The organism is Rhizobium tibeticum, from assembly GCF_900110205.1.
GTDB classification, from domain to species: Bacteria; Pseudomonadota; Alphaproteobacteria; order Rhizobiales; family Rhizobiaceae; genus Rhizobium; species Rhizobium tibeticum.
The window spans coordinates 1-57,671 of sequence record NZ_FOCV01000018.1; the positions used below are offsets into that span (position 1 = coordinate 1).

Consider the following 57,671-nt stretch of genomic DNA (forward strand, 5'->3'; position numbering starts at 1 on the left):
GAGAACTTCACACCTGTTTTCTAAACACAAAAGCCTAAACCTTCGCGTCAAAAACCAGTGTAACTTCTCTTGATAAACGTGACCGCCAAAGTCTCTTTCTAAGAACCGAAATTCCTTCCGATCCTCGCAAGCTCCGCCGCCCACGTTTCTCTTTCTTCTCATCTTCAATTGTCAAATAACAGACCAGAAACCCCGGTCAAAATTCCTCGCCCCTAAACCATCCGGCCCAGGAAACAATCAGCGTCGCAGCCAATCTCAAGAAACTCAGAAGCGAAGGACATCGTCGCCAGCAGCGCCGCCGCCCTCGTTCAGTGAGTGGGCTTATAGATCCTACCCCGTTTTGAAGTCAACACCACCCACCAAAGTTTTTTGACATTTTTGTAACACACTGATTCAACTCGGGGATTTTCAGGAGAAGGTGTTTTTGGCCCGCTCCACGGGTTGCAGCAGCCACTTTTGACTGTGTGGGCAGCTCGACTTCTACCGCTGACTGTGTGGTCCGGAGTGTTTCGGGCCTGTTGCGGCCCCGCGGCGACGTGACTTGCACGCAACCGGGCTGTATCGGTATTTTCGCCCTCGATGCAATATGCAGGTGAATGGCAACATGCATATCCTGACAGAAGAGGAAATGCGCGCCATTCCCGCCATGAGACGAAGACGCGCACGTGACCCCCTTGACTTCCCTGCCGGAGCTTCCGGTTTCGCATGTTCTTCCCACAATCGGGACAGCACTCGGCGCACAGACCCGCGCGGTGCTTTCGGCGCCGCCAGGCGCCGGCAAGACGACGCTCGTTCCACTCTATCTTCTGAGTGAGGGCTGGCGCGGCGACGGCAAGATCGTGCTCCTCGAGCCGCGGCGCCTGGCGGCCCGCGCTGCAGCAAGCCGCATGGCGTCGCTGCTTGGCGAGACTGTGGGGGAGACAGTCGGCTATCGCATGCGCCTCGACACCAGAATATCCGCCAAAACCCGCATCGAGGTCGTCACCGAAGGCGTGTTCGCCCGCATGATCCTCGACGACCCGGAACTCTCCGGTGTCTCGACCGTCATCTTCGACGAGTTCCACGAGCGTTCGCTGGACGCCGACTTTGGCCTCGCGCTGGCGCTCGACGTGCAATCCGCCTTGCGCAATGACCTGCGTGTGCTTGTCATGTCGGCGACCCTTGACGTCGCCCGCGTCGCGGCACTTCTCGACCAGCCGCCCGTGATCGAAAGCATGGGGCGAAGCTATCCGATCGACATCCGCTATCAGGATCGGCCGGGTGGCGAGCGCATTGAAGACGCGATGGCGCGCGCCATCGTGGACGCGCACGCCAGGGAGAGCGGATCTATCCTCGCCTTCCTGCCCGGCCAGGCGGAGATCGCCCGCACCGAGGAGCGGCTCGACGGCCGCTTCGGGCCACAAACGCTGATCGCACCGCTTTACGGCAATCTGACACAAAAGGAACAGGACGCTGCAATCCGACCGGCCGACCCCGGTATGCGCAAGGTCGTGCTCGCCACCTCGATTGCCGAGACGTCGATCACCATAGACGGCGTGCGGATCGTCATCGACAGCGGCCTGCAGCGGCTTCCTGTGTTCGAGGCATCAACCGGCATCACACGGCTGGAGACGGTGCGTGTTTCACGCGCCTCGGCTGACCAACGCGCCGGACGTGCAGGGCGAACCGAGCCCGGCATCGCCATCCGTCTGTGGCACCAGGGGCAGACGGCCGCATTGGCAGCATTCACGCCGCCGCAGATTCTCTCCAGCGACCTTTCCGGCCTTGTCCTTGATCTGGCCCATTGGGGCGTTCAAGACGCCCGCTCGCTGTCCTTTGTCGACCAGCCGCCGGAGACGACGCTTTCGGAAGCGCGCGCGCTTTTGCTGCTGCTCGGCGCGCTCGGCAAGGACGGCGCATTGACTGCGCGCGGAAAGATGATGCGCGACCTTGCGCTGCCACCGCGTCTGGCCGCCATGGTGATCTCGGCCGGCGAGACCGGGCATGCAAGGGATGCGGCGGTGCTTGCCGTGCTGCTGACCGAACAAGGCCTCGGCGGCCCGAGCCTCGATCTGGAAGAGCGGATGCGACGTTTCCGGTCGGAGCGCGGCGATCGCGCCGAGGGCTCGCGTCAGCTGGCGGCTCGACTGGCCAAAGGTCTCGATGTCGCAAAGGCAATGGAACCCAGCCAGACGGGAAGGTTGCTGCTGCACGCCTTTCCTGACCGAATCGCGCTCCAGCGCGGCGGCAGAGGCCGGTTCCTCATGACGAACGGACGCGGCGCGGAGCTGCCGGAGACGGACCGACTTGCCGGCAGCCAGATGCTCGTCATCGCCGACCTGACGGGCCGCGCAGCGCGGGGGCGCATCCTGGCGGCAGCAGAGGTTTCGCGCGCCGACATCGAGGAAGAGCTGCCCGATGCCATTTCGACTGGCGACCAGACTTTCTTCGACCGGCAAAACCGGCAGGTCAGAGCCAGACGGGCGACGCGGCTCGGCGCCATCGTCTTCGACGAGACGCCGCTGCCCCGTCCGACCGGTGAGGCCGCCAGCCGCGCTCTGGCGGAAGGCGTGCGCGAGCTGGGGTTGGAACAGCTTCCCTTTTCCAAGGAGGCCATACAGCTTCGCGAACGCATGGGCTTTCTTCACCGCAGCATCGGCGACCCGTGGCCTGACCTCAGCGACGAAGCGCTGCTTTCGCGGCTGGACGAGTGGTTCGTTCCCTATCAGATGGATGCTCGGGGGATTTCCGATATCTCCCCATCCGGTCTTTCGAACGGTTTGATGGCATTGATACCGCACGGGCTGCAGCGCGATCTTTCGCGCCTCGCGCCGACGCATTTCGAAGCGCCGACGGGACAGCGCCATCCGATCCAGTATCACGGCGAAGAGCCGACTTTGACGATCCGTGTGCAGGAACTCTTCGGCCTCAAGCAGCATCCGGCGATCGGTGACGGCCGACTGCCGCTGCTTCTCGAGCTGACATCGCCGGCACATCGGCCGATCCAGACCACCCGCGACCTGCCAGGCTTCTGGGCCGGCTCATGGAAGGATGTGCGCGCCGACATGCGCGGCCGCTATCCCAAACACCCCTGGCCTGAGCGGCCGGACGACGCCATGCCGACGACAAGGGTAAAACCTCGTGGTACATGAGCCCCAGCACGGTTCAAGGGATGCCAGATGGTTGATAATGTCGAGAGTTCGCCCGAAGAGGACAGGCACAGCAGCAGGCGCCTGAGATTGCAGACGCTGGTTCGGCTGAGATGGCTTGCCGTCGGCGGCCAGGCAGTCACTGTGTTCATCGTTGCCTTCTGGTTGAAATTCCCCCTTCCGCTGGCGGCATGCACGGTGTTGATCGCGGCGCTGGCGGCTGTCAATTTCTACCTGATGATCCGCTACCCGCCGACGCACCGCCTCTACCCGGGCGCGGCCTTCTCGCTGCTGGGCTTCGATCTTCTGCAGCTTTGCGCACTGCTGTTCATCACCGGCGGCCTTGCCAATCCCTTCGCTGCCCTCGTCTGCGTTCCTGTCATCATCTCCTTCGCGTCGCAGCCGATCCGCTTCAGCACGGTGCTCATCCTGGTCGCGATGGTCTGCATCACCATCCTCGCCTTTTCGCCCTTTCCCTTGCCGTGGTTCGACGGGGTCGAGATCAATGTGCATACTGTGATGCAGTTTGGCGTCTGGTGCTCGATCGCATCGACCATGGCTTTCGCGGCCTTCTACGCATATCGGGTCTCGATGGAGGCAAGCCAGCTGGCCGATGCACTGGCGGCAACCGAACTTGTGCTGCAGCGGGAGAAGCACCTTTCGCAGTTGGACGGCCTTGCCGCCGCTGCCGCGCACGAACTCGGAACTCCGCTCGCCACGATCAGCGTCGTTGCCAAGGAAATGGAACGGGAATTGAAGGATGACGATCGCTTTCGCGAGGATGTGCAGCTGCTGCGCAGCCAGAGCGAGCGGTGCCGCGACATCCTGCGGCGCCTGGCGACGCTCTCGGCGGAAGGCGAGGCACATCTTCGACGCCTGCCGCTGTCATCCATGATGGAAGAGATCGTGGCACCGCACAGGGAGTTCGGAATCAAACTCGAACTCATCGAGAAAAGCCCGCGCAAGGGCGAGCCGGTCACCGACCGCAATGCCGGCATCATGTATGGGCTCGGCAACCTGATCGAGAACGCCGTCGACTACGCGCGTGACAGGGTAACGGTGACGGTCGAACACGATCCGAGAAAAGTCCGCATCACGGTCGAGGACGACGGCGAAGGCTACTCTTCCGATATTCTGACCCGGATCGGCGAACCCTACGTCACAAAGAGACAGCGGGAGGACCGCGCCGGTGGGCTGGGACTTGGCCTCTTCATCGCCAAGACGCTTCTGGAGCGATCCGGCGCGTCGCTCGTGTTCGAGAACCGCATGCCGGAAACTGCCGGAGCACGCGTCCGTGTCGAATGGCCGCGCATGCTGATCGATGCAAATTCGACAAAATGACGCTATCGGCATAATGAAAAGCGGGATACTTGACCTATATCAGGCAGGCGGTTGCCGGGATTGACGAATATGAACGAGCTTGACCACGAATCCTCTCTCGCAGATGCGGATCATATCGGTCCGGACGCTAGCCTGCTCATCGTCGATGATGACGGGCCGTTCCTGCGCCGCCTGGCACGCGCCATGGAGACGCGCGGCTTCAAGGTCGAAACTGCCGAGTCGGTCGCGGAGGGTGTTGCCAAGTCGAAGAGCCATCCGCCAAAATACGCTGTCGTCGACCTGCGGCTTGGCGACGGCAACGGGTTGGATGTGATCGAGGCAATCCGGCAGCGTCGGGACGACACGCGGATCATCGTTTTGACCGGCTACGGCAATATTGCGACCGCCGTCACGGCGGTGAAGCTCGGCGCTGTCGATTACCTGGCAAAGCCTGCCGATGCCGACGATGTCTATGCAGCACTGACGCAGCGGGCCGGCGAGAAGGCGGAGCTGCCGGAAAACCCGATGTCGGCCGACCGGGTGCGGTGGGAGCATATCCAGCGGGTTTACGAGATGTGCGAGCGCAATGTTTCGGAAACGGCGCGGCGGCTCAACATGCATCGCCGTACGCTGCAGCGTATCCTCGCCAAGCGCGCGCCGAAGTAAGCTCAGATATCGTCGACATCAAACGGCTTGCCGTTTGCCCATTCGGCCATCAGCAGGCGCTGGGCGGCTGCGCGGGAAAAATTCAGCGTGACCGATTTGCGCGTGGCGGGCGCCAGGCGATGCTCGGGCGCTTCCCGGATCATATGCGCACCGTAGCCATCGGATAGGAACAGGCCGCAGTCCTCGGGGAAAATCTCGAGCGGAACGTCCTTGTGGGTGGCGAAGAACAGCCGATCGCAATGCAGGCGATACTCCGGCCACTTGCGGTCGACGCGAAAGTCCTCGATCGACGTCTTGATCTCGACGATCCAGATTTCGCCCTTCTCCGAGATCGTGATCAGGTCGGCCCGCCGCCCGCTCGCAAGCGATAGCTCCGGCAAGACCGCGTGACGCATTTCATGAAGTAAAATCTGAGTCCCACGGCGCACGAGCATAGCTCTGTCCGATTGCCGGCCATCTATTAACGGATTGTTATTGTAAACATTCAAAATCGTCATGGATAACCGTAGGCGTAGTGCGCGCGTTGTTGCAAAAAAACCATGCGCTTCTAATTTGCCGCTGCGTATTGGTTTTGCCGCACTGCAACAGCTTGCAAAGGCAAAGTTAATCGAAAATAAACCATAATCAAAGATGGTTCAAAAGACCGTTCCTCCTTGCCCATTTCCTAAGAGACATCCATGCGCATCCGCAATGCATTTCCTGTATTCGGCCTGATGGCGACGCTCGCTCTGGCCGGTTGCTCCTCGACTACCGAAAGCGCCTCCGTCGAAGGCAAGGGCACTCCGGGGCCGACCGTTCAGACCGCGCAAATCTTCGACGACGCCTACGGCGTGACGACGGATGCGGGATATTCGCTTCCGGCGATCCCGATCCAGAAGGTGAAGCCTCAGTTCCGCCGGCAGATCGTCTCTTACGAAACCACCGAACGCCCGGGCACGATCATCGTCAACACGCGCGAGCGCTTCCTCTACTACATCCTGCCGGGCGGCAAGGCGATGCGTTACGGCATCGGCGTCGGCAAGCAGGGCTTCGCCTGGGCCGGCACGGCCTATGTCGCCTGGAAGCAGGAATGGCCGACGTGGCACCCGCCGAAGGAAATGGCCGAGCGCAAGCCGGAAGTCGCCAAGTACGTCGAGGAGGGCATGGGTCCGGGCCTCGGCAACCCGCTTGGTGCGCGCGCCATGTACCTCTTCAACGAGAAGGGCCAGGACACCCTCTTCCGCCTGCACGGCACGCCGGAATGGGCTTCGATCGGTACGGCCGCCTCGTCCGGCTGCATTCGCCTCATGAACCAGGACGTTATCGACCTCTACAGCCGCGTGCGTCCGGGCAAGACGACCTCGAAGGTCATCGTTATCCAGTAGGCTGCCGCTGAAATCGGGTATTTAGAAAGGCCGCCGGAACGTTGTTTCGGTGGCCTTTTCTATTGATTTGTCCTCGTCAGGCCGCTTGCTCGGCCTTCAGTTCGAGGCGGCGGCGATGCAGGACTGGCTCGGTATAGCCGTTCGGCTGCGCCCTGCCCTTCAAGACGAGATCAAGGGCCGCCTGGAAGGCGATTGAAGCGTCGAAATCGGGCGCCATCGGGGTGTAGGCGGGATCGGACGCATTCTGCTGATCGACGATGGCGGCCATGCGCTTCATCGTCTCGACGATCTGCGCTTCGGTCGTGACCTCGTGGTGCAGCCAGTTCGCCATATGCTGGGCGGAAATGCGCAGCGTCGCCCGGTCCTCCATGAGGCCGACATTGTTGATGTCGGGCACCTTGGAGCAGCCGACACCCTGATCGACCCAGCGGACAACGTAGCCGAGAATGCCCTGGGCGTTGTTGTCGAGTTCCCGCTGGATTTCCTCCGGCGTCCAATTCGGGCGGACCGCGACGGGGACCGAAAGGATATCGGACAGCTTGGCACGCGCGCGATCCTTGAGGCCCTGCTGGACGCGGGCGACGTTGACGCGATGGTAATGCGTGGCGTGCAATGTCGCGGCCGTCGGCGACGGAACCCAGGCGGTATTGGCGCCAGCCTTCGGGTGCGCGATCTTCTGCTCCAGCATCGCCGCCATCAGATCCGGCATGGCCCACATGCCCTTGCCGATCTGCGCGTGGCCGGATAGGCCGCATTCGAGGCCGATATCGACGTTCCAGTTTTCGTAGGCTGCAATCCAGGCGGCCTGCTTCATGTCGCCCTTGCGGATCATCGGCCCGGCCTCCATCGAGGTGTGGATTTCATCGCCCGTACGATCCAGGAAGCCGGTATTGATGAAGACCACGCGCTCGCGAGCGGCACGGATGCATTCCTTGAGATTGACGGTCGTCCGCCGCTCCTCGTCCATGATGCCCATCTTGATGGTATTGCGCGCCATGCCGAGGGCATCCTCGACGCGCGAGAAGATCTCGGCGGCGAACGCGACTTCCTCGGGGCCATGCATCTTCGGCTTGACGACATAGACCGAACCAGTACGCGAATTCTTGCGGCGGCCATTCGAGCCGACGTCGTGGAGCGCAATGATGCCCGTGATCATCGCATCCATGATGCCCTCCGGCACTTCATTGCCGTCACGGTCAAGGATGGCGGCATTGGTCATGAGGTGGCCGACGTTGCGCACCAGCATCAGTGATCGGCGATGCACTTCGAAGGGCGCACCTGTCGGACCGTTGTATTCCAAATCCGGATTGAGCTTTCGGATGAAGCTCGAACTGCCCTTCGATACCTCCTCCTGAAGGTCGCCCTTCATGAGGCCGAGCCAATTGCGGTAGATGACGACCTTGTCTTCAGCGTCGACGGCTGCAACCGAATCCTCACAGTCCATGATCGTCGTGATCGCCGATTCGAGCCAGACGTCGGAGACATGCGCCGGATCGCTCTTGCCAATCGCGGTTGAGGCATCGATGACGATGTCGATATGGATGCCGTTGTTCTTCAGCAGGATGTGAGTCGGCGCCGCGGCATCGCCTTGATAGCCGGCAAAGTGCGCCGCATCGGTCAGCGAAACATGCTCGCCATCGGTTGAGGTGACGGCCAGAGCACCATCCCGGACAGCAAACGTCGCAACATCCTTCCAGCGCCAGCCGTCGAGCGGAGCGGCGGTGTCGAGGAGGTCGCGAGCCCAGGCAATGACCTTCTCGCCGCGCTTCGGATTGTAGCTCTTGCCCTTCTCGGCACCATCGCTTTCGGGAATCGCGTCCGTTCCGTAAAGCGCATCGTAGAGCGAGCCCCAGCGGGCGTTGGCGGCATTCAGCGCGTAGCGAGCGTTCATGACGGGAACGACAAGCTGTGGGCCCGCTATCGAAGCGATCTCCGGATCGACGTTCGTCGTCGTCACCTGGAAGTCGGAGCCCTCCGGCAGAATATAGCCGATGTCCCGAAGAAACGCCTGATAGGCTTCCATATCGGTGGGCGCACCGTGTTGGCGGTACCAATCATCGATACGAAGCTGGAGCGCATCGCGCTTGGCGAGCAGCTCGCGATTGCGCGGCGCCAGATCGTGAACGATGGCCGAGAAATCGGCAAAGAACTTGTCGGCATCGATCTTCAGCCCGGGCAGCACTTCCTTGACCAGAAACTCATGAAGGACGGCTCCAACAGCAAGACCGTTTTTATCGATGCGGCTCATTCAATGTCTCCTAGGACCCACGCAGTTTTTCGCATGCTGCCACTTTGCCCGGCTTTCATTCATAGTCAATTATGCAATAGTTCGAAAGATTTATGCCGATTTTGGCAAAGACCGCGGCGTGACGCACATCGGCAGCCCGTTTTGCGGCTGCGTCGTCAGCTTTTGCACCGGCCAGGGCTTCGTCTGATCCGTCAGATCGAAGCGGAAACGGTGCATCAGCACCGCCAGAGCGATCACTGCTTCCTGCAGGGCAAAGGTTGCGCCGATGCAGACACGCGGGCCCGCGCCGAACGGCAGGAACTGGAAGCGACCGATCTTACCGCGATTCTCCGGCAGGAACCGTTCCGGCACGTAGGCGCGCGGCTTGTCCCAATAGAGTTCGTGGCGATGCAGCGTCCACGGCATGATGAGAACGGTGACGCCGGCCTCGATCTCGACCGTTTCACCCTTCGCATCGGTCCACCGATCGGCGGTTATTGCGGCGCGATTGATCGACGGCGCCGGCGGATAGAGCCGCAGCGCCTCCTCGAAGGCCGCGCGGGTGTAAGGCATCAGATCGAGCCACTTGACCGGCTCGACATCCTGCGCCAGCACGCGATCAATCTCCTCCTCCATCGCCTCGCGGATATGCTGCGTGTTCGCCACGCAGCAGAGCGTCCACGCGAGGGCACGCGCCGTCGTCTCGTGGCCGGCACCGATGAAGGTAAGGATATTGTCTTCGATTTCGTCATTCGTCAGCCCGCCGCTCGCGGCCTGATCGAGGAGCAAGGTCAGGAAGTCGTCCGGCGCGGCGGCGCGATTGGCCTGCATGCGCGCAAGCCGGGCATCCATGGTCTGGCGTACGATGTAGCGAAACTTGTCGAGCACCTTCTGGCCACCGAGGCGGGTCAGGCGCGGAACCCAGGACGGCGCGCGCAGGAGGTCCATCGGATCGACGCGCCCCATACGATGCAAGAGCGCGTTGACGTCATCGGCAAAGCTGTCGGAGGACGTGACGATCTCACCCGAGAACAGCGTATCGGCGAGAATGGCGAAGGTCAGCTCCGTCATGTCGGCGGCGATCTCGAAGACCTTGCCCTCGCTGCCGGCGGCCTGGTATTTTCTCGCATAGTCCTCGGACTGGCGAAGCATCTGGCCGGCAAAGCCGTTTGCATGGCGCGGTGTGAAAACCGGCGCGACCGCCTTGCGGGATCGCTTCCAGACTTCTCCTTCCGCCGTTAGCAATCCGTCGCGCAGGATGGGGCGCAGAATGAGCTGGCGAATGTCCGACATGCGGTAGTTTGCGGCATTGTCGACGAGAACATGGCGGATCAGGCCGGGGTCGTTGACGATCAGGGTTCTTTCTCGAAAGAACCGCGTGTGGATCCACGGCAGCGTATAGGAAGGCTCTCCCCAGAGTTCCAGCGGGTTGCGCAGGATCGTTCGGATGATCTCAAGGCGTCCGGGCGGCACTGTTCGCGGCAGCGGCGCTGGGGGCTCAAAGGGATGCGGACGCATGTCCATGAGAATTCGGCCTTTCGCGGAAGATCTCAAGCTCTTCCCGGCAAGGCAAAAACTAGAGCAGACGCTCCAGCTCGTCCAGCTTATCGTTGACCAGCCAACCGTAATAGTTCTCTTCCGGCCAGACGGTTTCGCCCGAAGTACGGTTCTTGGCAGCAAGAGCAGCCGCGCGCTGGCGCGAATTGCCGACATTATATAGCGTGGCGGTCAGGCCTGGATTCCTGGAGATGTCCATGTCGGCGATCTCCTTGTAATCGTCGATCGACCGGCGGATCGAGGCGGCGACGAAAGCGAGCGAGATATCGGGCTGCATGATCGCCTTGTAGACGGAACCAGCGTCCTTCTCGTTCAGCTTCTCGTAGCCCGACACCTTGGAGACGAGATCCGAGAGCATCAGCGCCGTCAGCGGGTTGATCTGGCCGAGGCCGAAGGTCTGACCGGCATAGAAGGGCTGGAAGAAAACGGCGCTGAAGCGATTGTTCGGAAAGCTCTTGCCGTCCACGGTCTTGCCGCGGAAATCGCTTTCCCAGATATCATCGCGGCAGCTCCAAAGCGTGTAGGCATCGCCCTTGCCGTTGCATTCGGAAAACTGCGGCCGCTTGATGAAGTCGTCCACGTCCTCGCCATTATAGGCGAAGCGGAAGCTCTCGCCGGCATAGGATGCAGCCTTCACATAGTAGGACTGCAGACGGTCGTAAGCGTCGACATTATACGTATGCTCGCCGACGATCGCGCCGATCACATGAATCGGATCGATGCCGTAAGCGGCCGAAACCTTCTTGATCTTGGCCATCAGCTCGTGATCCGAGGCGAGGAGATCATGAACTTTCTCGTACTTGCGATCGAACGAGGTCTTCGTGCCTTTCGTGCGGCGGACCGAGGCGCCTGGAACATCCGGTTGCTCGGCATGACGATTTCCTGGCGGCACCACCTGCATGGCAGAAGCGGGAGCCGAGGTCAGCATGGCAGCGGCAATCAAGAGGCTTGTCAGAAGGCGTCGCACGATCAGCGTTCTCATCGGTTCATGGCATTGTCGCGAAGCGCGCTGACTGGACCACAATCTTGGCCGAATGATGCTGGCGCTGACAACAAAACGGGCCTTTCACTAAAAAGTAAAAGGCCCGCTGTCGAGAGTTCAAGCTGTCAAAATCGCGTCATTACGTCAGTGAAGACATGACCCGATGCTTGTTCATCACAGGATGAAGCGGGACAGATCCGTGTTCTGCGCCAGGTCGCCGACATGCTTGCGTACATACTCGGCATCGATGGTCACAGCTGTGCCGCCGCGATCCGGCGCGTTGAACGAGATCTCGTCCAATACGCGCTCCATCACCGTTTGCAAGCGGCGGGCACCGATGTTTTCGACCGACGAGTTCAGGTGAACGGCGACATCGGCCAGAGCATCGATGCCGTCATCGGTGAATTCGAGGCTCAATCCTTCGGTCTCCATCAGCGCCTTGTACTGCCTGATAAGGCTCGCCTCGGTTTCCGTCAGGATGCGGCGGAAGTCTTCCTTGGTCAGCGCACGCAGCTCGACGCGGATCGGCAGGCGGCCCTGCAATTCCGGCAGGAGGTCCGACGGCTTGGAAACATGGAAGGCACCCGAGGCGATGAACAGCACGTGGTCGGTCTTCACCGGGCCGTACTTCGTCGACACCGTCGTGCCTTCCACCAGCGGAAGTAGGTCGCGCTGCACGCCCTCACGCGAAACGCCTGCACCCATGCCGCCGTCGCGAGCGGCGATCTTGTCAATCTCGTCGAGGAAGACGATGCCGTCATTTTCGACCGCACGGACTGCCTCGCGCTGGATGACTTCGTTGTCGATCAACTTGTCGGACTCGTCACGGATCAGATCCGTGTAGGATGCCTTGACCGTCGTGCGGACCTTCTTGGTGCGGCCGCCCATCGCCTTGCCGAACATTTCGGAAAGGTTGAGCACACCGATATTGGCGCCCGGCATACCAGGAATATCGAAGCCGCCCATGCCCGTGGCGGTGTCGGCGATCTCGATATCGATCTCCTTGTCGTCAAGTTCGCCGCTACGCAGCTTCTTGCGGAAGCTGTCGCGCGTCGCCGGCGAGGCCGTGGAGCCGACGAGCGCATCGAGAACGCGCTCTTCCGCGCTCATATGCGCCTTGGCCTGCACTTCACTCCGCTTCTTCTCGCGGGCGAGCCCGATGCCGACCTCGACGAGATCGCGGATAATCTGCTCGACGTCGCGGCCGACATAGCCGACTTCGGTGAACTTCGTGGCTTCGACCTTGATGAATGGCGCACCCGCCAGTTTGGCGAGACGGCGAGAGATTTCCGTCTTGCCGACACCGGTCGGACCGATCATCAGGATGTTCTTGGGCATGACTTCGTCGCGCAGATCCGGATCGAGCTGGTGGCGACGCCAGCGGTTGCGCAACGCGATTGCCACTGCGCGCTTGGCCTCATGCTGACCGATAATATAGCGATCGAGTTCGGAAACGATCTCGCGGGGGGAAAAAGTGGTCATGTGTCCGTTACTCCGGGTGCGTCCAACGCCATGAAATGCGCCGGACCGTAAATGGAAGTTCTTGTATCGACGTAGTGGAAGCCTGCTTTCTCGTAAGCCCTAATCGCCTGGCGGTTTTCGGGATCCGGATCGATCACGATGCGCCTCGCACCGTTCGCGAAGAGTTCGGCCGCGAGCTGACGGATGATCGCAGTACCGTGACCCTTGCCTATCAGCTCGGCAACACCGATCGAGATATCGACGCCCAGCGTGCCTTTCGGCTGGTCCTGATAGGGATGACCGTCTTCCGAATGAGGATCGTAGCTTTGAAGGTAACCTATGGGTTGCCCGTCCAGCTCCACGATCATCGGCCTTGTCTCGATGCTGTTCATCGCCTCTTCGATCGACGCAAGCTCTGTCTCGGGCGCGCCCCACCATTTCGCGACATGCGGCTCTGCCAGCCACTTTGCCACGAGGCCGAAATCCTCGCGGCTGATGTCGCGGAAACGGTATTTCGGGGCGTGCTCAGCCTTCGGCATCCAGGGTTTCCACCACCACATTATGGTTCGTGTAGACACAGATATCGGCGGCAATATCCAGCGCGCGACGCGCCACCTCTTCGGCTGATTTGTCCGTATCCATCAGGGCGAGGGCCGCAGCGAGCGCAAAATTACCGCCCGAACCGATCGCCATGGCGCCATGCTCCGGCTCAAGAACGTCACCGTTGCCTGTTATCGCCAGTGTCACCTGCTTGTCGGCGACGAGCATCATGGCTTCGAGGTTGCGGAGATACTTGTCCGTGCGCCAATCCTTGGCGAGCTCGACGGCTGCGCGCATTAGCTGGCCCGGATATTGTTCGAGCTTCTTTTCAAGACGTTCGAGGAGGGTGAAGGCATCCGCGGTGGCGCCCGCGAAACCGGCAATCACTTCACCCTTGCCGATGCGCCGGACCTTGCGGGCATTGCCCTTCATCACGGTCTGGCCGAGGCTTACCTGACCGTCGCCGGCCATGATGACCCTGCCGCCCTTTCGAACTGTAACAATCGTTGTCATCTATTCACCTTTGCTCGTCTGCCGGGCTCGTTACGTCGGGCCGAACGCCGGCCCTGTCGAGCCCTATGTAAGTGCGTGAATGCCGATTGCAAATGGCGTCGTTTTCTGCTGCTGCGGTTCTGGATATTTCACGCCTTGCCTGATAAGGAACCCCCGTACTTCCCGATGGAGCAGCCATATGGCCGAGACCGCAGCAAGCCGCACGGGCACCGTATCCCGCAAGACGAACGAGACTACGGTTTCCGTTTCCGTCAATCTCGACGGTACTGGAAAATCGAAGATTTCGACGGGCGTCGGCTTCTTCGACCATATGCTTGACCAGCTGTCACGACATTCGCTCATCGACATGGAGATCGAGACGAAGGGCGACCTGCACATCGACGATCACCACACGGTGGAAGACACCGGCATCGCGATCGGCCAGGCGATTGCCAAGGCGCTCGGCGATCGCCGCGGCATCGCCCGCTATGCATCGGTCGATCTCGCCATGGACGAGACGATGACGAAGGCAGCCGTCGACCTTTCCGGTCGTCCCTTCCTCGTCTGGACGGTCGCCTTCAGCGCGCCGAAGATCGGCACGTTCGACACCGAGCTCGTTCGCGAATTCTTCCAGGCACTTGCCCAGAACGCCGGCATCACCTTGCATATTCTCAACCATTATGGGGCCAACAACCACCATATTGCAGAGACATGTTTCAAGGCCGTTGCCCGCGCGCTGCGTACGGCAACAGAGATCGATCCAAGACAGGCGGGCCGTGTTCCCTCGACCAAGGGCACGCTCGTCTGAGCCCCCTAAGGGAGCTTGACGATATGACTTCCAGCTATCTGGTTCTGACTGCGCCTGGTGGAACGGACTCCAACCACGAGAAGACGCGCTTCATTCGCGACGGCTTTACCATTCTCGGGTTTCTCTTCCCCTGGATATGGCTGGCCTTCCATCGGCTGTGGCTCCACGCCATCGCGGCATTCCTCCTGCAGAGCCTTGGCGGTGCTCTGGCAGACCGGGCGGACCTCTGGCCAGTCGGCGTCGCGATCACTTTCGGCACCAGTCTGTTGGTGGCACTCGAGGGCCAGAATCTTCGTATCCGCAATCTGGTCGCGAAGGGCTGGGACGAAGCCGACCTCGTCTCTGCCGATTCGCTTCAGACCGCTGAAGAAATCTACTTTTCGAATGTTCGCACCGACACCGGCGACAGCCGTCCGGCGCCCTCGCCGCAATGGGACCCCACAGCCCATGCCCCGCGTCACGGCAATGCCACCTCGCTCGGTCTCTTTGGTTTTGATGGAGGACGCTGATGCGCGTCGCAATTATCGACTACGGTTCCGGCAATCTGCGTTCGGCGACGAAGGCCTTCGAACGAGCCGCGCGGGAAGCCGGCATCGATGCCATGATCGACCTGACTGACAAGGCCGAGACCGTCGCGGCCGCCGATCGCGTTGTGCTGCCAGGTGTCGGTGCCTATGCCGACTGCCGGCGCGGGCTCGATGGCGTTCCCGGCATGTCGGAAGCGCTGATCGATGCGGTCGAGAAAAAGGCCCGACCTTTCCTCGGCATTTGCGTCGGCATGCAGCTGATGTCGTCACGCGGTCTCGAGAAGACGGTCACTGATGGTTTCGGCTGGATCCCCGGAGACGTGGTTGAAATGACGCCCGGTAATGCCAATCTAAAGATCCCGCAAATCGGCTGGAATACGCTGGACTTAAGTTCCCCTCACCCGCTGTTTGAGGGTATTCCCACGGGGCCGAACGGGCTGCATGCCTATTTTGTGCATTCCTATCATCTGGCGGCGAAGAACTCTGGCGACGTGATTGCGACGGCCGACTACGGCGGGCCGATCACTGCTTTCGTTGGCAGCGACAACATGGCCGGAGCCCAGTTCCATCCCGAAAAGAGCCAGAAGCTCGGCCTGACCCTAATTGCCAATTTCCTGCGCTGGAAGCCTTAAGCTCGCGCATTGCAAGGACAGACAGAATGATCCTATTTCCCGCAATCGACCTCAAGGATGGCCAGTGTGTTCGCCTCAAGCTCGGCGACATGGACCAGGCGACCGTCTACAATCCCGACCCTGCCGCGCAGGCGAAGGCGTTTGAAGATCAAGGGTTCGAGTGGCTGCATGTCGTTGATCTGAACGGCGCTTTCGCGGGCGAAAGCGTCAATGGCGCGGCCGTCGACGCAATCCTGAAGGCGACGAAGAACCCCGTCCAGCTTGGCGGCGGTATTCGCACACTCGACCATATCGAGAGCTGGCTGTCGCGCGGCCTCGCCCGCGTCATTCTTGGCACGATCGCCGTGCGCAATCCGACACTGGTGATCGAAGCCTGCAAGAAGTTTCCCGGCCGCGTCGCTGTCGGCATCGATGCCAAGGGCGGCAAAGTCGCCGTCGAGGGCTGGGCCGAGGCCTCCGAGCTCGGCGTCATCGAACTGGCGAGGAAATTCGAGGGCGCAGGCGTTGCCGCAATCATCTATACCGACATCGACCGCGACGGCATCCTCGCAGGCATCAATTGGGCGTCAACCCTCGAACTTGCCAAGGCGGTGTCGATCCCGGTGATCGCGTCCGGCGGCCTGGCTTCGATCGAGGATGTGAAACGGATGCTCGAGCCCGACGCACGCACGCTCGAGGGTGCGATCTCGGGCCGCGCGCTGTATGATGGACGCATCGATCCCAAGGAAGCGCTGGCGCTGATTGCGGCCGCACGCGCAAAGGAGATTGCGCAGTGACCCTGAAGGCCCGTGTCATTCCCTGCCTCGACGTCAAGGACGGCCGCGTCGTCAAGGGTGTCAATTTCGTCAACCTGGTGGACGCCGGCGACCCGGTCGAGGCGGCCAAGGCCTACGACGCTGCCGGCGCCGACGAGCTCTGCTTCCTCGACATCACTGCTTCGTCGGACAATCGTGAAACGATCTTCGACGTCATCGCACGCACGGCCGAGCAGTGCTTCATGCCTGTCACCGTCGGCGGAGGGGTGCGCACCATCACTGATATTCGCAAGTTGCTGCTCTGCGGCGCCGACAAGGTTTCGATCAATTCGGCGGCAGTCAACAATCCTGATTTCGTTGCGGAAGCGGCAGACAAGTTCGGCGACCAGTGCATCGTCGTCTCCATCGATGCCAAGCGCCGGCGCACGCAGGCGGTCGGCCAGGACAATCTCAGCGCCTGGGAGATCTACACACATGGCGGCCGCAATGCGACCGGTATCGACGCCGTGGATTTCGCAAGGAGAATGGTCGAGCGCGGGGCCGGCGAACTGCTTGTCACGTCGATGGACCGAGACGGAACGAAAGTCGGCTACGATCTCGAGTTGACACGCGCCATTGCGGATTCGGTTCGGGTGCCGGTCATCGCCTCGGGCGGCGTCGGCGACCTCGACGATCTCGTGGCCGGCGTCAAGCAGGGGCATGCCAATGCCGTTTTGGCCGCATCGATCTTCCACTTCGGCATCTATTCCGTCGGCGAGGCGAAGCGCTATATGTCGTCCTGCGGCATCGACATGCGTCTGGACTGATTAGAAAGCAGAATCATGAGCGAATTCACCCTTGCCGACTTGGAAAAGATCGTCGATGCGCGATCGAAAGCCTCGCCGGATGAATCCTGGACAGCAAAACTCGTTTCCGCAGGCCAGCCGAAAGCTGCCAAGAAACTCGGCGAAGAGGCAATCGAAGCCGTGATAGCAGCAATCGCCGACGACCGTGAGAACCTCACCTATGAAGCCGCCGACCTGATCTATCACCTATTGGTCGTATTGAAGGTGGCGGGCATTCCGTTGCACAGTGTCATGGCGGAGCTTGAGCGGCGTACCGCTCAATCCGGCCTGAGGGAAAAGGCGAGCCGGCAAAGTTCATGAGTATCGCAAGACAGCTCATCGGAGCGCCCGAGGCGCTCGATCATTTTCAGGCGAATGCCTATTCGCCCTATCACTTCTTTTCCTCCGAGGAATGGGCGCGCTTCCGCGCGGATACGCCCCTTACTCTGAAGGGGGACGAGGTCAAGCGGCTACGCTCCATGGGCGACCCGATCGACCTTGATGAAGTGCGGCGGATCTATCTGTCGCTTTCGCGCCTTCTCTCAGCCCACGTCGAATCATCGCAGCTGCTTTTTGAGCAGCGCAACCGCTTTCTCAGTCTCTCGAATGTCGCGAAAACGCCGTTCGTCATCGGCATCGCCGGCTCGGTGGCCGTCGGCAAGTCGACGACCGCCCGTATCCTGAAAGAACTGCTGACGCGCTGGCCTTCCAGCCCGAAAGTGGATCTGGTGACCACCGATGGCTTTCTACATCCGAACGCCGTGCTGCAGCGTGAAAACCTGATGCAGCGCAAGGGCTTCCCAGAGAGCTACGACACTGGCGCGATCCTGCGCTTCCTGGCGGCGATCAAGGCCGGGCAGCCGAACGTCAAGGCGCCGTCCTACTCGCATCTGGTCTACGACGTCCTGCCAAACGAATACAAGATCGTCGATCGGCCGGACATCCTGATCTTCGAGGGCATCAACGTCCTGCAGTCACGCGACCTGCCGGCCGGCGGCAAGATCGTGCCGATGGTCTCCGATTTCTTCGACTTCTCGATCTACATAGATGCGGAAGAAAGCCGGATTCACGACTGGTACGTGACGCGCTTCATGCGGCTCCGCGAAACGGCGTTTCGCGATCCTCATTCCTTCTTCCACCGCTACGCCTCGATCAGCGAGGAGGAAGCGCTGTCGATAGCCGAAGGCCTCTGGGAAAACATCAATCTCAAGAATCTGCGGGAGAACATCCTGCCGACGCGTCCGCGCGCTGACCTGATCCTGCGCAAGGGCAACAATCACCTGATCGAACAGGTGGCCCTGAGGAAGCTCTAAGGTGTTATCCGACGAAGCGTCAGGTTAATACGACCGCCATTCTTTAGCAGCGTCGAGGTCGACGGATAGATTTTGTCGACGCCATGGAAACATAGCCGCCCTTCCTCACCCAAGACAACGACATCGCCACTCGACAGCTTGAAGGAGAGCGTGCGGTCGTTGCGCGCGAGGCCGCCGACACGGAAGAGGCAACCATTACCAAGCGATATCGACACGACGGGCGCGGCGAGATCCTGCTCGTCCTTGTCCTGATGCAGGCCCATGCGCGCCTCGTCGGAATAGAAGTTGACGAGACAGGCCTGTGGAGGCTTGCCGTAGCCAGACACGTCGTTCCAGATTTCCAGCAGTTCCGCGGGCATATCCGGCCAAGGCTTGCCCGTGACAGGATGGGTCGGCTGGTAGCGATAGCCGCGCTCCTTGTCCGTGACCCAGCCGAGCGGCCCGCAATTCGTCATGCGCACCGACATCGGCTTGCCGGTGCCGGGCATGACCGGCACGAAAAGCGGCGCGTCCGCCACGATCGTCCGGATGATATCGACCAATGCCTGCTGCCGCGGTCGGTCCAGATAGTCCGGAAGGTGACTGACGCCGTTCGGCAGCTTCAGCATATCAATCTCCGAACGGGCGCCCACGCATCTTCTTCACCTCGGCGCGGCCCGATTTCTCCTTCAGCCGGCGTTCGATCGACCCTTTTGTCGGCTTGGTTTTCTTGCGGGGCGGCGGCGGCGGTTTTGCCGCCTCGAGAATCAGATCTTTCAGCCGGTCACGCGCATCTTCGCGGTTGCGATCCTGGCTGCGGAAGCGGCTTGCCTCGATCATCAGCACACCTTCTTTCGACAGGCGCTTGCCAGCAAGCTTCACGGCATTCACCTTCACGCGCTCGTTCAAGGAGGGTGAGTTGGGAATGTTGAAGAACAGCTGGACTGATGTCGAGACCTTGTTGACGTTCTGCCCGCCGGGGCCACCCGCCAAGACGAACTGCTCCGTCAGCTCCCATCCGGCAATGGTGATTCGATCGTTGATGTAAAGCGGGTCGCTGGCCATGCGATTTCTATCTCACATCGGCCGGCGCTTGGAAACAGACAAAGAAACCCGGCGAACGCCGCCGGGTTTCACGTGAATCATCAATGTTTTGGCGCGTCATTCAGCCGCGGCGCGAAACCCCGGGGCCGCATCGCGCACCCCGCCATCGACATGGCCTTCGAACTTGGCGAAGTTCTCGATGAACATCGTCACGAGCTTGCCGGCCTGTGCGTCATAGCCGATCGGATCCTGCCACGTGGAACGCGGATCGAGGATGGCCGTCTCGACGCCCGGCACCACGACGGGAACCGCGAAGCCGAAATTCGGATCAACGCGGAAATCCGCCTTCCCGAGTTCGCCCGAGAGCGCTGCGGCAAGCAGCGTGCGCGTTGCCTTGATCGGCATGCGCTTCCCGGTGCCGTAGGCCCCACCGGTCCAGCCGGTGTTGACCAGCCAGCATTCGACCCCGTGGCGGCCGATGAGATCTTTCAGGAGATTGCCATATTCTGACGGATGGCGTGGCATGAACGGCGCGCCGAAGCAGGTCGAGAAGGTCGCTTCCGGCTCGGTCACGCCCCGCTCGGTGCCGGCCACCTTGGCGGTGTAGCCCGACAGGAAGTGGTACATGGCCTGATCCGGCGTCAATTTGGCGATCGGCGGCATGACGCCGAAGGCATCCGCGGTCAACATGATGATCGTCTTCGGGTGACCGGCAAGACCGGTCTTCGAGGCGTTCGGAATGAAATCCAGCGGGTAGGCGCAACGAGTGTTTTCCGTCAGCGATCCATCGTTGAAATCAGGTTCACGCTGATCGTTCAGAACGACGTTTTCGAGAACGGTGCCGAAGCGCTGCGTCGTGGCATAGATTTCCGGTTCCGCTTCCGCCGACAGGCGGATGGTTTTGGCGTAGCAGCCGCCTTCGAAATTGAAGATGCCGTCCTCGCCCCAGCCATGCTCATCGTCACCGATAAGCGTACGGGCCGGATCGGCCGAAAGCGTCGTCTTGCCGGTGCCAGAAAGGCCGAAGAAGACCGCGGCATCGCCATCCGGGCCGACATTGGCCGAGCAGTGCATCGGCATCACGCCCTTTGCCGGGAGCAGATAATTCAGCACAGTGAAAACCGACTTCTTCATTTCGCCGGCGTAGAAGGTACCGGCGATCAGCACCTCACCATTTGTCAGGTCGCAAGCGATGACGGTTTCCGTGCGGCAGCCATAGCGCTCGGGGTCGGCCTTGAAAGTCGGCAGGTTGATGATCGTCAGCTTCGGAGCGAAAGATTCCAGGGTCGAGCGCTCCGGGCGGATCAGCAGGTTACGAATGAACAGCGAATGCCATGCCAGCTCGGTCACGACACGCGTCGGCAGCGCATTGTTCTCATCGGCACCGCCGATGAGATCCTGAACGAACAGATCCTTGCCGTCGGCGTGCGCGAGCATGTCCTGCTTCAGGAGCGCGAAGTTCTCCGGCGACATCGGCTTGTTGTTGTCCCACCAGATCTGACCGTCGGTGTTGGCATCACGAACGACGAACTTGTCCCTGGGCGAGCGACCGGTGTGCTGACCCGTCAAGGCGCGCAATGCACCATGAGCGGTGAGTTCAGCCTCACCCCGGCGAATCGATTCTTCATAGAGGGAGGCGGCCGTAAAGTTATAGCGAGCGCTGTTTGCACTCCCCAAACCGATCGTCGCCAGCTCTATCGCCGGGTTGTGGACTCCGAACAGCTCCATGGTCTTTCCCTTCCCTTGAGGCTCGTGCGTTAAAGAACTGAGGGTGACCGTACGGGCGGTTTTTTTAAAACGCAATAGCAGAAAATCAATAAAACGTAGTAATATCAAACTATTAATCGATTTAAATTTTCCTGTGATATTTTAAATCGTTTGAATCAGAAGTGGCCAGAGCAAAGAGCGGCACAGCTTTTGGTTGCCATCAAAACTTTACAACAATCTCACCCTTTATCTTTGCCACAATTTGTTCCACCTTTATCCCCATAAGCGCATCCGGTTCACAAAGGCCGCCTGGGGACCTTCTAAATACCTGGAGACGCGCATAGATGACGGAGACGAATACCATGCCGACAATCGCGCTCGTTGACGACGACCGCAATATCCTTACCTCGGTATCGATCGCACTCGAGGCCGAAGGATATAAGGTCGAGACCTATACCGATGGCGCCTCCGCCCTCGACGGTCTCCTGGCCCGCCCGCCGCATCTTGCCATCTTCGACATCAAGATGCCGCGCATGGACGGCATGGAACTCCTGCGCCGCCTGCGACAGAAATCCGACATCCCGGTTATCTTCCTCACCTCCAAGGACGAGGAAATCGATGAGCTGTTTGGCCTGAAGATGGGCGCCGACGACTTTATTACCAAGCCGTTCTCGCAGCGTCTGCTGGTCGAGCGTGTGCGCGCCGTCCTGCGCCGCGCATCGAGCCGAGAGGCTGCCGCCGCGGCTGGCGGTGCTGCTCCAAAACCGGGCACTGCACAGCAGCTTGCTCGCTCGCTGGAGCGCGGCCAGCTGGTCATGGACCAGGAACGCCACACCTGCACCTGGAAAGGTGAGCCAGTGACGCTGACGGTGACCGAATTCCTCATTCTGCATTCGCTGGCCCAGCGTCCCGGCGTCGTCAAAAGCCGTGACGCATTGATGGACGCGGCTTATGACGAGCAGGTCTATGTCGACGATCGCACCATCGACAGCCACATCAAGCGGCTCCGCAAGAAATTCAAGATGGTCGATACCGACTTTGATATGATTGAAACGCTCTACGGAGTGGGGTACCGCTTCCGCGAAGCAGCCTGACGCCGAAGCGGCGCGGCATCTGAGAATTGTCGAGAGCTGGTGATCGCAAAAGCGGTCCGCTCTCCGAAAGGGCCTGTCGTTGGCACAGTTGGTGCAGGAAAGGGATCTGGATGAGGCGGAAGGCGTAAGCAGTCGCCGCGTCAGGGGACGACGCTGGTCGCATCCCTTCACGATCATCCGCCGCATCTTCGGCAATGCCGTCTTTTCGAGCCTGACACGCCGCATCCTCTTTTTCAATCTCGCGGCGCTTGTCGTTCTCGTCGGCGGCATTCTCTACCTCAATCAGTTTCGCGAAGGGCTGATCGACGCCCGCGTCGAAAGCCTTCTGACGCAGGGGGAAATCATCGCGGGCGCCGTCTCGGCTTCCGCGTCGGTCGACACGAACTCGATCACGATCGACCCGGAAAAGCTGCTCGAACTGCAGGCTGGCCAGAGCATTACCCCGGTGCCGAACGACGAGGACCTCGAGTTCCCGATCGACCCGGAAAAGGTCGCGCCGGTCTTGCGCCGCTTGATTTCACCGACGAGAACGCGTGCGCGCATTTTCGATGCCGATGCCAACCTGCTACTCGACTCTCGCCACCTCTATTCGCGCGGCCAGGTCCTGCGTTTTGATCTACCGCCGGTCGATGACGAGGAGCAGACCTGGAGCCAGTGGTTCACGACGATCTTCAACAAGGTTCTGCAGCCTGGAAACCTGCCGCTGTACAAGGAAGCGCCGGGCGGTGATGGCTCCATCTATCCCGAGGTGATGAACGCGCTGACCGGCGTGCGCGGCGCCGTGGTTCGCACCACCGAGAAGGGCGAGCTGATCGTTTCGGTCGCCGTTCCGATCCAGCGCTTCCGCGCTGTTCTCGGTGTGCTGCTGTTGTCCACGCAAGCGGGCGATATCGATAATATCGTCCACGCCGAGCGCCTCGGCATCATGCGCGTGTTCGGCGTGGCGACGCTTGTCAACGTTCTGCTGTCTCTTGTTCTCTCTTCGACAATCGCCAACCCACTGCGGCGTCTATCCGCCGCCGCCATCCGTGTTCGCCGCGGCGCAAAGGAACGCGAGGAAATTCCGGACTTTTCCGCACGTCAGGACGAGATCGGCAACCTTTCCATTGCGCTGCGCGAGATGACGACGGCTCTCTACGACCGCATCGATGCGATCGAAAGCTTTGCGGCCGACGTCAGCCACGAACTGAAGAACCCGCTGACATCGCTGCGCAGCGCCGTCGAGACACTGCCACTCGCCAAAACGGACGATTCCAAGAAGCGGCTGCTTGATGTCATCCAACATGACGTTCGCCGCCTCGACCGCCTGATCAGCGATATTTCCGACGCCTCCCGTCTCGATGCCGAGTTGGCGCGGGTCGATGCAGGTTCGGTCGATCTGGAAATCCTGCTTCGCGACCTCATCGACGTGTCTCGGCAAATCCGCAGTCGCAAGAAAGAAGTGCAGATTGAGTTCGCCATCGAGCGCAAGCCGGGCGTCAAGACGCGCTTCGTGGTGAACGGCCACGACCTGCGCATCGGCCAGATCGTTACGAATCTGATAGAGAATGCGCGCTCCTTCGTACCGGAGCACGACGGCAGGATCACCGTGCGCCTGGTTAGAACGCGCTCCCGCTGCATCGTTTACGTCGAGGACAACGGGCCGGGCATCCAGGCCGAAAATATCGATCGTATCTTTGAGCGCTTCTATACCGACAGACCGGAATCAGAGGGCTTCGGCCAGAATTCGGGCCTCGGTCTGTCGATCAGCCGCCAGATCGCCGAGGCGCATGGCGGTTCGCTGCGTGCGGAGAATATCATCGATCCGGAGAGCGAAAGGCTACTCGGAGCGCGCTTCATCCTCGCCCTTCCCGCCAATACCACCGCATGACGGACACGCCTTCGAACATCCACGCAACCGCTATCGTCGTCGGCAGCACCGGTCTTCTTTTCATGGGGCCTTCGGGATGGGGAAAGTCGATGCTCGCCTTTGCCTGCATCGCCCAAGCACAGCACATCGGCATGTCGGCGATACTGGTTGCCGACGATCAAGTGCTGATCTCCAAACAGGATGGAGCCGTGATTGCCACCTGCCCTGCCTCGATTGCCGGTTTGATCGAATTGCGCGGCACCGGCATCGTCAAAGTGCCATACATCGCAAGGGCGGCGATGCACTATGCTGTCCTTCCGGGAAGCGTGTCCGGAGAGAAGCGGCTGCCACCTGAGGGTGAGCGAATGACGATTGCCAACGGTATGGATCTGCCGGTCATTCGGTTGCTGGCAAACACGCCGTTGCCGCTGGCGGTGTTGATGGCAAAAGCGCCCGATATCGGACAGTAATGCCTGCGAAATCGGCAAATCCCGCCCTAAAAGTCGTATTTTTGTCTTGCACTTCGGCTTTTCATCGCCAAGATGTGCCCCCACGGTGGACGTGATTGCTGCATTGCGATATTGGCCCCCCGTTTGCATACGCCACTAGGAGCAGTAATATCATGATCGGACTTGTGCTTGTCACTCATGGCAAGCTGGCTGAAGAGTTTCGTCATGCGGTCGAACACGTCGTCGGTCCTCAGAAATTCATCGAAACGGTCTGTATCGGTCCCGAAGACGACATGGATCAGAGACGACAAGATATTCTGGAAGCAGTGTCCCGCGCCGACGACGGCCATGGAGTCGTCATCCTGACCGACATGTTCGGCGGCACCCCCTCCAACCTGGCAATATCCGTCATGAGCAGTGGCCACACGGAGGTCATCGCGGGCATGAATCTGCCGATGCTGATCAAGCTTGCCGGCGTACGCGGTGAGAACAACATGGAAAAAGCTCTCATCGAAGCCTCCGAAGCCGGACGGAAATACATCAACGTCGCGAGCCGCGTCCTCAGTGGCAAATAGTGAGCACATCGCGCCCATGACGGCACTCTCCCGAGAAATTCTGATCATCAATAAGCGCGGACTGCACGCGCGCGCTTCGGCTAAATTCGTTCAATTGGTCGAGAATTTTGATGCAGCGATTACTGTTTCGAAAGACGGGATGACGGTCGGCGGGACTTCGATCATGGGCTTGATGATGCTGGCGGCGAGTCCCGGTTCAAGCGTCCTTGTTTCCGCCAGCGGCAATCAGGCAGCACAGGCGCTCGACGCGCTCGACGAGCTAATCCAGAACCGGTTCGGCGAAGAAATGTGAGCCTCTTGCGGCTCATATAAACATATAAAGACTTCTTTATATCATTATTGCCTTCGTCATAGAAGCCTGCTAAACGGCCATTATAGCCGCGCATGCCGCGTGGACGCTATCTGGCGCATGCACTTGCGCCTTCGAATTTTGAGCCGCTTTTCAGCCTGGAGAACCCAATGATCACTGAAAAAGACTATGTCGTCGCCGACATCGGCCTCGCGGATTTCGGCCGCAAGGAAATCACGATCGCAGAAACCGAGATGCCGGGCCTGATGTCCTGCCGCGCCGAATTCGGCGAAGCAAAGCCACTCAAGGGCGCGCGCATCACCGGTTCGCTGCACATGACGATCCAGACGGCCGTTCTCATCGAAACACTGGTCGCGCTCGGCGCCGAAGTCCGCTGGGCGTCGTGCAACATCTTCTCGACGCAGGATCATGCCGCAGCCGCAATCGCTGCCGCCGGCGTTCCGGTTTTCGCCATCAAGGGCGAGTCGTTGGAAGATTACTGGGTTTACACCGACAAGATCTTCCAGTGGGCTGACGGCGGCCTTTCCAACATGATCCTCGATGATGGCGGCGACGCCACGATGTACATCCTGCTGGGTGCGCGCGCTGAAGCCGGCGAGAACGTGCTGTCAAACCCGCATTCTGAAGAGGAAGAAATCCTCTTCGCACAGATCAAGAAGCGTCTGGCCGCATCGCCGGGCTGGTTCACAAAGCAGCGCGACGCCATCAAGGGCGTGACCGAAGAAACCACGACAGGCGTCAACCGCCTCTACCAGCTCAGCCAGAAAGGTCTCCTGCCCTTCCCGGCGATCAACGTCAACGATTCCGTCACCAAGTCGAAGTTCGACAACAAGTACGGCTGCAAGGAATCTCTGGTCGACGGCATCCGCCGTGGCACGGACGTAATGATGGCCGGCAAGGTCGCCGTCGTCTGCGGATACGGTGACGTTGGCAAGGGCTCGGCCGCTTCGCTTCAGGGTGCTGGCGCCCGCGTTAAGGTGACGGAAGTCGACCCGATCTGCGCACTTCAGGCTGCCATGGACGGTTTTGAAGTCGTCACGCTCGAAGACGTCGTGTCTTCCGCAGACATCTTCATCACCACGACCGGCAACAAGGACGTCATCCGCATCGACCACATGCGTCAGATGAAGGACATGGCGATCGTCGGTAACATTGGCCATTTCGACAACGAAATCGAAGTTGCGGCGCTGCGTAACCTGAAGTGGACCAACATCAAGCCGCAGGTCGACCTGATCGAATTCCCGAAGGGCAACCGCATCATCCTTCTCTCCGAAGGTCGTCTGCTCAACCTTGGCAATGCTACGGGCCATCCGTCGTTTGTCATGTCGGCTTCGTTCACCAACCAGACACTGGCGCAGATCGAGCTTTTCACCAAGCCCGGCCAGTACCAGAACCAGGTCTACATCCTGCCGAAGCACCTCGACGAGAAGGTTGCGCGCCTGCATCTCGACAAGCTCGGCGTGAAGCTGACGCAGCTTTCTGAAGAACAGGCGGCCTATATCGGCGTCACACCGCAAGGTCCGTTCAAGGCTGACCACTACAGATATTAATCGCTAGATCAGTATCCACAACATCTAGAGGGCGCCACATTGACAAATGCGGCGCCCTTATTTTTTGACACACACCTTCCCGCCGATTCCCTTCCGAAGTATTGTTTTAACACTCGATTCGTGGCCACGGACGTGTCCGTTTGCTTCGAAAATGGGATGTCTTGTCGTGATGCGGCACATTAAAGGACGGAGACATACCGCGCATGTCGGAAATGATGCACAGCCTGGGCGAACAGGCGGAGGGCGGCACTCATGCTGACTCCTGCCCGCTCTATTCAGGTGAACGGAAACCCGTTGGCTCAAAGGCCACCGCCGAGAAGCCGGGCATAGTCGCTCGCGTGGCGCGGGTCTTTGCCGCCGGCACCGCAATGGCATCGATTGCGCCTCCGGTGTTCGCTCGGGTCGAAGCCGAGGCTATCGCGTCAGCGCACCTTTTCACGTCATCGCAGGTTGTCGGCCTCTCCGTTGTTATCGGTGTGATCTCGGCGGCGTTACTTTCGACCCTTTGGGTCGTGCGCCAGCGCGGCAATCTTGAAAGCGAAAGCCGCGAGATCCGCTCGGCTCTCTCCGACGCGCAACAGCGCATTTCGCAATATCAGGCGCTGATTGCGGACAAGAATCGCCGGATCGTCATCTGGGATGGAAATGAGCGCCCTGAGCTGATCGGTCAGCTGCCGGCGGAAACCGGAGCGCCGCAGGATAACGAGTTCCTTGCCTTCGGGCTTTGGCTGAAGCCGCGCTCTGCATCCGAACTTGAGCGTGCAATCGACCGCCTGCGCGGGTCGGCCCATAGCTTCGACATGGTCGTTGAAACCCACCGCGAGGAAATCCTTGAAGCGCAGGGCCGGGTTTCCGGCGGCCGCGCATTCGTCCGCTTTGTGGCGTTGAACAATCTTCGAGCCGAGCTTGCCGAGCTTAAGATCGAGCGGGACAGACTGTTGTCCTCGATCTCGGCGTTTCAGAGCATGCTCGATGCAATCGATCTCCCTGCCTGGCAGCGTGATACCGAAGGTCGGCTGACCTGGGCCAACCACGCCTACGGCGAAGCTGTCGAGGCCGCCACGCCGGAGCAAGCCATCGACGAGGGGCGGGAATTCCTGACGACAGTTGCCCGCGAACGCATCCGCGCCACGGCTACCAACGAGTCGCCTTTCCACGACAAGATTTCGACCGTAGTGCGCGGCAACCGCACCTTCTTTGACGTTGTCGATGTGAAAGTCCCGGGCGGCTCCGCCGGCATAGCCGTCGATGTTTCAGGCATCGAAGCTGTTCGCGCAGAGCTCGAGCGGACGCTGAAGAGCCACGCCGAGACACTCGATCATCTCGCGACCCCGGTCGCGATCTTCGATGGCGACCGGCGCCTGCAGTTCTACAATCAGGCCTTCGTTTCACTCTGGGAACTCGATATCGCTTTTCTCGAAAGCCGGCCCGACAATGCTGAACTGCTGGAGCGCCTGCGCGCTGCCAAGAAGCTGCCCGATCAGCTGAACTGGAAATCCTGGAAGGAAACCGCACTTTCGGTCTATCGGGCGCTCGATACCCAGTCGGACCTCTGGCATTTGCCAAACGGCCAGACGCTGCGGGTCTTCGCAACAGCGCATCCGCAAGGCGGCGCCACGTGGGTGTTCGAGAACCTGACCGAGCAGGTCGACCTTGAGACACGCTACAACACGCTTCTCAAGGTTCAGGGCGAGACGATTGACCATCTCTCGGAGGGTGTTGCCGTCTTTGGCCCCGACGGGCGTATTCGCCTCTCGAATCCTGCATTTCGCGCACTCTGGGGAATCACTGAGGCCGAGGCGAAGCCCAGCACGCACATCCGCGCCCTTGGCGAGGCATGCTCTCAGTCCTATGACCGTCCGGACGGATGGAAGACCTTCGCCGAGTTGATCACCAGCTTCGACGACGAGCGACGTTCCAGCCAGGGAACGCTCGAGCTGTTCTCAGGTCTCGTGCTCGACTATGCCGTCATTCCGTTGCCGAATGCACAGACGATGCTGACCTTCGTCAACATGACGGATAGCGTCCGTGCTGAGCGCGCCTTGACGGAAAAGAACGAAGCGCTGCGCAAGGCCGACGAGCTCAAGAACGACTTCGTCCAGCACGTTTCATATGAGCTGCGCTCGCCGCTGACCAACATCATCGGCTTTACCGATCTGCTGCGCACGCCGGGACTAGGTCCGCTGAACGACCGGCAGGCGGAATACATCGATCACATCTCGACCTCGTCTTCGGTACTGCTGACGCTGGTCAACGATATCCTCGATCTTGCCACGGTCGACGCCGGCATCATGCGGCTCAATTACTCGCCGATCGATCTTGGCGACTTGCTCGACGACGTATCGATGCAGATTGCAGACAGGCTACAGGAAAGCGGTGTGACGCTGGAGATTACCGCGCCGGCGCATCTGGGCTCGATTGTTGCAGACCCGCAAAGACTGAAACAGATACTGGTGAAGTTGCTTTCCAACGCAGCCAACTTTTCACCGGAAGGCTCGTCGGTCTTGCTCGAATGCCGGCGCGAAGCGACGGATTTCGTCTTCTCCGTCAGCGATCGCGGCCCGGGCATTTCGCAGGACATGATCGCCAACGTATTCGACCGATTCGCCACCGGCGCAAAGAGTGGGAAGCGGGGCGGCGCCGGACTCGGGCTCTCGATCGTCGACAGCTTCGTCAGTCTTCACCACGGGACGGTCACCATTGACAGTCAGCCAGGCAAGGGCACGATCGTGACCTGCCGGATTCCTTCGGTCGATCTCCCGACGTCCGTCGCAGCCGAATGATGACGGGCACTCCTGGCATTTCTCTCTTCCTGAAGGACGAGGCCGAAACAATCCGCTTTGGTGAAGATCTGGCGCTGGCGCTGAAGCGAGGCGACTGCCTTGCCCTGTCGGGTGACCTCGGTGCCGGGAAATCGTCACTTGCCCGCGCATTCCTGCGCGCGATGGCAGATGACAACGAGCTCGAGGTGCCAAGTCCCACCTTCACGCTGGTGCAAGCCTATGACCTTCGCATACCGGTCGCGCATTTTGACCTTTACCGTCTCGGCGATCCGGCCGAACTGACCGAACTCGGCTTCGACGAAGCGCTCGAGGACGGCATCTGCCTCGTGGAATGGCCCGAGGTGGCGCGTGACGAACTGCCGGCAGACCGGATTGCCCTCAGGCTGGAGCAGGAGGGCGCGGGTCGGCGGGTGACCATTGCGGCGCCGGAAAAGCAGGCGGCCCGAATTCGCCGCGTCCTTGCCATTCGGGCTTTTCTTGCCGATGCAGGGTATCCCCGGGCGAAACGTCGTTTCCTGACAGGAGATGCATCTCTTCGAGCCTACGAGGCCGTCTATGCTGATGACGAGAAACGACGGATCCTGATGGATTGGCCGCCGCTGCCGGAAGGGCCACCGGTCCTGGACGGCAAGCCATATCCGAAGGTCGCGCATATCGCGGAGAATGCCTATCCCTTCGTCGCCATTGCGAATGTACTCCGACAGGAGGGCTTTGCTGCCCCTGAGGTCTACCAGGTCGACTACGACCGAGGCATTGTGCTTCTGGAGGACCTTGGCACCGACGGCGTTCTGGACGCGCAAGGTCAGGCCATCGCCGAGCGTTACCGGGCGAGCGTCGCTTGCTTGGCGCATCTCCACAAGCACGCGATCCCGCAGGACATCCGCGTCACGGATAGCCATGTCCATCACATCCCCGATTTCGACCGGACGGCGATGAAGATGGAAGTGCGCCTCGTTCTAGACTGGCATCTGCCCTGGAAGCGTGGGGGCGTCGCTGCCAGCGATGCCGAGCGCAACGAATACCTCGCCATTTGGGACGGCCTGATCGACGAATTGGAGACCTCCGAGAAGAACCTTCTCCTTCGCGATTTCCACTCGCCGAACATCATCTGGCGCCAAAGCGAGACCGGTATCGCGCGCGTCGGATTGATCGATTTCCAGGATGCAATGATCGGTCCTACGGCCTATGACCTGGCTTCGATCGTACAGGATGCGCGCGTCACAATCGCCCCCGAACTATTTCAGCAATTGATGGACGACTATCTGTCGCTGCGCAGAGCGGAACGCGGCTTCGATGAGGCGCGCTTCCTGAAGAGTTGGGCGATCATGTCGGCACAGCGCAATTGCAAGCTTTCCGGCCTCTGGGTTCGCCTGATGCAACGAGACGGAAAGCCCGGCTACATCAAGCATATGCCCCGCACGCTGTCCTATCTTTCAGTGGCGCTGCAACACGAAACGCTTGCCCCCTTGCGCGACTGGTGCGTAAGGGCTGGAATAGTGACAAGCGAATCATAATTTTTCGGATCAGATGAGCATCAAGCAAGCCATGATACTCGCTGCGGGTCTTGGAACCCGCATGCGGCCGATCACCGACACCATCCCGAAACCGCTCGTGACGATCGGCGGCAAGGCGATGATCGATTACGCGCTGGATTCACTTGTAGAAGCCGGTGTGGAAAGGGTGGTGGTGAATGTTCATCACCACGCCGACCAGATGCTCGCCCATCTGGCTTCATACAAAGACCTCGAGATCATTATCTCCGACGAACGCGAAAAGCTAATGAACAACGGCGGTGGCCTTGCAAAGGGCCTGAAGCTTCTTGCTCCCGGCAAGGTTTTTGTCACGAATGCCGACCTTTTCTGGATCGGAGAACGTCCAGGTGTTCCGACCAACCTGACGCGCTTAGCCGCATTCTTCCAACCGGAAAGCATGGATATGGCCATGCTCTGTGTGAAATTGGAAGATACCACCGGGCACAACGGCAAGAACGATTTCAATATGGCAAAGGATTTCAGGTTGACGCGCTTTGCCGATTCCGGGCCGAGCCCCGTCGTCTACGCCGGCGCCATTGCCATGGACACGTCGTTCCTGGATGACGCTCCGGCCGATCCGTTCAACCTCAATCTCTATTTCGACAAGGCAATCGCCCGCGGGCGGCTGTACGGCACGGTGCTCGAAGGACACTGGCTTACAATCGGCACGCCCGAGGCTATCGGTGAAGCTGAGGAAACGATCCGGCGCTACCGGACGTTTGCATGACGGATGGCCGAGCAGCACTGGCCGAGGGTTTTGACCATCCCCGCAGGGCTTCCCTTCCTGAAGACCCTTGCCGAAAGCCTCTGTGCCGGCAGGCTGACACCGCATTTCCGGTATGACCCCGGCGATCCCCTATCGCTTTCAAAAGTCACGATCTATCTGCCGACAAGGCGTGCCGCACGCGTGCTCCGCTCCGAATTCGTCGACCTTCTTGGTGGGCGATCGGCAATCTTGCCGGTCATCCGCCCGCTTGGTGAAACCGACGACGACAGCGGGTATTTCGACGAAGCCCTGCCAGCGACATTGGATCTTGCGCAGCCGCTATCAAACACCGCCCGCCTGTTGGAACTCGCGCGCCTTATCCTTGCCTGGCGAAACAGGCTGCCGGAGATCGTGCGCAGCATCCACGCCGATTCACCGCTCGTCGCACCCGCAAGCCCCGCCGACGCCATTTGGCTTGCCCGCAACCTCGCGGAATTGATCGACGCCATCGAGACTGAGGATCGAGACTGGAGCGAACTGTCCCGCCTGAACGCGAAAGACTATGCACTCTGGTGGCAGCTGACTGCCGAATTCCTGCAGATCGCCAGCGCCTTCTGGCCTGAGCGACTGAACGAGCTTGGCAAATCGTCGCCAGCAAGGCACCGCAACGCCATCCTTCGTGCCGAAGCAAATCGTCTTGCGACAGTCCCGCCGGTGGGACCCATCATCATTGCAGGATCGACGGGTTCGGTGCCGGCGACAGCCGACCTGATCGCGGCAGTAGCCAACCTTCGGGAAGGCGTCATCATTCTGCCGGGCCTCGACCTCGCCATGCCGGATGAGCATTGGCGAATGGTAGCGCCGGACGATCGGAAAGATCAGCCTGCAGATCCGGCTAGCCGCAGCCACTCGCAATACGGCATCGCTCAGCTGCTGAGGCGCCTGAACCTCACCCGCAAGGACGTGGTGCCGCTTGCAGAGCCGTCCGAGGAGTTGCAGCAGCGTAGCCAAATCCTGTCGCATGCGCAGTCGCCAGCCGAAGCCACCAGCGATTGGGGCGCGTGGAAGGCAAGGCTATCCGATGTGGCCATTTCATCGGCATTCGCAGATGTGTCGCTGATCGAGGCGGCCAATGAGCGAGAGGAAGCCACAGCCATCGCAATCGCACTGCGCTTGGCTCTTGAGCGGCCCGGCAAGGACGGTGAGAGCCGGGCGGCGCTGATAACGCCTGATCGAAATCTAGCGCGCCGCGTGACCACGGAATTATCGCGTTTCGGCATCGTTGCTGATGACTCCGCAGGCACGCCGCTTTCCGCGACGCCACAGGGAACATTGCTGCAACTGCTGCTCGAAGCAACGCTTCGCCCGGGTGATCCCGTCGCGATCGTCGGCTTGCTCAAGCATCCCCTGGCGCGCTTCGGCCTGGAGCGCAGCGTGCTTGTCGCGGCAGTCGCGGCACTCGAGCTGCTGGCGCTGCGGGGTGGCGTCGCCGACGTCGACATCGCCGCGCTAGAACCGCTCCTTGAACAACAATTGTCGGAGCAGGCCCTGGATCGTCACGCGCCGCAATGGCGCAAGGCGCTCCCCGCCGATGCGGTCGATCGCGCGCGGGATCTTGCCCGCCGCGTTGCCGGAGCCACTGAACCGCTTGCATCCGCGCTTGTTCGAAACGGACTGACGACCAGCTTTGCACTTTCCGACTGGGCCAGGCGCACCGGGCACGCACTGGAGGCAGTGGCAGGCGACGAGCGTGGCGACCTTGCCGGGCTCTGGTCGGGGGAGGCAGGCGACACGCTGGCGTCAATGCTCGGCGAAGTCATCGAAACCGAAGGACAGATCGACGCCGACGGTCCACAATGGATCGATATCATCGCAGCGCTGTTGGCCGGCCAGGCGGCAAAACCACGGGCGCTGAGCCATCCAAGACTGTTCATCTTCGGCACGTTGGAAGCGCGCCTCCAGAGCGTCGACACTCTCATCTTGGGAGGACTGAACGAAGGATCATGGCCGGGGCAAACATCCAACAACCCTTTCGTTTCTCGCACAATGAAGACGGAGATTGGACTGGAGCCACCGGAGCGGCGAATCGGCCAGCTGGCTCACGATTTCGAAATGGCCAACGGCACGCGTCACCTCATCTATTCGCGGGCACTCCGGCAAGGTTCGACACCGACCGTTGCATCACGCTGGCTGCAGCGGCTGCTCGCATTCGGCGGGAAGGAGTTCGAGGCCGAACTCAAGGGCCGCGGCGACAACTTTGTGCATTGGGCAAACCTGATCGACCAAGGTGACCGCCAGGCGCCTGCGCAGCGTCCAAGTCCAACGCCGCCGCTGGAAATGCAGCCGAAGTCGTACTCGTTCAGCGAGGTTGGACGTCTCCGTCGCGACCCTTATGCGATCTATGCGCGGCGCGTTCTCCGCCTCGATCCGGTGGCTCCCTTCAACCGAGACCCCGGCGCCGCAGAGCGGGGAACGCTCTATCACAAGATCATCGACCGCTTCGTGCGTGAAGGCCATATTGCCGGAACACAGGCGGCGGAAACGGCGATGGAGGTCATTGTGACCGAGCTCTTCAATATGGAGCAACTTCCCGCGCACGTCGATGCCGTCTGGCGTCCGCGCTTTCGGGAGGTTGCCCGTTCGTTTCTGGAGTGGGAGGCGCAACGACAGCCGGGCATTCGAAGAACGCTGACAGAGGTGCGGGGCGGTGTCGAGCTAGAGACCATCAATGTCCGGCTGAGCGGTGTTGCCGACCGGATCGACATCACGGGAACGGGTATTGCCGACATCATCGACTACAAGACCGGACACAATCCTTCTCCGGCTCAGGCGCGCACCCTCCTCGATCCTCAACTGGCACTGGAGGCGGCCGCGCTCCACGCGGGGGCTTTCCAGGAGGCGGGCAGTCTCGTCCCACAGGATCTCCTCTATGTGCGTCTGCGGCCGGGAGATCGCTTCAAGGTCGACACCGTCAACAACGAGACATCGACCAGAAACGACAAGGCGAAGTCAGCCATGGAGCTGGCCGCGGACTCGATCGATCAACTGGTAAAGTTTGTCTCTCTTCTGCAATCGGGCGAGAAGGGCTTCACCTCGCGGCTTGTGCCGGCACAGCAGTTTGACTTCGGCGGCGACTACGATCATCTGGCGCGCGTTTCCGAATGGTCTGCCGCAGAGAGCGATGAGGCAACCGGCGATGAATGACGAAGCAACACTGCCCGAGGGCGACGATCCCCTCGCCTGGACGAGTTGGACGACCATACAGCAATCGATCGCATCCGATCCGCAACGCTCGGCCTGGGTTTCGGCCAACGCCGGCTCCGGAAAGACGCACGTCCTGACGCAGCGCGTCATTCGGCTGCTGCTGGCCGGGGCACGCCCGTCAGCAATCCTCTGCCTGACTTATACGAAAGCGGCAGCCTCGGAGATGTCGAACCGCGTGTTCGAGCGGCTGGCCGAGTGGGCCGTCCTGCCCAACGCGGAATTGGAAGAGCGCATCGCGCGAATCGAAGGCAGGGCGCCGGATGCGTCAAAACTCGCGAAAGCAAGACGACTCTTTGCGAAGGCACTCGAGACGCCGGGTGGCCTGAAGATCCAGACGATCCACGCCTTCTGCGAAGCGCTCCTGCACCAGTTTCCGCTGGAAGCGAACGTCGCGGGGCATTTCTCCGTGCTCGACGATCGCGCCGCCGCGACGCTTCTGGCGGATGCACGGCAGTCCCTCCTCACGGCGACGACGCCAGAGGATGATCCGACGCTCGCAGAGGCTTTTGGCTACGTACTCAATCTTGGCGATGAGGCGGGTCTGGAAAATCTTTTGGAAGAGATCATCGCCAATCGCAATGCAATTCGAGCCTTTACGCAAGATTCGGAACGCAAGGGTGGCCTCGATGCCGTGTTGCGGAAAAAACTTCGCCTCTCCGCCAATGACACCACAATTGGAATCACCGCGGAGTACTGGCCGCTTCCTGGTCTGCGTGGCAGTGCACTCGACCAATATTTAGACGTCGCTGACCAGAAGGGTGGCGCCAAGGCACATGATATTGCAGCCGGCTTACGGTCGGCTGCACGCGAACGCGATCATGCGCGCCGTGCGTCGCTGCTGGAGAAGATCTTCCTTACTGTAAAGGGGGATCCAAAGGCCGACTCACAGTTCTTTGTGAAGGCGATGCTCAGCGAAACACCCGAACTCCCAGACGCAGTAGCGACAGCACGAGCGCATGTTGTGTTATGCCGAGATCGGCTGAAGACGGCGCGCATGTACGAGGCCACCCGCGCCGCACTGATGCTCGCCGACCGCCTCAACAAGGACTACGACGACCTCAAGAAGCAACGCAGCCAACTCGACTTCGATGATCTGATAACGCGAACTGCCGAACTCTTGAACAAGAGCGACGTTGGCGCGTGGATCCACTACAAGCTCGATCAGGGCATCGACCATATTCTCGTCGACGAGGCGCAGGATACGAGCCCGATCCAGTGGAGTGTCATTCAGTCGCTGGCTGGGGATTTCTTTTCGGGCGAAAGCGCCCGCAATGCGGTGCGGACCCTTTTTGCCGTTGGTGACGAAAAGCAATCCATCTATTCGTTCCAGGGCGCCCGTCCCGAACGCTTTTCGGAAGAAAGCCAGCGGACGCGTCGGCGCGTCGCCCAGGGCGGGCTTGCCTTCTCGACGGTACGCTTACCACTCTCGTTCCGATCGACCTCGGATGTCCTAGCCGCCGTCGACCATATCTTCACGCCCTCCGAGAATGCCCGGGGACTGAGCGCGACAGGCGAGCCGGTGGTTCACCGTTCCAATCGCATTGGGCATCCCGGAGCCGTTGATCTCTGGGAGATGGTGGCGCCTGAGGCAATAATAAAGGAAGAAGACTGGACCGCACCTTTTGACGCCACGCCGGAGAGTGCGCCCGCGTCCATTCTCGCGCGTCGCATTGCCCACACGATCGGCGACCTGGTCGGCAAGGAAACGATCGTGGAGACGGGTAAGGAGCGCCTGATCGAAGCCGGCGATATCCTCGTGCTTGTGCGCAAGCGCGATGCCTTCGTTAACGCTCTGACGCGCGCCCTGAAGCGACGCGGCGACATTGCGGTTGCCGGCGCCGACCGCCTGCGCCTGACGAGCCACATCGCAGTGCAGGACCTGGTGGCGCTCGGCCGCTTTCTGCTATTGCCCGAGGACGACCTCTCCTTGGCTGCGCTCATGAAGAGCCCGCTACTCGATCTGGGTGAAGACGACGTGTTCGCAGTTGCCGCCCTTCGTACGGAAGGCGAGAGTGCCTGGGCTCACCTGCAGAAGTTCGCCGCCGACGGCAATGTGCGCTTCGAGACGGCCGTCTCACGCCTCAAGCTCTTCCTGGACGAATCCAAGACGCTGTCGGTTCACGACTTCTATGCCCGCGTTCTGGGGTGCCATGGCGGCCGACGACAGTTCCTAGGCCGGCTCGGAACCGAGGTCAGCGATATCCTCGACGAATTCCTGACTTTCGCGCTCGACCATGAAAGCTCGGGCCTGCCTGGACTGCAGTCGTTCATTTCGACGCTCGAAATCGAAGCACCGGAGGTAAAACGCGAGCAGGACAAGGGACGCAACGAAGTCCGGATCATGACCGTCCACGCGTCAAAGGGTCTGGAGGCGCCGATCGTGTTCCTGGTCGACGGCGGGTCCAAGGCCTTCACGCATTCGCATATGCCGAAGCTTCGGCTGCTTGAGCAGGAGCCCGGCGAACCAAACATGCCCGCATGGGTTCCGCTCGGCGATCTCAGCAACTCCCTCACCCAGGCCGATGCGACGCGTATCCAGTTGCTGGCGGAACAGGAGTATCGGCGGTTACTCTATGTCGGGATGACCCGGGCCGCCGACCGGCTAACCGTTTGCGGCTACACAGGCATCCGACCGGACACCGACACCTGGCATGCGATGATTTCCGCTGCGATGACGGACAGCCATCCGCATGTGTCGGCTGCGACATTTTCCGGGCCGGACGGTACCTGGACTGGTATCAAATGGCGGGTTCCACGGATCGAGCGCAGTTTTGAGCGTCTTGGACGCACGGAACAGACTTCCAGGCAAGAGTCCATCCCACCCAGCCTCGGCAGGCCGCTGCCGCCGCGCAAGCAGCTACCTCGGCCGCTTAGCCCATCCGGTGTCGGAACGATCGTTGATGACGGCGCAGATGACCTGCTTGTCGCCTCTCCGCTTTTCGCCGAAAGGGACAAGGCGGATCGCTCGCTGCAAAAGGGTCGGCTTCTCCACCGCATGCTACAGACGCTGCCGGATGTTGCGCGCGGCGAACAGGCGGATGCGGCCGTGCGCTACGCCAAGCGTGCCGCGTCGTTCTGGCCGGAAGCGGAGCGGCAGCAACTCATCGATTCGGTACTGAGACTACTGCGAGACCCGAGCCTTGTATCCGTGTTCTCAACCCATGCCCAGGCGGAAGTCTCCGTCATGGGCACGCTGACGATCGGCGGAGTCGACCACGCCGTTTCGGGCCGCGTCGATAGAATGGCGGTCTTCGACGATCGCGTTGTCGTACTCGACTATAAGACCAATCGTGTCCCGCCGCAGACGGCAGAGATGATCCCTTTTGCCCACAAGGCGCAGCTAGCCATCTATCGTGAAATCCTGACGCCGCTCTACCCCGGCAAGCGTGTCGATTGCGTCCTCGTCTACACGGAAAACGGATTCGTTCACACGCTGACGCCGGACGCATTGGCGTCGGCGCTTGCGCAACTCGAGACAAAGTGAAATACCGGGCATTGAAATTCCCGCACCGCACGCTCACATGTGTTTCAACAGGAATCCGTAAAGGAGCAGCCTATGGCTACCGTAAAAGTCGATATCAACAACTTCCAGTCGGAGGTTCTGGAATCCGCAGAACCCGTCGTCGTCGATTTCTGGGCTGAATGGTGCGGCCCGTGCAAGATGATCGCCCCCAGCCTCGAAGAACTCGCCGTCGAGTTTCAGGGTAAGGTGAAAGTCGCCAAGCTCAACATCGATGAGAACCCGGAACTTGCCGCTCAGTTTGGCGTCCGTTCCATTCCGACACTTGCCATATTTAAGGCCGGCGAAGTTGCTGACATCAAGGTTGGCGCTGCCCCGAAGACCGCTCTTTCGAGCTGGATCTCAAGCGCCGCTTAATTTACCCATAAGCAGATACGAAGAAGCCCGGCATTGACCGGGCTTTTTTCATTTCGGGGGCGTACCATTGTCGGCAAGCACATCGCCGACGAGATAGAGAGAGCCAGCTACCAGGATGCGCGGCGGATGGGCCTGTTCAAAAGCACCCTCCTTGATTGCCTCCAACGCTTCGCTGACAGTCGACATCGGTTCTGCGACAAGGCCTGCATCATATGCAGCGTTTGCCAGGATCACCGGGTCGATCATCGCGTCGCTGCCGCGAATCGGTACGCAATAGACCTTCTCTGCCAATCCCTTGAAAGCCTTGAAGTAGCCAACCGGATCCTTGGTGTTGATCATGCCTATAATCAGGAAAAGCGGCCGCGGTTGCTTTTCTTCGAGATTCGCCATGGCTTCGGCGATGACTTCGCCGGCACCGGGGTTATGGCCGCCATCGACCCAGATTTCCGCCTTGGCCGGAGCATTGGCCATGAGATGCCCGTCGTTCAGACGCTGAAGGCGGCCCGGCCACTCGACTGACAGTAGCGCCTTTTCCATCATCGTATCGGTCACCGTGAAGCCCGCAGCCTTGACGGCACGGATCGCCGCGGCGGCATTGGCATACTGGTGGCGGCCCGGAAGCCTCGGTAACGGCAGGTCGGCGAGACCGAACTCGTCTTGATAGACGAGGCGCCCATACTCCTCGTGCGCCATATAATCCTGACCGAAGATCGCCGTCGGGCAGTTCAGCCGTTCAGCGGTCGACATCAGAACGTCGAGCGCAGCATCATATTCCTGCTTGCCGATGACAACGGGGTGCCCGCGCTTCATGATGCCGGCCTTTTCGGCCGCGATCAGTTCGACCCGATCCCCGAGATAGGGCTGGTGATCCAAAGAGATCGGCATGATGACCGAGACGGCAGGATCGGAAATGACGTTCGTCGCATCGAAACGTCCGCCGAGACCAACCTCGATGATAGCGGCATCGGCGGGATGCTCGGAAAACAGAATGAAGGTGACAGCCGTCAGGATCTCGAAAACAGTGATCTTCTGCCCGTCATTGGCGGCCGCCACGCGACGCACCGCCTCGGCGAAAACGGCATCATCCACCAGCTGCCCACGGCCGCCCTTGACGCCGATTCGATAGCGTTCATGCCAATTTACGAGATGCGGAGAGGTATGGACATGAGCGCTGTAACCGCCAGCCTCCAGCAAGGCCCGGCAAAAAGCCGTCACAGAGCCCTTGCCGTTTGTGCCCGCCACATGAATGACGGGCGGCAGCTTCTTGTGCGGATCGCCGAGGATGGAAAGGAGCCGGGTGATGCGATCCAGGGACAGATCGAAGCCCTTGGGATGCAATCCCATGAGCTTGTCGATTTCCTGCGCTGCTTCACTCACTGCGGCTTGGCCCCTGGGTATCATCGCTCAACCCGCCTGTGACGGTTTCTGTCAGGCGCTAGCGGCTATCGCAAGCGTCCCGCTGTTTTCCTTGGAGAGGTACGCCGCAGGCTTCTTCGTCAGGATTTTCAGGACACGTGCCAGCGTATCCGGAATATCGTGGCGTTTGACCACCATATCGACCATACCGTGCTCCAGCAGGTATTCCGACGTCTGGAAGCCTTCCGGCAGCTTTTCGCGGATCGTCTGCTCGATGACGCGCTTGCCGGCAAAGCAGATTTCCGCGCCGGGCTCGGCCAGATGCAGGTCGCCGAGCATCGCGTAGGATGCCGTGACACCGCCAGTGGTCGGGTTGGTCAGCACAACAATGTAAGGCTGCCCCGCCTCCTTCAGCATGTCGACGGCAACGGTTGTGCGCGGCAGCTGCATGAGCGACAGGATGCCTTCCTGCATGCGAGCGCCACCCGAAGCCGGGAACATGACCAGCGGGCACTTCTCGGCGATGGCGCGTTCGAATGCCTTGACAATCGCCTCGCCGGCGGCAATGCCGAGCGAACCGCCCATGAAGTTGAACTCATGTACGACAGCGACGAGCTTCAGACCGCGAACCTTGCCGACACCGGCCACGATCGTGTCTTCCTGGTCGGTCTTGATGCGGCTGTCGCGAAGGCGATCCGTATACTTCTTGGAATCGCGAAACCTCAGCGGGTCCTGCGCGACCTTCGGCTGTACGAGCGCTTCATAAGCGCCGTCATCGAAAAGATCGGCAAGTCGTGCCTTTGCGGGCATCTTCATGTGATAGCCCGAGGCCGGGATGACCCACTTGTTGTCTTCCAGATCCTTATGGAAGACCATCTCGCCCGTTTCCGGGCACTTGATCCAGAGGTTCTCCGGCACTTCGCGGCGGCCCAGCATGGAATTGATGCGGGGGCGGACGTAGTTGGTGATCCAGTTCAAGTCGAAAACTCCTGATTGACTCTTGTCAATGTGGGGAAACTATTCGGCAGCAACAAGGCGCGCCGAACGTGTGCCCGTTGACAGTCCACGAACGAGCGTGGCGACGGCCTGAACGGTATCGGCGGTTGCCTTCCCGTCCTTGGTGAGGCTCGTTGCCACCTGATTGACGATTGCAGTACCGACAACAACACCATCGGCAGAGCTGCCAATGACCTTTGCGTGGTCGGCGGTCTTGACGCCGAAACCGACGCAGACGGGCAGCTTGGTGTGCTCCTTGATGCGCTTGACCGCACCCGACACGAGAGAGGGGTCGGGCAGGGCCGAGCCGGTGATGCCATTCATCGAGACGTAATAGACAAAGCCGGAGGTGTTCCGCAGAACGGTCGGCAGACGCTTTTCGTCGGTCGTCGGGGTCGCTAGACGAATGAAATTGATCCCCTTCTTGAGGGCTGGGATGCAAAGTTCGTCATCCATTTCCGGCGGGAGGTCGACGACAATGAGCCCGTCGATGCCGGCCGCCAGCGCGTCGTCCAGGAACTTGTCCACGCCGTAGATGTAGATCGGGTTGTAGTACCCCATCATCACGATCGGCGTGGCGTCGTCGGTCTTACGGAAATCGGCGGCAAGCTGCAGCGTCTTCTTCAGCGTCTGGCCGCCCTTCAGAGCGCGCTGGCCTGCCATCTGGATCGCTGGACCGTCGGCCATCGGATCGGAGAACGGCATGCCGAGTTCGATAACGTCGGAGCCGGCCTCGGGCAGCGCCTTCATGATGCCGAGCGAGGTTTCGTAGTCCGGATCGCCGCCCATGAAATAGGTGACGAGTGCCGGTCGGCCTTCCGCCTTCAGATCGGCGAAGCGTTTATCCATACGTGCGGTCATGACTTACTCACCCATTCCCAGAATCTTGCCGACAGTGAAGATGTCCTTGTCGCCGCGGCCGGAGAGGTTCATCAGGATGATCTCGTCCTTGCCCATCTTCGGGGCCCGCTTGATGACTTCGGCCAAAGCGTGCGACGGCTCCAGCGCCGGAATGATGCCTTCAAGGCGGGTGAGCGTCTGGAAGGCTTCGAGTGCCTCATGGTCCATGATCGGCACGTATTCGACGCGGCCGATGTCGTTCAGGTAGGAATGCTCGGGGCCGATGCCGGGATAGTCGAGACCCGCGGAAATCGAGTGGCCCTCCTTGATCTGGCCGTCGCCATCCTGCAGCAGGTAGGTGCGATTGCCATGCAGGACACCAGGCGAACCTGCCGTGATCGAGGCGCAGTGCTCGTCGCCATTGAGGCCCTTGCCGCCGGCTTCGACACCGACGATCTTGACGCCCGCGTCATCGAGGAACGGATGGAAAATGCCGATCGCGTTTGAACCGCCGCCGACGGCAGCGATGATGAGATCCGGCAGGCGCCCTTCGGCTTCCAAGATTTGCTCACGGGCTTCGGTGCCGATGACGGCCTGGAAGTCGCGCACCATTTCCGGGTAGGGATGCGGGCCGGCGGCCGTGCCGATCAAGTAGTAAGTGTCGTCGACGTTCGTGACCCAGTCGCGCAGCGCCTCGTTCATGGCGTCCTTGAGCGTGCCGTGGCCGGCAGTCACGGGCTTCACTTCCGCACCGAGCAGCTTCATGCGGAACACGTTCGGCGCCTGGCGCTCGACATCGGTTGCGCCCATGTAAACGACGCAGGGAAGACCGAAGCGGGCAGCGACCGTCGCCGATGCAACGCCATGCTGGCCGGCACCGGTTTCAGCGATGATCCGGGTCTTGCCCATGCGCTTGGCAAGCAGAATCTGGCCGATGCAATTGTTGATCTTGTGCGAACCGGTGTGGTTCAGCTCCTCGCGCTTGAAGTAGATCTTCGCGCCACCGAGTTCAGCCGTCAGGCGCTCGGCGAAATAGAGCGGGCTCGGCCGGCCGATATAGTGAGCGCCGAGATGCTTCAGTTCAGCCTGAAATTCCGGATCGTTCTTCGCCTTGTTCCACTCGTCCTGCAGGTCGAGGATCAAAGGCATCAGCGTCTCGGCGACGAAACGGCCGCCGTAGATACCGAAACGGCCGTCTTCATCAGGGCCGGAGCGGAAGGAATTCGGTTTTGGCGTCTGGTTCACTCTCAACTCCCTGAGGCCGTTTCGGGTTGATTGGCCCTCTCGACCGCATCGAAAAACTCATCGATCATTGCGACGTTCTTGACGCCGGGTGCGCTTTCGACACCGGATGACGCGTCGATCCCCGGCGCCTTCGTAATGGCAAGCGCCTCGGCAACGTTACCTTTGTTCAAGCCACCGGAAAGCATGTAATCCACATTGTCGTCAAGCCAAGTGAGCAGGCTCCAATCGAAGGAAACGCCGTTGCCACCGGGCAAATCCGATCCTTTCGGCGGCTTCGCATCGAAGAGGAAGCGATCGGCGACGCCGATATAGGCCTCGACTCGCTTCAGATCATCGGCCGTCCGCACAGAAAACGCCTTCATGACAGGTAGCCCGTAGACTGCCTTTATGGTCAAAACGCGCTCCGGGCTTTCGTCGCCATGCAACTGCAAGATATCCGGCTTCAACAGCGCCACGATCTCATCGAGATCGTCGTTGGTCGGGTTGACGACGACAGCAACGATCTTTGCCTTGCCGCGGGCCGGCTCCGCAAGCTTGCCGGCAATGTCGGGCTCGACGTAGCGAGGGCTCTTCTCAAAGAAGATGAAGCCGATATGCGTGGCACCCCGCGCCAGGGCGCGATCGATTGTTTCAGCCGTCTTCAGCCCGCAGATTTTGATATCCGGTTTCATGGCAGCGAAGTGACACGAAATGCGCTTGGAGTCGAGCCAAATCGCGACAAAGGCTGAATTATAAGAGGCTTCGATCACTCGAAATCGATGGCGTGCAGCTGGCTGCCGTGGCGCTTCAACCAGGTCTTCGCCTCTTCCATGTGAGGGCAGAGCTTGTTGCAGAGCGCCCAGAAGCGCGGTCCGTGGTTCATCTCCTTGAGATGCGCGACTTCATGCGCCGCAAGATAGTCGACGACGGACGGTGGCGCCATCACGATGCGCCAGGAAAAGCTCAGGTTTCCCTCAGACGAGCAGGAACCCCATCGACTGCGGGTATCCTTCATGGCGATCGACCTGATCGGTGCATTGATCGAGCGGGCATGCAGTGTTGCCAGCCTCTCGAGATCGGCCCGCGCTTCCTTCTTCAGGAACGTGGCAATCCGGCGCCCGAGATGCTCAGGCATGCCGCTGACCTTCAACACCGGCTTGCCATCAACAATGATCGCTTCCGTCAGCCCGCGAAGGCTGCCGGTGTGGTGAATGCGATGAGATGCGCCACGAAATAGTATGGTGCCACCGTCCCGCAGGCCGCAGTCGGTCGAGAATTTGGCAAGTTTGGTGAGCAGCCAACCCTGATGGCGGTCAAGGAAGGCGTTCACTTCACGTTGCGCCAACCCACTCGGGATCGTCATTTTCAGACCCCGGCCGCCTGGTTCTATCCGCAAGGTGATGCGGGTCGCTCGCTCGTGCTGCTTAATCGTAAGCGGCATCAGGCGCCCAGCCACATCAAGCGTTCGCGTCTCGGGCGGAGCCGGTTTTCGAGCGCTACGGCGGGAATTTGCGAGGAGCGGGAACATGGGTATTTTCTATATGATTCGCCGGAATTCTTTGCAAAGAAAAGCCGGCATCGAGGATGCCGGTTCAAGTTTCAGTGCTGAACAGTCCTGGGATCACGGCGTCTGGTATTCTGCTACCGGACCGTTGTCGTCGCGCTTGGCGTTCTTGCGATCGCGCATGAAGCGGTCGAACTCTTCCTGATCCTTAGCGCGGCGCAGTTCGCGTACGTAGGAATCGAATTCCTCGCGCATTTCATCAAGCTTGCGACGCTCTTCTTCCAGCCGGTCGAGCTCGGCCTTCCGCCAATCGTCGAAGGCGACATTGCCTGTCGAGAAATGAGGGCGATAACGGCCATGCGAACGTCGGCAGCCGGCAAAGAATCCATCGGCGGTGCTGTTTGCGTCACGCTTGAAACCGCGCAAACGCTCCCCAAAGATGATGTAGGCTAGCATGGCAAGACCCAGAGGCCAGAAAACCACGAAGCCGAGGATCATCAGGGCAATGGTAGCCGGAGTCCAATCCGGCCGAAGCAATGCTGACTGGTTCATCGTGCGGTGTCCTCGCATGTTCCGCGCCCGGCGAGATGCCGAACGCTGGAATCGATGTGGTTACAACCCCAGCCAGCTTCAAGGCAGTCTGCGCCCAAATCGGACAACACCTTGAAATGAAATCACTAATTCAGACGCGCCTAAATCAGCCGGACTTTCCGCCCTTGATAACCCTCTTTACCACAGGCTTTCCCGTCCGCGCATGTTCCCTCACGAAGTTGACGATGCGCGGCGCGATTTCGCGACGGAAGCGCGATCCGTTGAAGACGCCATAGTGGCCGACATCGGGCTGCAGGTAATGCATGCGCATGGTCTCGGGAATGTTGACGCAGATCGTCTGGGCGGCCTTTGTCTGGCCGACGCCGGAGATATCGTCGTTCTCCCCTTCCACAGTGAGAAGTGCCACATTGCGGATCGCAGCGGGGTCGACAAGCTTACCACGGTGGAGCAGCTCACCCTTCGGCAGCGCGTGCTTGATGAAGACTTGATCGACCGTCTGCAAATAGAATTCGGCGGTCAGATCCATGACCGCGAGATATTCGTCGTAGAAGTCGCGGTGTTTCTCGGCCGGCTCGCCGTCGTTCTTCACCAGATGCATGAAGAATTCCTTGTGGGCGATCACGTGCCGATCGAGGTTCATCGACATGAAGCCGGATAACTGCAGGAACCCGGGATAGACCGGACGCATGAAGCCCGGCTGCGGCCACGGCACATTCATGATCACATTATCGGCAAACCACTCCAGCGACCGTTCCTTGGCGAGCTGGTTTACGGCTGTCGGGTTGATGCGCGTGTCGATCGGCCCACCCATCAGCGTCATCGACGAGGGCGAGAACGGGTCGTTTTCCGCCTCCATGACGGCAGCGGCGGCCAGGACCGGCACGGAGGGCTGACAGACGGCAATCACATGTGTATCCGGACCGAGGAAGCGGAGCATCTCGATGACATAGTCGACGTAATCGTCAAAATCGAAGGTGCCTTCCGTCATCGGCACCATGCGCGCATCTATCCAGTCCGTGATGTAGATGTCGGCGCTAGGCAACAGCGCTTCGACCGTACCGCGCAGCAGCGTCGCATAGTGACCGGACATCGGCGCAACGATGAGAATGCGCGGGTCCGTCGCATGGCCGCTTGGAACGTTGCGCGCGAAATGGAGTAGATTGCAGAAGGCGCGTGACCATACGATCTCTTCCCGCACGGCCACCTTTCGGTCGCCGACGACCGTGTCGTTCAGATCAAACGACGGCTTGCCGTAACGGCGGGTCGTGCGCTCGAACATTTCGAGACTTGCCGCCATCGTGCGCCCCCAGGGCGTCTGCGAAATCGGATTGAGCGGATTGGCATAGACCATGCGCATGATATCGGCGAAAGCACGATAAGGCGCCAATGCAGCATGGTTCAATTCATAAAGCTGGTAAAACATGAGATGCGCCACCTTTCTCTAATCTGGAAGACGACGCCGATTGAAAGGCATCGGAGTCTTTCCAACGACGTGCTGGCACCTCAACGCAGATTAACAGGTTTTTGTTGCGCAGCAACATTGCCATCCGCACCGCACAAAGAAATGCCGAGGTTTTTCCCCCGGCATGATGGTGCCCTCGAATGCTTAAAGATCGCAGAATGGGTCAGCGATCCGCCAGGAAGGTCTGCTTCTGCGTCCCCAGACCTTCGATACCGAGCTCCACCAGGTCGCCAGCCTTGAGGAAACGCGGTGGCTTCATGCCCATTCCAACCCCCGGGGGTGTACCGGTCGAAATCACGTCGCCCGGATGCAGCGACATGAACTGGCTGAGATAGGACACAATAAAGGCGACGCCATAGACCATCGTCTTCGATGAGCCATTCTGCATGGTTTCGCCGTTCACCTTCAACCACATGCCGAGGTTTTGCGGGTCGGCTATTTCGTCCTTGGTGACCAGCCAGGGGCCAATCGGACCGAACGTGTCGCAAGACTTGCCCTTTGTCCACTGGCCCGCGCGCTCGGTCTGGAAGGCGCGCTCCGAGACGTCGTGGGAAACACAATAGCCGGCAACATAATCGAGCGCATCGGCTTCGCTGACATACTTCGCCGTCTTGCCGATGACGACGCCGAGTTCCACTTCCCAATCCGTCTTTTCGGAACCGCGCGGGATCAGCACATTGTCGTTCGGCCCAGCAATTGCGGAGGTCGCCTTCATGAAAATGACAGGCTCCGGCGGGACGGTCGCGCCGGTTTCAGCAGCGTGATCGGAGAAATTGAGGCCGATGCAGATGAACTTTCCGGTGCCTGCAACGCAGGCGCCAATCCGGCCGGACGCGACTTCCGGCAGGCTCCTCGGATCGAGAGCCTTGAGTTTCGACAGGCCTTCGGGCGAAATCGCGTCACCGCCAATGTCCGAGACGTGCGCCGAAAGATCGCGGATCTTGCCATCGGAATCGAGCAAGGCTGGCTTCTCGTGACCAAGCTCTCCAACACGCATAAGCTTCATAATATTTCCTCCTCAGCAAGATCGACGTTTTGATCACCTATGAACGAGATATTCACCGGTGTCATTATGGCTTTTTGCCGAAGCGGTACGCTGCTTCAGAAAATTTCCGCCAGATTAGGCCCCGCGGGCACGATCCTCGACGGGTTCAGGCGTTCGATCGAGTAATAGCCGCGCTTGATATGATCAAAATTGACCGTTTCGGCGACACCCGGCCAGTCGAGCATCCGTCGGCAAAACTGGCGAAGATTGGCGTAATCGGAAAGACGTCTCAGATTGCATTTGAATAGGCCGTGATAAGCGGTATCGAAGCGCACCAGCGTCACAAATAGGCGAATGTCGCCTTCGGTCGGATGGTCGGCGAACAGCAAGGGCTGCTCGCCAAGCTCTTTCTCCACCCAATCGAGGCACTCGAACACGGCGGCGAAAGCTTCCTCATAGGCAAGCTGCGTGGTGGCAAAGCCTGCGCGATAGACGCCATTGTTGAGGCTCGGATAGATACGCTCGTTGAAGGCATCAATCTCAGTGCGGCGAGCGGCGGGGTAGAGGTCGATCGGATTGCGAGCAAGATCGCCGAAACCTTCGTTCATCATCCGCAGGATGTCAGCCGACTCGTTGTTGACGATCGTCTGCAACTGCTTGTCCCAGAGCACAGGCACCGTCGCGCGGCCGGTAAAATCGGGCGCAACGCTGGTATAGATCTCGTGCATATGGGTTGCGCCCTGAATATGATCTTGCGTAGCGCCCGGATAGTCGCCGAACCGCCAGCCCTGTTTCGTCAACACCGGCTCGACGACAGAAACCGAGATGGCCGATTCGAGCCCCTTCAACTTTCTGCCGATCAATGTTCGCGACGCCCAAGGGCAGATATAGGCCACATAGAGATGATAGCGTCCCACCTCGGCCTTGAACCCACGCCCTCCCGTCGGCCCTGCAGCGCCATCCGGGGTTACCCAATTGCGGAAGCTGGACGTCTGGCGGACAAAGCCGCCCTTCTCGTCCACGCCCTGTACCGGCTGCCAATCTTCCGTCCACTTACCGCTTACGAGCAAGACGCTTTTCCTCTGATTGTGATATCGGCACAACCTAGCGTGCCTTTGCGCGCGTGGGAGGCCACTATTGTTGAAACAGAGTGTACACCGTCTGGCGAAGCGAAGGTTGCTTGCCAGTCCATCGGACGGAGCCTAAGACAGGCGAGATGGAGTTCGATATGCCTGTTTCAACTTCTACCGTCGCCACCGCACACGCCAGCAAGTATCTTCATCAACTCTGCAAACACTGGAGCCATAGGTTTGCCGTGGAATTCACCGCAGGGATTGGCCGCGTACCCTCCAGCGACACCGCCGAGCCGACGTTTGCTGCCGATCCCGGTGCACTCCACCTGACGCTGTCGGCAGCCGACCCGTCACAGCTTGAGCGATATGACACTGTCGTCGCCGATCAGCTGAAGCGATTCCATTTCCGCGAAGAGCTCGACATTACTTGGAATGCCTGACAAACCGCACTCGGAAAAGCCATGACAAAGAGCAACAGCCGCGAATCCCAGTATCCGATCAATCCGTTGTTCCTGGAGCGGTGGTCGCCGCGTGCCTTTACCGGCGAAGAGATCGATGAATCGGATCTCCTGACAATTCTGGACGCCGCGCATTGGGCACCATCGTCTGCTAACCAGCAGCCGTGGCGTTTCATCTATACGCTCAAGGGCTCTGAGGACTGGGACAAGTTCGTCGATCTGCTGGTCGAATCCAATCAGGAATGGGCGAAGAACGCTTCGGCACTGATCTACGTTGTCTCAAGGGGTTTCAACGGCGATTTCTCAGAAGGAAGGACGAGCTACACGCATTCCTTCGACGCGGGCACCGCTTGGGGCTATCTCGCGCTTCAGGCTCGGCTTTCGGGTTTCTACGCCCACGGCATGGGTGGCATCAAGCACGGCGAGATCCAGCAAACCTTTTCCATTCCCGAAGGCTACCGGGTCGAAGCGGGCGTGGCGCTGGGGCGCCTCGCAGACAAGAGCACGCTTTCGGAGCGGAACCAAGAACGGGAAGTTCCGAGCCACCGCAAGCCTCTGTCAGAGGTCGCCTTTCGAGGCAAGTTTATCGTGAACTAGTCTCTATGAGCAAAGCCCCGCGTCGAAGCGCGGGGCCTTGGATACAAAATCTCGTGTCCTGCACCCTAGATATCGAGATTTGCAACGCTCAGCGCATTGTCCTGGATGAACTCCCGGCGAGGCTCGACTTCGTCTCCCATCAGGCGCGCAAACAAGCCATCTGCATCGGTTGCGTCGTTGACCTTGACCTGCAGCAGCGACCGAACATTCGGATCAAGCGTCGTTTCCCAAAGCTGTTCGGCATTCATCTCGCCGAGACCCTTGTAACGCTGCATCGTCAGACCTTTGCGGCCGCTTGCGAAAATCGCGTCCAGCAGCGCCCGCGGGCCGGAAATTTCCAGGTCACCGTCGCGTCGGGAGAGTGACGGGGGTGTCTGGTAGATCTCCTTCAGTCGAACCGAGTGCTGATCGAGAAGCCGCGCGTCCTGCGAACCGATCAACGCCATGTCGAGCACGACGACTTCCTTCACGCCGCGCACCATGCGCTCAAGCTTGAGACCGCCTTCGCTCGTCAGGCCGCCTTCCCAACCGCGCTCGGTTTCTTCGGCAATCAGATCAAGGCGTCTGGCGACTTCACCGACGAGCTGTTCTGCCCTTGAGCGGTCGCTGACGGCTTCGGCATTGAGCGCGCCGGCAATCGCTGCCTGTTCGACGGCAGCGCGATTGTAGCGCGAGTGCAGATTGTCCAGCAGCGCGCGAAGGCGCAATGCATCACCGATCACTTCGCCAAGGTCCTGGCCGGTCCGCACTTCGCCGCTGCCGAGCTTCAAGGCAGCATCGTCCAGGCCTTGCCCGATCAAATAGTCCTCGAGGGCCTTCTCGTTCTTCACGTACTGAATCGATTTGCCGCGCGAGACCTTATAGAGCGGCGGCTGGGCGATATAGAGGTGGCCGCGCTCGATCAATTCCGGCATCTGGCGGAAGAAGAAGGTCAACAACAGCGTACGAATGTGGGCGCCGTCGACGTCAGCGTCCGTCATGATGATGATCTTGTGGTAGCGCAGCTTTTCGGCGTTGAATTCGTCCTTGCCGATGCCTGTACCGAGAGCGGTAATCAGCGTGCCGATTTCCTGGCTGGAGAGCATCTTATCGAAGCGGGCGCGCTCGACGTTGAGGATCTTGCCGCGCAATGGGAGGATCGCCTGGTTTTCACGCGAACGTCCCTGCTTGGCCGAACCACCTGCCGAATCGCCCTCGACGAGGAAGACTTCAGACTTGGATGGATCGCGCTCGGAGCAATCGGCGAGCTTACCGGGCAGAGAGGCAATGTCGAGAGCGCCCTTGCGGCGGGTCAATTCCCTCGCCTTGCGAGCAGCTTCGCGCGCCGCGGCAGCTTCAACCACCTTGCCGACCAAAACCTTGGCTTCCGTCGGGTGCTCTTCCAGCCAAGTGCTAAGCGCTTCACTGACGAGGTTCTCTACAACGGGGCGAACCTCCGAAGAAACCAGCTTGTCCTTGGTCTGTGACGAAAACTTCGGGTCCGGCACCTTGACCGAAAGAACGGCCGTCAGGCCCTCGCGGCAATCGTCACCGGTCAGCGTCACCTTTTCCTTCTTCGTGATGCCCGACGTATCGGCATAGGAGGTGATCTGGCGCGTCAATGCGGCGCGGAAACCGGCCATGTGCGTGCCGCCGTCGCGCTGTGGAATGTTGTTGGTGAAGCAAAGGACGTTCTCGTGGTAGCTGTCATTCCACCACATCGCGACTTCGACGGTAATTCCATCCTTCTCGCCGTGGATCGCCACCGGCTTGTCAACAAGCGGCTTCTTAGCACGGTCGAGATAGGCGACGAAGGCTTCAAGACCGCCGTCATAGATCATCTCTTCCTGCTTGATATCCGAGTGACGCTTGTCGCTGAGCAGAATGCGGACACCCGAGTTCAGAAACGCAAGCTCGCGAAGACGATGCTCCAGCGTGCCGTAGTCGAATTCTGTCATCGTGAAGGTTTCGGTGCTCGGCATGAAGCTGACTTCCGTGCCGGTCTCATCGCCGGCCTCGCCAATCACCTTCAGCGGCGCATCGGCTACGCCGTGCGTGAAGCTCATCTCATGGATCTTGCCTTGACGGCGGATCTTCAGCTTCAGCCAGACGGAAAGCGCATTGACAACGGAAACGCCGACGCCGTGCAGACCGCCGGAAACCTTGTAGGAATTCTGGTCGAACTTACCCCCGGCATGCAGCTGCGTCATGATGACTTCGGCCGCCGACACGCCCTCACCGGTATGGATGTCCGTTGGGATACCACGGCCATTGTCGGTGACCGTGACCGAACCATCGGGATTGAGCGTCACCGTCACGATATCGGCGTGGCCTGCGAGTGCTTCATCGATCGCGTTGTCGACAACTTCATAGACCATGTGATGAAGGCCCGAGCCATCATCGGTATCACCGATATACATACCCGGGCGCTTGCGCACTGCATCAAGGCCTTTCAGAACCTTGATCGAGTCTGCGCCATATTCGGTGCTAACGCCGTTTTCCGTCGTGGGTATATCGGTCATACTTTTCGAGAATTTCCCTGTTGTCGGGGCTGAAGCGAGACTTGCGAATCACCGGCCTTTTACATGCCAGAATATAGGGTTTTTGGTCAGAGTTCCCAATGCCGGCGCGCTCAAACTCGCCATAAATCAGGGGATTATGACCGTTTTCCGTCCGCTTTTCTGCCGATTTCTATAATGCTCGTCAGTTCGCCAAGCGTCGCACGATCAAGATCACCAATGCGACCCGCCAGAAGGTTCGCAAATGCGGTATGTTCGGCCGATAAACCCGACGTATCGACGACCACGCGGGGGTCCGAAGAACGGGCCAAAAGGAAGAGTTCCTCTGCTTCATCCCAGATGATGTTGAAGTAGCCGGCGATCCGCTGGAGCAGATCGAAGGTCGGCAAGCCGCGCCGTCCATGTTCGAGTGCCGATAGGTAGGCCGGGGAGACATTGAGAGCCGCGGCCATCTGCTTCTGCGAGACGCCCTTGCGCTCGCGCAGCTTGCGAACTGCCTCGCCGAACGGCGTCACGACCGCTCTCCATGGCGACGCGACAGCCTGATGTAGAGGGCGCCCTCGCCCCCGTGATGGTGGGCTGCCGTTTCATAGGACGAGATGAAATACCGGAACTCGGGCTTCGAAAACCACATCGGGACGGCGCGCTTCAGGGCGCCTTCGCTGCCAAGCGAACTGCCCTTGCCGGTAATCACAAGGACATGCCTCATTCCCCGCTCATGGGCTCGCACCAGAAACTCGAGAAGCAATATGTGAGCTTCGCTCTGGACCAGCCCATGCAGGTCGATACGGGCCTCCAGTGGCAGGCGGCCCTTGGCGATCTTACGCTTGACCGGCCTTTCGAGCGGGTGATGAACACCGGATCGTGTCTTGGGAGACGCCGGCGTAACCGCCTCGGACCCACTTTCGGAAGGTCGTTTCGGGCTTGCTGCCGTTTGTTTCTCAACCTCTGCCTCTGTCAGAAAGGCATCGAGTTCAGCCAGCTCATCCGTCTTGCCGGGCATTGGACGCGTGCTCCGCGCCACCTTGCCCCAGAGTATCCTTTCATCCGTGTTGAGCTTCCGATCTCGTTTCATCAGGCGAACCTCGCCGCGGCAGCGTTGGGAAGCAGGATAGCAAAGTCGGCGTCATGGCGAACCGTTCCGGCAAGCTCTCCCGCCTGATCGCCGGATCCGGTGAAGATATCACCCCTCGCCGGACCAACGATGGCAGAGCCGGTATCGAGAGCAAGCATCAGCCGCGCGAACGGCTTGCCATCATCGAGATGGACAAGATTTTCGGAGCGAATGAAAAACGGGAAGCCAAACGTGTGAATGAGCCGATCGATGGCAAGCGAACGTCCAGGGATCAATGGCACTTTTGCCGCCGCAACAGGGCCGGCGTTCAGGTCTGCTGTTGGAACCTCACGGAAGAAAATGTAGGAGCGATTGTGCCAAAGAACGTCATCCACCTGACGTGGGTGCGCGCCCAGCCATCGCCGAATGGCCTGCATGGAAATCTCGGATCGTTCGATTTCTCCACGTTCGATGAGCAACTTGCCGATCGCCGAGAACGGGTGCCCCGTCTTCGCTGCATAGGTAATGCGCCCGATCGTGCCGTCGAGGTAGCGCAGACGCGCGGCACCCTGAACGTGGACGAAGAAGACATCGATCTTGGACTTTGCCCACGCAATCTCCAATCCCCTTCCCGCCAGGCTTCCCTCATCGATCGAACGCCGATCTGGATATGCTTCAATCCGGCTGTCGTTCAGCCTGCCGAAGACGTAGCTATCTGGCAGAGAGGCGGGACGATTGCCCTCATCAAGATCGACTAGGTCGTCGGGACGACGGTAAAATGGAAAGCGATATTCAGCGTCCGCCACGGCCGAAACCATAACTTCAGGCTCGTAGAAACCGGTAACGAAACCCGGATTGCCATCCGTGCGGCGAATTCTGAAAGGTCGACAGTGGGACTGGAAGAAGGCTCGGGCATCGGCAGCAGACGACAAGTTCTCGCGCCGCGCTGCTTCGAGCAGCGGCAGCAGATCCTGCGCCGTCAGTCCGAGTGAGCCGGTCCGATACGGCTTGATCTCAATAATCTGCCGCCGGCATGCCTCCATCGCTTCAAAAAGGCCGGAGGGATCGTCATCCTTCCAGCCTTCCAGATCATCGAAGCTTATCGCTTGGAGGGCAAAGCCCAGGGTGTCTTCACTCATGTTCCGATTCAGTGGCCACGAGTTTCCAGTTGGGATCGCGGGAACGGGTATCACGCGCAAAGGTCCAGAGATCATTGACCTCAGCGACATTCTCCGCATCGCCGTCAATCAGCTTGTCAGCCTTGTCGTAGGTGGCTGAAATCAGCTGACTGACGATACGGACCGTGATCTGGACTTCCGTGGCTTTGATCTCGGCGCTGGTGATCTCAGTCTTGTCGATACCGACAAAGGTCGATTTCACCGTCTCACCCTTCGATTCGCGGTCGGTGATGGCAGCGTCGAAGCCGTCATAGACCTCGCGCGACAGGAGATTCTTCAGTGTCTTACGATCACCATCCGCAAACGCCATGACGATCATTTCATAAGCCATTCGGGCGCCGTTCACGAATTCCTTCGGATCGAACGAGGCGTCGGCCTTGTTGATTTCGCGGAGCGATTCGTTGAGCGCCGTGCCGGCTGGAGCGAATGCATCGATTGCGGCGAAACGGTCGTCTTCTTCGCTCGACGCGTCGCGACGCGGCAAGGTTACCACTTTCCCAGCGTCCGGAGACTCAGGCCCCGCAGCGTCACGCGGCGTATAGAGATCGCGCGGGGGCTTCTCATTTCCCGTACGGCGACCGAGGACGCTGCGCAGCTGCAGAAAAATCAGCACCGCCGCCACAAGAAAAAACAATGTGATGAAGTCGTTCGAACCCATATCCTGCCGCAGCCGCTGTTAACATCTCTGATTTGTACTCCCATATAGTCCGCCTATACAGATGATTCAAATGGGGTCGGCAACGCGACCCTCCAACGGAGTCCGGCTCAGGTCGGAATAAGACGATGCCCTTGAAGATCCTGCCTGGTTTCCTGCTGCTGCTTCCACTCGCCGAGATTGCCGGTTTCGTGCTTGTCGGTAAGGCGATCGGACTTTGGCCGACGCTGGCGCTTGTCATCCTGAGTTTTATGGTCGGCATGGCCCTGCTCAAGCGCCAAGGCATCGGGATCCTCCGCCGCATGTCGGCAGAAGGGCGCCATGGTACGGTGCCGGGGCGCGAACTGCTTCGTCCGGCCATGTTCGTGATCGCCTCATTGTTGCTGATCGTTCCGGGCTTCATCACCGACATCATGGCACTCCTGATCTTCATTCCCGCTGTTCGCGATCTCGCCTGGAAATATGTCAGCCGGCGTTTCGTCGTTGTGGGATCGACAAGCGGCTTCAACGCGTCAGGGCGCACCAAGGACTCCGAGATCGTGGACCTTGATGACGAGGATTATCGACGTGAACCCAATGGCAATTCGCCGTGGTCGGGGAAGCATCTTAGCGACTGACACAACGCGCAAGCGGGCCAATTGGCTCAGGGTTGTAACACCATGCTCGAAATGATAGATGCGGCACCATCCAATGCCTTCGAGGAAAAGCCAATGGCCGACGAAAACAGCAATAACGGTGCGACGAGCCCGAGCCTTACCATCCTTGCCCAATACACCAAGGACCTCTCCTTCGAAAATCCGGGCGCTCCGCGTTCGCTGCAGGCGCGTGACAAGGCTCCGGCCATCAATATCAATGTCAACGTCAACGCCAATCCGCTCTCCGATACGGATTTCGACGTCGTCCTGTCTCTGAATGCCGAAGCCAAGGATGGCGACAAGACGGTATTCCATACCGAACTCGTCTATGGCGGCGTTTTCCGCATTGCCGGTTTCCCGCAGGAGCACATGCTGCCGGTACTCTTCATCGAGTGCCCGCGCATGCTGTTCCCGTTCGCACGTCAGATCATTGCCGACGTCACGCGCAACGGCGGCTTCCCGCCGCTGATGATCGACCCGATCGATTTCTCTCAGATGTTTGCGCAGCGGGTTGCCGAAGAACAGGCGCGTGCCAAGGTACAGGCGACCACGAACTGACAGTTCGCACATAACGCACTGAAACGAAATGAGATGCCCGGGCGTGACCCGGGCATTTTAGTTTGCAAGATCGTATTTTCCCCAAACACCCTTCGCGCCGAGTTTGGCGATGAGTGCGTCATGGGCTTGCTGCTCGGTTTCGCTGAGACGTGACGCAAGTGGGCGTGGCCGTTCGAGCGTGCCGGTGTTGATTTCTTCGACTAGTATTTCCTGACCGGCCAAGTTGCTCGCGGCATTTCCAAGCCCAAGTGCAGCCTGGCGGCCGCCGATCATCTCGATGTAAACATCGGCAAGCAGTTCGGAGTCGAGGAGCGCGCCGTGCTTCGTTCGATGCGCGTTGTCGATGCCGTAGCGGCGGCAAAGCGCATCGAGCGAGTTGGGACCCATTGGATGCTTGCGGCGCGCCATGGACAGCGTATCGAGCACCCGGTCGGGCAAGATCGGCGGTAGCTCAAGTCGAGCGAATTCAGCGTTTATGAAGCCCATATCGAATGTGGCGTTGTGCGCAATCCACCTCGCATCGCCAAAGAAATCGATAATCCGCTGCGCAACAGCAGCAAACGAAGGCTTGTCCTTCAGAAACTCATCCGTAATCCCATGCACAGCGAGTGCATCCGGGTGTACCTTCTGGTCCCCCGGACTTATGTAGATATGGATCGTATTGCCGGTCGGGAAATGATTGAAAAGCTCGATGCCGCCGATCTCGATAATACGGTCCACGCGGTTGTCCA

53 protein-coding genes (1 of these 53 running past the window's edge) are annotated in these 57,671 nt (G+C 60.0%); 27 read left to right on the forward strand and 26 right to left on the reverse strand.

Annotated elements, in window-relative coordinates:
• Window positions 1-665 precede the first annotated feature (665 nt).
• The 3 genes from hrpB (at window position 666) to BSG20_RS19500 (ending at window position 5,114) form a co-directional block, all read left to right on the forward strand.
• Window positions 666-3,131, forward strand: a complete 2,466-nt coding sequence (hrpB, locus tag BSG20_RS19490; protein ID WP_072370126.1) for an ATP-dependent helicase HrpB — start codon at window positions 666-668, stop codon at window positions 3,129-3,131.
• 27 nt (window positions 3,132-3,158) lie between these two features.
• Window positions 3,159-4,469, forward strand: a complete 1,311-nt coding sequence (locus BSG20_RS19495; RefSeq protein ID WP_072370123.1) for an ActS/PrrB/RegB family redox-sensitive histidine kinase — start codon at window positions 3,159-3,161, stop codon at window positions 4,467-4,469.
• Window positions 4,470-4,538: 69 nt separating this feature from the next.
• Entirely contained in the window at window positions 4,539-5,114 is a 576-nt protein-coding gene (locus BSG20_RS19500) for an ActR/PrrA/RegA family redox response regulator transcription factor (RefSeq protein ID WP_037116872.1), read from the forward strand.
• A gap of 2 nt (window positions 5,115-5,116) precedes the next feature.
• Here BSG20_RS19500 and BSG20_RS19505 read toward each other — a convergent pair whose 3' ends face one another.
• Window positions 5,117-5,611, reverse strand: a complete 495-nt coding sequence (locus BSG20_RS19505) for an MmcB family DNA repair protein (protein WP_072370120.1) — start codon at window positions 5,609-5,611, stop codon at window positions 5,117-5,119.
• 180 nt (window positions 5,612-5,791) lie between these two features.
• Here BSG20_RS19505 and BSG20_RS19510 point away from each other — a divergent pair, with 180 nt between their 5' ends.
• Window positions 5,792-6,478 (forward strand): L,D-transpeptidase, encoded by a 687-nt coding sequence (locus BSG20_RS19510; RefSeq protein ID WP_072370117.1) that lies wholly within the window; start codon window positions 5,792-5,794, stop codon window positions 6,476-6,478.
• Between the two features lie 76 nt (window positions 6,479-6,554).
• Here BSG20_RS19510 and BSG20_RS19515 read toward each other — a convergent pair whose 3' ends face one another.
• The 6 genes from BSG20_RS19515 to hslV form a co-directional block, all read right to left on the reverse strand.
• Window positions 6,555-8,726 (reverse strand): malate synthase G, encoded by a 2,172-nt coding sequence (locus BSG20_RS19515; protein ID WP_072370114.1) that lies wholly within the window; start codon window positions 8,724-8,726, stop codon window positions 6,555-6,557.
• Between the two features lie 90 nt (window positions 8,727-8,816).
• Window positions 8,817-10,229, reverse strand: a complete 1,413-nt coding sequence (locus BSG20_RS19520; protein WP_072370111.1) for a cytochrome P450 — start codon at window positions 10,227-10,229, stop codon at window positions 8,817-8,819.
• A gap of 52 nt (window positions 10,230-10,281) precedes the next feature.
• Entirely contained in the window at window positions 10,282-11,229 is a 948-nt protein-coding gene (locus BSG20_RS19525; RefSeq protein ID WP_072370203.1) for a DUF1402 family protein, read from the reverse strand.
• A gap of 189 nt (window positions 11,230-11,418) precedes the next feature.
• Complete coding sequence (hslU, locus tag BSG20_RS19530; protein WP_072370108.1) at window positions 11,419-12,726, reverse strand: ATP-dependent protease ATPase subunit HslU; 1,308 nt, start codon at window positions 12,724-12,726, stop codon at window positions 11,419-11,421.
• The gene (locus BSG20_RS19535; protein ID WP_072370105.1) at window positions 12,723-13,244 is read right to left on the reverse strand and encodes a GNAT family N-acetyltransferase; all 522 of its coding nucleotides are present in this window, start codon (window positions 13,242-13,244) and stop codon (window positions 12,723-12,725) included. Before BSG20_RS19535 ends, hslU begins: the two co-directional genes overlap by 4 nt.
• Entirely contained in the window at window positions 13,231-13,758 is a 528-nt protein-coding gene (gene hslV / locus BSG20_RS19540; protein ID WP_072370102.1) for an ATP-dependent protease subunit HslV, read from the reverse strand. The genes BSG20_RS19535 and hslV overlap by 14 nt, the downstream gene beginning before the upstream one ends.
• Before the next feature lie 178 nt (window positions 13,759-13,936).
• Here hslV and hisB point away from each other — a divergent pair, with 178 nt between their 5' ends.
• Genes hisB through coaA form a run of 7 tightly spaced genes read left to right on the forward strand, consistent with a single transcriptional unit; the run spans window position 13,937 to window position 18,596 of the window.
• Window positions 13,937-14,545, forward strand: coding sequence for an imidazoleglycerol-phosphate dehydratase HisB (hisB, locus tag BSG20_RS19545; RefSeq protein ID WP_072370099.1), 609 nt, complete (start codon window positions 13,937-13,939; stop codon window positions 14,543-14,545).
• A 23-nt stretch (window positions 14,546-14,568) separates the two neighbouring features.
• Window positions 14,569-15,054: a DUF2628 domain-containing protein gene (locus BSG20_RS19550; RefSeq protein WP_072370096.1), complete on the forward strand. Its 486-nt coding sequence runs from the start codon at window positions 14,569-14,571 to the stop codon at window positions 15,052-15,054.
• Window positions 15,054-15,704 (forward strand): imidazole glycerol phosphate synthase subunit HisH, encoded by a 651-nt coding sequence (gene hisH, locus BSG20_RS19555; RefSeq protein ID WP_072370093.1) that lies wholly within the window; start codon window positions 15,054-15,056, stop codon window positions 15,702-15,704. Before BSG20_RS19550 ends, hisH begins: the two co-directional genes overlap by 1 nt.
• 26 nt (window positions 15,705-15,730) lie before the next feature.
• Window positions 15,731-16,480, forward strand: a complete 750-nt coding sequence (hisA, locus tag BSG20_RS19560; RefSeq protein WP_072370091.1) for a 1-(5-phosphoribosyl)-5-[(5-phosphoribosylamino)methylideneamino]imidazole-4-carboxamide isomerase — start codon at window positions 15,731-15,733, stop codon at window positions 16,478-16,480.
• Window positions 16,477-17,265, forward strand: a complete 789-nt coding sequence (gene hisF, locus BSG20_RS19565) for an imidazole glycerol phosphate synthase subunit HisF (protein ID WP_072370088.1) — start codon at window positions 16,477-16,479, stop codon at window positions 17,263-17,265. Before hisA ends, hisF begins: the two co-directional genes overlap by 4 nt.
• 15 nt (window positions 17,266-17,280) lie before the next feature.
• The gene (locus BSG20_RS19570; protein ID WP_072370085.1) at window positions 17,281-17,604 is read left to right on the forward strand and encodes a phosphoribosyl-ATP diphosphatase; all 324 of its coding nucleotides are present in this window, start codon (window positions 17,281-17,283) and stop codon (window positions 17,602-17,604) included.
• Window positions 17,601-18,596 (forward strand): type I pantothenate kinase, encoded by a 996-nt coding sequence (gene coaA / locus BSG20_RS19575; protein ID WP_024313175.1) that lies wholly within the window; start codon window positions 17,601-17,603, stop codon window positions 18,594-18,596. Before BSG20_RS19570 ends, coaA begins: the two co-directional genes overlap by 4 nt.
• Here the strand turns inward: coaA and BSG20_RS19580 are convergent.
• The 3 genes from BSG20_RS19580 to BSG20_RS19590 form a co-directional block, all read right to left on the reverse strand.
• Window positions 18,593-19,204 (reverse strand): alpha-ketoglutarate-dependent dioxygenase AlkB family protein, encoded by a 612-nt coding sequence (locus BSG20_RS19580; RefSeq protein WP_072370083.1) that lies wholly within the window; start codon window positions 19,202-19,204, stop codon window positions 18,593-18,595. The two genes, coaA and BSG20_RS19580, sit on opposite strands and share 4 nt — an antisense overlap.
• 1 nt (window position 19,205) lies before the next feature.
• Window positions 19,206-19,640: an alternative ribosome rescue aminoacyl-tRNA hydrolase ArfB gene (arfB, locus tag BSG20_RS19585; RefSeq protein ID WP_072370080.1), complete on the reverse strand. Its 435-nt coding sequence runs from the start codon at window positions 19,638-19,640 to the stop codon at window positions 19,206-19,208.
• A gap of 96 nt (window positions 19,641-19,736) precedes the next feature.
• On the reverse strand, window positions 19,737-21,347 hold the full coding sequence (locus BSG20_RS19590; protein ID WP_072370077.1) for a phosphoenolpyruvate carboxykinase: 1,611 nt from the start codon (window positions 21,345-21,347) through the stop codon (window positions 19,737-19,739).
• A 341-nt stretch (window positions 21,348-21,688) separates the two neighbouring features.
• Between BSG20_RS19590 and BSG20_RS19595 the strand changes: the two genes are divergently transcribed.
• The 12 genes from BSG20_RS19595 (at window position 21,689) to trxA (ending at window position 39,315) form a co-directional block, all read left to right on the forward strand.
• Complete coding sequence (locus tag BSG20_RS19595; RefSeq protein WP_197901953.1) at window positions 21,689-22,420, forward strand: response regulator transcription factor; 732 nt, start codon at window positions 21,689-21,691, stop codon at window positions 22,418-22,420.
• Between the two features lie 79 nt (window positions 22,421-22,499).
• Window positions 22,500-24,290, forward strand: a complete 1,791-nt coding sequence (locus tag BSG20_RS19600; protein WP_024313180.1) for a sensor histidine kinase — start codon at window positions 22,500-22,502, stop codon at window positions 24,288-24,290.
• On the forward strand, window positions 24,287-24,739 hold the full coding sequence (locus tag BSG20_RS19605) for an HPr kinase/phosphorylase (RefSeq protein ID WP_072370074.1): 453 nt from the start codon (window positions 24,287-24,289) through the stop codon (window positions 24,737-24,739). The genes BSG20_RS19600 and BSG20_RS19605 overlap by 4 nt, the downstream gene beginning before the upstream one ends.
• Before the next feature lie 152 nt (window positions 24,740-24,891).
• Complete coding sequence (locus BSG20_RS19610) at window positions 24,892-25,293, forward strand: PTS sugar transporter subunit IIA (protein WP_072370072.1); 402 nt, start codon at window positions 24,892-24,894, stop codon at window positions 25,291-25,293.
• Window positions 25,294-25,309: 16 nt separating this feature from the next.
• Entirely contained in the window at window positions 25,310-25,585 is a 276-nt protein-coding gene (locus tag BSG20_RS19615) for an HPr family phosphocarrier protein (protein ID WP_007798031.1), read from the forward strand.
• A 167-nt stretch (window positions 25,586-25,752) separates the two neighbouring features.
• Window positions 25,753-27,153, forward strand: a complete 1,401-nt coding sequence (ahcY, locus tag BSG20_RS19620; RefSeq protein WP_072370069.1) for an adenosylhomocysteinase — start codon at window positions 25,753-25,755, stop codon at window positions 27,151-27,153.
• A gap of 203 nt (window positions 27,154-27,356) precedes the next feature.
• Entirely contained in the window at window positions 27,357-29,936 is a 2,580-nt protein-coding gene (locus BSG20_RS19625; RefSeq protein ID WP_072370066.1) for a PAS domain-containing sensor histidine kinase, read from the forward strand.
• Window positions 29,936-31,450 (forward strand): tRNA (adenosine(37)-N6)-threonylcarbamoyltransferase complex ATPase subunit type 1 TsaE, encoded by a 1,515-nt coding sequence (tsaE, locus tag BSG20_RS19630; RefSeq protein WP_072370063.1) that lies wholly within the window; start codon window positions 29,936-29,938, stop codon window positions 31,448-31,450. The genes BSG20_RS19625 and tsaE overlap by 1 nt, the downstream gene beginning before the upstream one ends.
• 13 nt (window positions 31,451-31,463) lie before the next feature.
• Complete coding sequence (locus BSG20_RS19635) at window positions 31,464-32,195, forward strand: nucleotidyltransferase family protein (protein WP_072370061.1); 732 nt, start codon at window positions 31,464-31,466, stop codon at window positions 32,193-32,195.
• 3 nt (window positions 32,196-32,198) lie between these two features.
• On the forward strand, window positions 32,199-35,378 hold the full coding sequence (gene addB, locus BSG20_RS19640; protein WP_072370058.1) for a double-strand break repair protein AddB: 3,180 nt from the start codon (window positions 32,199-32,201) through the stop codon (window positions 35,376-35,378).
• Complete coding sequence (gene addA, locus BSG20_RS19645; RefSeq protein ID WP_072370055.1) at window positions 35,371-38,922, forward strand: double-strand break repair helicase AddA; 3,552 nt, start codon at window positions 35,371-35,373, stop codon at window positions 38,920-38,922. The genes addB and addA overlap by 8 nt, the downstream gene beginning before the upstream one ends.
• A 72-nt stretch (window positions 38,923-38,994) precedes the next feature.
• Entirely contained in the window at window positions 38,995-39,315 is a 321-nt protein-coding gene (gene trxA, locus BSG20_RS19650; protein ID WP_024313188.1) for a thioredoxin, read from the forward strand.
• A 48-nt stretch (window positions 39,316-39,363) separates the two neighbouring features.
• Here trxA and BSG20_RS19655 read toward each other — a convergent pair whose 3' ends face one another.
• The 10 genes from BSG20_RS19655 to BSG20_RS19700 all read right to left on the reverse strand — a co-directional run bounded on the left by BSG20_RS19655 (window position 39,364) and on the right by BSG20_RS19700 (window position 49,304).
• Complete coding sequence (locus tag BSG20_RS19655; protein WP_072370052.1) at window positions 39,364-40,716, reverse strand: bifunctional folylpolyglutamate synthase/dihydrofolate synthase; 1,353 nt, start codon at window positions 40,714-40,716, stop codon at window positions 39,364-39,366.
• 27 nt (window positions 40,717-40,743) lie between these two features.
• Window positions 40,744-41,649, reverse strand: coding sequence for an acetyl-CoA carboxylase, carboxyltransferase subunit beta (gene accD / locus BSG20_RS19660; RefSeq protein ID WP_024313190.1), 906 nt, complete (start codon window positions 41,647-41,649; stop codon window positions 40,744-40,746).
• A gap of 39 nt (window positions 41,650-41,688) precedes the next feature.
• Complete coding sequence (trpA, locus tag BSG20_RS19665) at window positions 41,689-42,528, reverse strand: tryptophan synthase subunit alpha (RefSeq protein WP_024313191.1); 840 nt, start codon at window positions 42,526-42,528, stop codon at window positions 41,689-41,691.
• Between the two features lie 3 nt (window positions 42,529-42,531).
• Window positions 42,532-43,752: a tryptophan synthase subunit beta gene (trpB, locus tag BSG20_RS19670; RefSeq protein ID WP_072370049.1), complete on the reverse strand. Its 1,221-nt coding sequence runs from the start codon at window positions 43,750-43,752 to the stop codon at window positions 42,532-42,534.
• 2 nt (window positions 43,753-43,754) lie between these two features.
• Window positions 43,755-44,423 (reverse strand): phosphoribosylanthranilate isomerase, encoded by a 669-nt coding sequence (locus tag BSG20_RS19675; RefSeq protein ID WP_072370200.1) that lies wholly within the window; start codon window positions 44,421-44,423, stop codon window positions 43,755-43,757.
• Between the two features lie 74 nt (window positions 44,424-44,497).
• Window positions 44,498-45,259, reverse strand: coding sequence for a M48 family metallopeptidase (locus tag BSG20_RS19680; RefSeq protein ID WP_072370046.1), 762 nt, complete (start codon window positions 45,257-45,259; stop codon window positions 44,498-44,500).
• 93 nt (window positions 45,260-45,352) lie between these two features.
• On the reverse strand, window positions 45,353-45,787 hold the full coding sequence (locus BSG20_RS19685) for a DUF2852 domain-containing protein (RefSeq protein ID WP_007798075.1): 435 nt from the start codon (window positions 45,785-45,787) through the stop codon (window positions 45,353-45,355).
• A gap of 145 nt (window positions 45,788-45,932) precedes the next feature.
• Window positions 45,933-47,210 carry a polyhydroxyalkanoate depolymerase gene (locus BSG20_RS19690; RefSeq protein ID WP_072370043.1) on the reverse strand — a complete coding sequence of 426 codons (1,278 nt, stop codon included), beginning with the start codon at window positions 47,208-47,210 and terminating at the stop codon, window positions 45,933-45,935.
• A gap of 202 nt (window positions 47,211-47,412) precedes the next feature.
• Entirely contained in the window at window positions 47,413-48,255 is an 843-nt protein-coding gene (locus BSG20_RS19695; protein ID WP_072370040.1) for a fumarylacetoacetate hydrolase family protein, read from the reverse strand.
• 95 nt (window positions 48,256-48,350) lie between these two features.
• Entirely contained in the window at window positions 48,351-49,304 is a 954-nt protein-coding gene (locus tag BSG20_RS19700; protein ID WP_072370037.1) for a glutathione S-transferase family protein, read from the reverse strand.
• A 146-nt stretch (window positions 49,305-49,450) separates the two neighbouring features.
• On the opposite strand from BSG20_RS19700, the gene BSG20_RS19705 reads away from it, so the two are divergent.
• Together BSG20_RS19705 and BSG20_RS19710 are read left to right on the forward strand one after the other, a co-directional pair.
• A complete protein-coding gene (locus tag BSG20_RS19705) occupies window positions 49,451-49,747 on the forward strand; it encodes a DUF2218 domain-containing protein (protein ID WP_072370034.1) in 297 nt (98 codons plus the stop codon).
• Between the two features lie 21 nt (window positions 49,748-49,768).
• Complete coding sequence (locus BSG20_RS19710) at window positions 49,769-50,362, forward strand: nitroreductase family protein (protein WP_072370032.1); 594 nt, start codon at window positions 49,769-49,771, stop codon at window positions 50,360-50,362.
• Between the two features lie 65 nt (window positions 50,363-50,427).
• Here BSG20_RS19710 and gyrB read toward each other — a convergent pair whose 3' ends face one another.
• The 5 genes from gyrB to BSG20_RS19735 all read right to left on the reverse strand — a co-directional run bounded on the left by gyrB (window position 50,428) and on the right by BSG20_RS19735 (window position 55,750).
• Window positions 50,428-52,863: a DNA topoisomerase (ATP-hydrolyzing) subunit B gene (gyrB, locus tag BSG20_RS19715; protein WP_072370029.1), complete on the reverse strand. Its 2,436-nt coding sequence runs from the start codon at window positions 52,861-52,863 to the stop codon at window positions 50,428-50,430.
• A gap of 134 nt (window positions 52,864-52,997) precedes the next feature.
• The gene (locus BSG20_RS19720) at window positions 52,998-53,375 is read right to left on the reverse strand and encodes a helix-turn-helix domain-containing protein (RefSeq protein WP_072370026.1); all 378 of its coding nucleotides are present in this window, start codon (window positions 53,373-53,375) and stop codon (window positions 52,998-53,000) included.
• Window positions 53,372-53,935 (reverse strand): Smr/MutS family protein, encoded by a 564-nt coding sequence (locus BSG20_RS19725; protein ID WP_072370025.1) that lies wholly within the window; start codon window positions 53,933-53,935, stop codon window positions 53,372-53,374. Before BSG20_RS19725 ends, BSG20_RS19720 begins: the two co-directional genes overlap by 4 nt.
• Window positions 53,935-55,053, reverse strand: a complete 1,119-nt coding sequence (gene mltA, locus BSG20_RS19730; protein ID WP_072370024.1) for a murein transglycosylase A — start codon at window positions 55,051-55,053, stop codon at window positions 53,935-53,937. The genes BSG20_RS19725 and mltA overlap by 1 nt, the downstream gene beginning before the upstream one ends.
• On the reverse strand, window positions 55,046-55,750 hold the full coding sequence (locus tag BSG20_RS19735; protein ID WP_072370023.1) for a Tim44/TimA family putative adaptor protein: 705 nt from the start codon (window positions 55,748-55,750) through the stop codon (window positions 55,046-55,048). Before BSG20_RS19735 ends, mltA begins: the two co-directional genes overlap by 8 nt.
• 125 nt (window positions 55,751-55,875) lie before the next feature.
• Between BSG20_RS19735 and BSG20_RS19740 the strand changes: the two genes are divergently transcribed.
• Window positions 55,876-56,364 carry an FxsA family protein gene (locus tag BSG20_RS19740; protein ID WP_072370022.1) on the forward strand — a complete coding sequence of 163 codons (489 nt, stop codon included), beginning with the start codon at window positions 55,876-55,878 and terminating at the stop codon, window positions 56,362-56,364.
• Between the two features lie 93 nt (window positions 56,365-56,457).
• Window positions 56,458-56,940, forward strand: coding sequence for a protein-export chaperone SecB (secB, locus tag BSG20_RS19745; RefSeq protein WP_016556856.1), 483 nt, complete (start codon window positions 56,458-56,460; stop codon window positions 56,938-56,940).
• Between the two features lie 57 nt (window positions 56,941-56,997).
• Here the strand turns inward: secB and dnaQ are convergent, their stop codons facing one another.
• Window positions 56,998-57,671, reverse strand: partial view of a DNA polymerase III subunit epsilon gene (gene dnaQ, locus BSG20_RS19750; protein ID WP_072370021.1) — the 3' portion only. It continues 37 nt past the right edge of the window; 674 of the gene's 711 nt are visible here — the last part of the coding sequence; its start codon lies beyond the right edge, outside the window; it ends in the stop codon at window positions 56,998-57,000.

Bases quoted from the DNA above. Each gene is read 5' to 3' on its own strand.
- BSG20_RS19495 (WP_072370123.1), top strand. From the start codon at position 3,159: ATGGTTGATAATGTCGAGAGTTCGCCCGAAGAGGACAGGCACAGCAGC.
- BSG20_RS19500 (WP_037116872.1), top strand. From the start codon at position 4,539: ATGAACGAGCTTGACCACGAATCCTCTCTCGCAGATGCGGATCATATC.
- BSG20_RS19505 (WP_072370120.1), bottom strand. From the start codon at position 5,611: ATGACGATTTTGAATGTTTACAATAACAATCCGTTAATAGATGGCCGG.
- BSG20_RS19510 (WP_072370117.1), top strand. From the start codon at position 5,792: ATGCGCATCCGCAATGCATTTCCTGTATTCGGCCTGATGGCGACGCTC.
- BSG20_RS19515 (WP_072370114.1), bottom strand. From the start codon at position 8,726: ATGAGCCGCATCGATAAAAACGGTCTTGCTGTTGGAGCCGTCCTTCAT.
- BSG20_RS19520 (WP_072370111.1), bottom strand. From the start codon at position 10,229: ATGGACATGCGTCCGCATCCCTTTGAGCCCCCAGCGCCGCTGCCGCGA.
- hslU (WP_072370108.1), bottom strand. From the start codon at position 12,726: ATGACCACTTTTTCCCCCCGCGAGATCGTTTCCGAACTCGATCGCTAT.
- BSG20_RS19535 (WP_072370105.1), bottom strand. From the start codon at position 13,244: ATGCCGAAGGCTGAGCACGCCCCGAAATACCGTTTCCGCGACATCAGC.
- hslV (WP_072370102.1), bottom strand. From the start codon at position 13,758: ATGACAACGATTGTTACAGTTCGAAAGGGCGGCAGGGTCATCATGGCC.
- hisB (WP_072370099.1), top strand. From the start codon at position 13,937: ATGGCCGAGACCGCAGCAAGCCGCACGGGCACCGTATCCCGCAAGACG.
- BSG20_RS19550 (WP_072370096.1), top strand. From the start codon at position 14,569: ATGACTTCCAGCTATCTGGTTCTGACTGCGCCTGGTGGAACGGACTCC.
- hisH (WP_072370093.1), top strand. From the start codon at position 15,054: ATGCGCGTCGCAATTATCGACTACGGTTCCGGCAATCTGCGTTCGGCG.
- hisA (WP_072370091.1), top strand. From the start codon at position 15,731: ATGATCCTATTTCCCGCAATCGACCTCAAGGATGGCCAGTGTGTTCGC.
- BSG20_RS19570 (WP_072370085.1), top strand. From the start codon at position 17,281: ATGAGCGAATTCACCCTTGCCGACTTGGAAAAGATCGTCGATGCGCGA.
- coaA (WP_024313175.1), top strand. From the start codon at position 17,601: ATGAGTATCGCAAGACAGCTCATCGGAGCGCCCGAGGCGCTCGATCAT.
- BSG20_RS19580 (WP_072370083.1), bottom strand. From the start codon at position 19,204: ATGCTGAAGCTGCCGAACGGCGTCAGTCACCTTCCGGACTATCTGGAC.
- arfB (WP_072370080.1), bottom strand. From the start codon at position 19,640: ATGGCCAGCGACCCGCTTTACATCAACGATCGAATCACCATTGCCGGA.
- BSG20_RS19590 (WP_072370077.1), bottom strand. From the start codon at position 21,347: ATGGAGCTGTTCGGAGTCCACAACCCGGCGATAGAGCTGGCGACGATC.
- BSG20_RS19595 (WP_197901953.1), top strand. From the start codon at position 21,689: ATGCCGACAATCGCGCTCGTTGACGACGACCGCAATATCCTTACCTCG.
- BSG20_RS19605 (WP_072370074.1), top strand. From the start codon at position 24,287: ATGACGGACACGCCTTCGAACATCCACGCAACCGCTATCGTCGTCGGC.
- BSG20_RS19610 (WP_072370072.1), top strand. From the start codon at position 24,892: ATGATCGGACTTGTGCTTGTCACTCATGGCAAGCTGGCTGAAGAGTTT.
- BSG20_RS19615 (WP_007798031.1), top strand. From the start codon at position 25,310: ATGACGGCACTCTCCCGAGAAATTCTGATCATCAATAAGCGCGGACTG.
- ahcY (WP_072370069.1), top strand. From the start codon at position 25,753: ATGATCACTGAAAAAGACTATGTCGTCGCCGACATCGGCCTCGCGGAT.
- BSG20_RS19625 (WP_072370066.1), top strand. From the start codon at position 27,357: ATGTCGGAAATGATGCACAGCCTGGGCGAACAGGCGGAGGGCGGCACT.
- tsaE (WP_072370063.1), top strand. From the start codon at position 29,936: ATGACGGGCACTCCTGGCATTTCTCTCTTCCTGAAGGACGAGGCCGAA.
- BSG20_RS19635 (WP_072370061.1), top strand. From the start codon at position 31,464: ATGAGCATCAAGCAAGCCATGATACTCGCTGCGGGTCTTGGAACCCGC.
- addB (WP_072370058.1), top strand. From the start codon at position 32,199: ATGGCCGAGCAGCACTGGCCGAGGGTTTTGACCATCCCCGCAGGGCTT.
- addA (WP_072370055.1), top strand. From the start codon at position 35,371: ATGAATGACGAAGCAACACTGCCCGAGGGCGACGATCCCCTCGCCTGG.
- trxA (WP_024313188.1), top strand. From the start codon at position 38,995: ATGGCTACCGTAAAAGTCGATATCAACAACTTCCAGTCGGAGGTTCTG.
- BSG20_RS19655 (WP_072370052.1), bottom strand. From the start codon at position 40,716: ATGATACCCAGGGGCCAAGCCGCAGTGAGTGAAGCAGCGCAGGAAATC.
- trpA (WP_024313191.1), bottom strand. From the start codon at position 42,528: ATGACCGCACGTATGGATAAACGCTTCGCCGATCTGAAGGCGGAAGGC.
- BSG20_RS19675 (WP_072370200.1), bottom strand. From the start codon at position 44,423: ATGAAACCGGATATCAAAATCTGCGGGCTGAAGACGGCTGAAACAATC.
- BSG20_RS19680 (WP_072370046.1), bottom strand. From the start codon at position 45,259: ATGTTCCCGCTCCTCGCAAATTCCCGCCGTAGCGCTCGAAAACCGGCT.
- BSG20_RS19685 (WP_007798075.1), bottom strand. From the start codon at position 45,787: ATGAACCAGTCAGCATTGCTTCGGCCGGATTGGACTCCGGCTACCATT.
- BSG20_RS19690 (WP_072370043.1), bottom strand. From the start codon at position 47,210: ATGTTTTACCAGCTTTATGAATTGAACCATGCTGCATTGGCGCCTTAT.
- BSG20_RS19695 (WP_072370040.1), bottom strand. From the start codon at position 48,255: ATGAAGCTTATGCGTGTTGGAGAGCTTGGTCACGAGAAGCCAGCCTTG.
- BSG20_RS19705 (WP_072370034.1), top strand. From the start codon at position 49,451: ATGGAGTTCGATATGCCTGTTTCAACTTCTACCGTCGCCACCGCACAC.
- BSG20_RS19710 (WP_072370032.1), top strand. From the start codon at position 49,769: ATGACAAAGAGCAACAGCCGCGAATCCCAGTATCCGATCAATCCGTTG.
- gyrB (WP_072370029.1), bottom strand. From the start codon at position 52,863: ATGACCGATATACCCACGACGGAAAACGGCGTTAGCACCGAATATGGC.
- BSG20_RS19725 (WP_072370025.1), bottom strand. From the start codon at position 53,935: ATGAAACGAGATCGGAAGCTCAACACGGATGAAAGGATACTCTGGGGC.
- mltA (WP_072370024.1), bottom strand. From the start codon at position 55,053: ATGAGTGAAGACACCCTGGGCTTTGCCCTCCAAGCGATAAGCTTCGAT.
- BSG20_RS19735 (WP_072370023.1), bottom strand. From the start codon at position 55,750: ATGGGTTCGAACGACTTCATCACATTGTTTTTTCTTGTGGCGGCGGTG.
- BSG20_RS19740 (WP_072370022.1), top strand. From the start codon at position 55,876: ATGCCCTTGAAGATCCTGCCTGGTTTCCTGCTGCTGCTTCCACTCGCC.
- secB (WP_016556856.1), top strand. From the start codon at position 56,458: ATGGCCGACGAAAACAGCAATAACGGTGCGACGAGCCCGAGCCTTACC.